Raw genomic sequence first — 57,551 nt, 5'->3', positions numbered from 1 at the left:
AAGCCCCGTTCGTGAGCAACCGCGAGCCTGAGGGCGAGGGCGTTTAGGAAGCGTTTGATCTGCCGCGGATTGCCCTTCGTGCCGGCTGCCAGCACGGGGCTCACGCGATCGGCCATATTCAAAGCATCGACGATCTCGGCGAATCGATCTCCGACTGCGGTCTTGATCGCGTCGTGGTCGATCCCCTTGCCCTCCCACGGCTTGCTCAGGGCAGCGCGACCGAGGGCCAGCAATTTCTCAAACTCCGGCGATTGCTCGCCAAGGGCCCGGCCGAACAACAGAAGCGTGACGTAGATACCGGTCTCGGTTTCGCCGAGCGCCGGGATCCGAAAAGGCACCTGAAGAAGTTTTTCGAGGTAGGACCGGGTGTAATTCTGGCCGGACTCGCGCGCATTGTTCGACGCGACGTCGATCTCGGGAAGGTTCTTGAAGTGATCGCGGACCGCGATCTCGATCATGCCTTCGTCGGCGCCGACGATGAAGGCCGTCTTGTCCCACAAGACGAACAGCCTGATAGCCTCGAGCGTCTCGATCGCGGTCTGAGGCAGGCAGCGGTCGAGGTCGTCGATAAGGACGACGAGGCGCTTGATGCCGGCCTTCTTGATTAGCTCCTTGTACGCTTCCCTGAACTCTCTGATCTCGGTGGGGACGCTCCGCCCGGCGGGTTCGTCGTCCTTTTCCCTCTTAAAATCCTCGATCGACTTGATGGCCGCCTCGCGGGCGTCCTTGTCCATCACTAGGTTCTTCACATGCTCGATCGAAGAACTGACGAGGTCGTCGAGCCCGATGAGCGGGATTCCCGTGAAAGCGGTCAGCGCCAAGCCGCCGCCTTTCTTGGCAACTTTCAGCCAGTCGACACTTTTCAAGATGCGTTTGACTTCATCCGCGGCCTTGGTCGCGAGAGAACGCTTCTCGATGAGGCCGTTCACGACGCCCTCGATCAACGCGATCTTGGCGTCCTCGAACCCTTGAAATTGCCAGCCGCTGAACTTCAGACAAAGCACGTCGCCATCTTCGGGGAAGGCTTTTTCGACCATCTCCAGCACGCTGGATTTTCCGGCGCCCCAGTCGCCGTGGACGCCGATCGTGACCGCGGAATCGACCGTCTCGTCGATCAGCCGGACGATGGTTTTTGCGATCGCCTCGTTGTTGAGGAGATCGACCTTGGTCTCCTGGTCGCTCAGATAGCCGAGCGGTGAACCTTTCGCCGTCGTCACGCGATCCTCCATTGCCCGGGTCCCTTTGCTGCGCGGGTCGCCCTGGTCATTGACAACACCGAGCGCCAAGGGACCCACCAATGAGCAGCGTGGTGTGGGCGCTTCTTGTGCACGGATGGTTTGAGACACAGAGCTGGTCGCCCTGAAGAAATTGCGTTCGCTCTCGCTCGCGGACCACAAAATCAATTCACGCCTGTATAGTAATGGTTGCAATTACCTGGTTCCAAACGCCTAAAATTCAACATATCCCCCACATGTGGTGTCGCTCGCAAGCATTTTCGGTAGATATTGCGCCAAATCCCCACAACCATATGTAGAGCGCTCTCGAGCCGCCGCTCATCCTGGGCTCCAACCAGATTCTTTTTATATGTCAGGGTCTTGCATGAAGAAGCTCGCGATTTACCTCGACGGAACGTTCAATACTCTCAACAACAACACCAACGTTTGGCGGCTCAAATCGCTAACGGCAGAGACCACCGACCAGCGCGTCTACTACTCACAGGGGGTCGGCACTATCCGCGGCGAGGCGGTCCGTGGAGGAGTTGCCGGCTACGGCATCGACGATGAGATCATCCAAGCCTACACTTGGCTCATAGAGAACTTCGACGACGGCGACGAGATCTTCATCTTCGGCTTCAGCCGCGGCGCCTACACGGCTAGGTCGCTGTCAGGACTGATCAGCAAGTGCGGAATCCAGCGGCTCGGCGCGCCTTTGTCCATAGAGCAGTTGTACGCCCGGTACCGGCTGTACGTTGCCCCGACCATCAGGTCGCTGCTCAGAGAGCCTCTGCCTGCGGACGCTTCGATCGAGGAGAGGTGGCTCACGAAGTATTCGCAGCCAACGAAGATCAAGTTCGTCGGGCTCTGGGACACGGTCGGGTCGATGGGCATCCCCGTCGGCAGCGCCGAAGCCAAGGTCCACAAGTACCGTTTCCTCGACACCCATCTGCGCCTCGACAACGAGCACGCGTTCCATGCGTTGGCGCTCGACGAGCACCGCGCGAACTTCAACGCGACGTTCTGGACGCGGACCGTAAAAACAGGCGAGGTGGGGGCGCCCGTGCGCGCTATCGATCACGTCGAACAGCGCTGGTTCGTCGGCTGCCACGCGAACGTCGGCGGCGGCTACGCGAGCGATCCGCTCTCCCAGCGTCCGTTGGTCTGGCTCATGGATAAAGCCGGCGCGCTGGGCCTCGCCTATCGGGACAAGGTCGAGATTGACGTGACGGAGAAGGCCCCGGCGATCAACGATTCCTACAGCGAGTTTGGGAAGGGGCTCTACCACTTGTTCTCGAAACGGTTCTTCCGCCCGGTTGGCCCCCCGCCGGAGACAGGGACCGCGGCGACGACGTCCCGGATCAATGAGACCATCGACGGCTCGGTGTTCGACCGCTGGCGCAGCGACGCCAAGTACCGTCCGGCAAATCTGGTCGCGTGGGCCGAGGCGAAGACGATAGATCCCGCCAAGCTGTTCGGCGCTGTTATGGCGGCCGACCCAGGAGTCGCCGTAAGGTGACGCTGGCACCTCCGATCGCGCGGTATGTTACCGTGCGATCAAGCGGACGTAGCTTCCCATAGCTTTCGTCCCCAGATCTCCGGCGACGAACACCGGCGGATCCAAGTCGAATAGGGACAGAGCAGGGTTCCGGTCAAGATTCCGCGCGACAGCGGTCCAGAAGAGTTAGCCTCCGGCCGGCAGCCACCGCAGCTGCTGTGGGCATCTCACGCAAAGGACCGGCTCAGCTCCACGAACGCCCTGTGCGATGAGCGCCCGCTTCACGCCGGTGCCAAAGTTCAGTAACGGGCGGTCTAACGTCAGTGTCAAACTTCAGTCTCGGCTTCCAACGCCACCAGCACAACTCTCGAGCCGCCCAAACGGAAAGGGGCAATGTTGTCAACGGAAGCCGTGCCAAAATCGAAACGCGCCAGTGCCAAAATCAAGCGCGTACGACAGTGTGATCGCCGTCCGGCTGCGCTGCATCAGCCAATCCGTAATTCGCATAAGGTATATTATGGAATATATTTATATCGAATTAGATCAGTTATTTAGGTCGAAGTTCTGCCACGTCGCCTTCACTCCAGCACCAATCTTGGGTCGTGCCATCGCAGATGGCCTGCAATCTTGACGCCTACTGTGCATGGGGTTGTTTTCGCGTTTTGGATCGCGGCTGGGCACGCCGAAAGCCGATATTGCCGCGACCTTGTCCGGCTGCAATAAGCGAGCTTCGCGAGATCGCAGATGACTGCTGACCAGACGGCCGTATAGGTTTGCGTCTCATAACAAGAACAAACTTCCGAGGAAGCAGACCCATGAGTTTTTCCCGCCGCACGCTTCTCAAGGCCACCGCCGCGACCGCCTTTTTTGGCGGCGTCAGCGCGCCCTATGTGGCGCGTGCCCAGGCTGCCGAGTTCACCTACAAGTACGCCAACAACCTGCCTGACTCGCACCCGCTGAACGTCCGCGCCAAGGAGATGGCTGCGGCGATCAAGCGCGAGACCGGCGGCAAGTTCGACCTCCAGATCTTCCCGAACAACCAGCTCGGGTCCGACACCGACATGCTCAGCCAGATCCGCTCCGGCGGCGTCGAGTTCTTCACGCTGTCGGGCCTGATCCTGTCGACCCTGGTTCCGGCCGCGTCCATCAATGGCATCGGCTTCGCTTTCCCGGATTATGACACGGTCTGGAAGGCCATGGACGGCGACCTCGGCGCCTTTGTCCGCGGCGAGATCAAGAAGGCAGGTCTCGAGGTCATGGACAAGATCTGGGACAACGGCTTCCGCCAGACCACGTCGTCGACCAAGCCGATCACCGGGCCCGATGACTTCAAGGGCTTCAAGATCCGTGTCCCGGTGTCGCCGCTGTGGACCTCGATGTTCAAGGCGTTCGACGCCGCGCCCGCCTCGATCAACTTCGCCGAGGTCTATTCCGCGCTCCAGACCAAGATCGTCGAGGGCCAGGAGAACCCGCTGGCGATCATCTCGACGGCAAAGCTCTACGAGGTGCAGAAATACTGCTCGCTGACCAACCACATGTGGGACGGCTTCTGGTTCCTGGCCAACCGCAAAGCCTGGGCTGCGCTGCCTGACGGCATCAAGACCATCGTCGCCAAGAACATCAACGCCGCCGCCCTCAAGGAGCGCGAGGATACCGCCAAGCTGAACGCCAATCTCCAGCAGGAACTCGCAGGCAAGGGCCTGACCTTCAACCAGCCCACGGTCGCGCCATTCCGCGACAAGCTGCGCTCCGCCGGCTTCTATGCCGAGTGGAAGGGCAAATATGGCGAGCAGGCCTGGGAGCTGCTGGAAAAGGCCGTCGGCAAGCTGTCGTAACGCGTTGGGGCCGTCATGGCTCAGGTCGGGGTTCAGGTGACCGAAGTGGTGGGCGAGGTGGCTGTTCAGTCCCCTCGCCGATCTTCGTTGCTGGCCTCGCTGGAACGCATTCTCGGCCTCGCCGTCGAGATCCCCGCGGCGATCCTGGTCGTGACCGAGATCGTGATCCTGTTTGCCGGCGTGGTCGCGCGCTACGGCTTGCACCGGCCGCTGATCTGGTCGGACGAGCTGGCCTCAATCCTGTTCCTGTGGCTGGCCATGCTGGGCGCGGCGGTGGCGTTCCGCCGCTCCGAGCACATGCGCATGACCGCGATCGTCGCCAGCGCCGGGCCTGCGATGCGGGCCTGGCTCGATCTGGTGGCGGTCTCTGCCGCGTTGGCGTTCCTCGCGATGATCGTCTGGCCGGCCTACGACTACGCGTACGAAGAGAGCTTCATTACCACGCCGGCGCTCCAGATATCGAACATGTGGCGCGCCGTCGCGCTGCCGGTCGGGCTCTGCCTGATGGCGGCATTCGCGCTGCTGCGTCTGGTGCGCGCGGCCGACTACCGGATGGTGCTGACAGCCGTGTTGTCGGTTGCTCTCGTGGCCGGGCTGTTCTGGCTGGCACAGCCCTACCTGCGGCCGCTCGGCAACCTTAACCTCCTCATCTTCTTCGTCGGCGTCGCTGGCTTTTGCGTCTTCGCCGGCGTTCCCATTGCGTTCGGCTTTGGCCTTGCGATCTTCGGCTATCTGGCGCTGACCACGCACACGCCGGTCATGGTCCTGGTCGGACGGATGGACGAAGGCATGAGCCATCTCATCCTGCTGTCCGTGCCGCTCTTCGTGTTTCTGGGCCTGCTGATCGAGATGACCGGCATGGCCCGGGCCATGGTGGCGTTCCTGGCGAGCCTGCTCGGCCATGTCCGCGGCGGCCTGCACTATGTGCTGGTCGGCGCCATGTACCTGGTCTCCGGGATATCCGGCGCCAAGGCCGCGGACATGGCTGCGGTCGCGCCCGTGCTGTTTCCTGAGATGAAGCAGCGTGGTGCCAGGCCCGGCGATCTCGTCGCGCTGCTGGCGGCGACCGGCGCCCAGACTGAAACCATTCCGCCAAGCCTGGTGCTGATCACGATCGGCTCGGTCACCGGCGTCTCGATCGCCGCCCTCTTCACCGGCGGCCTGCTGCCGGGCGTCGTGCTCGCGTTCACGCTCTGTATGCTGGTGTGGTGGCGCTATCGCCACGAGGACATGAGCCATGTTCGCCGCGCCACTGGTAGCGAGATCGGCAAGACCTTCGTCATCGCCCTGCCCGCGCTCGCACTGCCCTTCGTGATCCGATACGCCGTCGTCGAAGGCATTGCGACTGCCACCGAAGTCTCCACCATCGGCATCGTCTATGGCGCCCTCGTCGGCCTGATCATCTACCGCCGCTTCGACTGGCAGCGGCTGTTTCCGATGCTGGTCGAGACGGCGGCGCTGTCGGGTGCGATCCTGCTGATCATCGGCACGGCCACAGGCATGGCCTGGGGCCTGACGCAATCAGGCTTCTCGCGCTCGCTGGCCTCCGCCATGACCGGATTGCCAGGGGGCGCTGCGACCTTCATCGCCGTGTCGATCCTGGCCTTCACGATCCTCGGCAGCGTGCTGGAGGGCATTCCTGCGATTGTGCTGTTCGGGCCACTGCTGTTTCCGATCGCACGCGCCGTCGGCGTGCACGAGGTGCACTACGCCATGATCATCATTCTGGCGATGGGTATCGGGCTATTCGCTCCGCCGTTCGGCGTCGGCTATTATGCCGCTTGCGCCATCGGACGCGTCGACCCGGCCGAGGGCATCAAGCCGATCTGGGGCTATCTGCTGGCGCTGCTGGTGGGATTAATCGTCGTCGCGGTGTTCCCCTGGATCTCGATCGGATTCCTGTAACGCACGGCGTCAAGGAGGAGGGTGTCGATGAGTGATCGGCAGAACCAGTACAATATCGGCCTCGACAAGACCCCCGCCAATTACGTGCCGCTGTCGCCGCTGAGCTTCCTTGCGCGCAGTGCCGCTGTGTATCCCGATCACGTCAGCACGGTCTATGAGGGCCGCAGCTTCACCTGGCGCCAAACGCATCAGCGTTGCAAGCGCTTTGCCTCCTATCTTGCCGGCAAGGGCATCGGCGTCGGCGACACGGTCGCTGCGATGCTGCCGAACATCCCGGCAATGAACGAGGCGCATTTCGCGGTCCCCATGACCGGCGCGGTGCTCAACGCACTCAACATCCGCCTTGATGCGCCTTCGATCGCGTTTCAGCTCGACCACGGTGGCGCCAAGATCATTCTGGTTGATCCTGAATTTTCAGGCGTGATCACCGATGCGCTGGAACAGATGGCCGGACCGAAGCCGTTCGTGATCGACGTCGACGATACCGCCTTCAAGGGTGGTAAGCGCATCGGCGAGATCGAGTACGAGTCCGCCCTCGCCCAAGGTGATCCGAATTTCACGGCGATCCTTCCGAGCGACGAATGGGACGCGATCGCGCTGAGCTATACCTCGGGCACCACGGGCAATCCCAAAGGCGTCGTCACCCATCATCGCGGCGCGTATCTCAACGCCGTCAGCAACATTCTCGCCGGCAATCTCGGCCAGCATCCGGTCTATCTCTGGACCTTGCCAATGTTCCATTGCAACGGCTGGTGCTTCCCCTGGACGCTTGCAGCGGCCGCCGGCATCAATGTTTGCCTGCGCAAGGTCGAGCCGACCAAGATCTTCGAGTTGATCGGGCGGCATGGCGTCACCCACATGTGCGGCGCGCCGATCGTGTACAACACGCTGATCAATGCGCCCGATGCGCCAAGAGGCAACGCGGCCCGCCGCGTCGTCGGCCTGATCGCCGGCGCAGCGCCGCCGGTTGCAGTGCTTGAAGGCGCCGAAAATATCGGCATCAAGCTCACGCATGTGTACGGCCTGACCGAGGTCTACGGCCCCGCCTCCGTCTGCGCCGAACAGCCCGGCTGGGACGAGTTGCCGCCCGCCGAGCGCGCCAAGATGAAGCGCCGGCAGGGCGTGCCCTACCCGCTCGAGGAAGGCGTCACCGTCATCGATCCGCAGACAATGCAGGAGGTGCCGCGCGACGGCGAGACCATCGGCGAGGTCATGTTTCGCGGCAACATCGTGATGAAGGGCTATCTCAAGAACGAGAAGGCGACGAAAGAAGCGTTCGAGGGCGGCTGGTTTCACACCGGCGATCTCGGCGTGCTCGACGAGCACGGCTACGTCATCATCAAGGACCGCTCCAAAGACATCATCATTTCCGGCGGCGAGAACGTTTCGTCCGTCGAGGTCGAGGACATCCTCTACAAGCACCCGGCCGTGCTGTTCGCCGCCGTCGTCGCCAAGCCCGATCCGAAATGGGGCGAGGTGCCTTGCGCCTTCGTCGAGCTGAAGGACGGCGCCAGCGCGAGCGAGGCCGAGATCATCGCCTTCTGCCGCACGCATATGAGCGGCTTCAAGACGCCGAAGGCCGTCGTGTTCGGACCAATCCCGAAGACGTCGACGGGCAAGATCCAGAAATTCCTTTTGCGCAACGAGGTTGGATCGGCGAAGGCGATCTCGACCTAGTTTAGCAGTGGTACGCTGCTGGCAGGCTAGTGCGTCTCCAGCCTTAAGCCGTCATAGGCCGGCACCACGCTCGCGGGTAGCTTCTGCCGGATCACCTCATAATCGACATCCGCCGTCATGTTGGTGATGACGGCGCGCTTGGGCTTGAAGCGCTCGATCCACGACAAGGCGTCGCTGATGCTGAAATGGCTGACATGCTGGGTGTAGCGCAGGCCATCGACGATCCATAGATCGAGGTTTTCCAAAGCGTCCCAGCTCTCCCGGGGGATGTCGTTGAGGTCAGGCGTGTAGGCTGCATTGCCGATGCGATAGCCGAGCGCTGGAATGTTGCCGTGCTGGACCAGAAAGGCGGTCATGGTCACCTCGCCGCCCTTGCCGCTGATGATCTGGCTCCCGCCGGCCTCGATCGAATGCCTGACGAGGATCGGCGGATAGTCGCTGCCCTCCGGCGCGATGAAGCAATAGGAGAACCGCGCCAGGATGTCTTTCGCGGTCGACTGATTGAAATAGACCGGAATGCGCCTGCGCATGTGCATCACGACCGGACGCAGATCGTCCATGCCGTGGGTCTGATCGGCATGTTCATGCGTCAGGAACACCGCGTCGATGTGGTCGACATCGGTCGAGATGAGCTGCTCGCGCAGGTCGGGCGAGGTATCGATCACAATGCGCGTGGTGCCGTGATGAGATGTCTTTTCGACCAGCAGCGAGCAGCGGCGGCGGCGGTTCTTGGGGTTGGTGGGATCGCATGCGCCCCAGCCGAGGGCGGGACGCGGCACACCGGCGGAGGAGCCGCAGCCCAGGATCGTCAGCGTCAGCGTCATGCGGCTACCAACCTCAAGCTTTCACCTTGGAGAACAGGCGGAAGAAATTTTCAGTCGTCTGACGTGAAATCTCATCGAGCGACACGCCACGCGTTTCGGCCAGCACCTTGGCGACCTCGACCACATAGGCCGGCTCGTTGCGCTTGCCCCGGAACTTGCCCGGCGCAAGGTAAGGCGAGTCTGTTTCAACCAGAATACGGTCAGCAGGTAGTTCGGCCGCGAGCGCGCGCAGAGTATCCGACTTCTTGAAGGTCAAGATGCCCGTGAATCCCACATAGAGCCCGAGCGACACCGCCTTGAGCGCCAGCTCACGCCCGCCGGTGTAACAATGCAGCACGGCGCGAAACGATCCCGTTGCCGCCTCCTCCTCCAGGATGCGGGCGCAATCCTCATCCGCCTCGCGGGTGTGGATCACCAGCGGCAGGCCGGTGGCGCGCGCGGCGGCGATATGGGCACGAAAGCCCCTCGCCTGCGCCTCCGGTGAGCTATCATCGTAGAAATAGTCGAGCCCGGCTTCGCCGAGCGCGATCACCTTGGGATGCCGTGTCAGCGCGATCAACTCGTCCGGCGAGATGCCGTCTTCCTCATCCGCATTGTGCGGATGGGTGCCGACCGAGCAATAGACGTCATCATAGCGCTCGGCGATGGCGAGAAGCTGACCGAGCTTTCGCACCCGTGTCGAGATCGTGACCATGCGGCCAATCCCGGCCGCGCGGGCACGCGACACGATCCCGTCGAGATCCTCCGCAAAGTCCGGGAAATCCAGATGGCAGTGACTGTCGACCAACATCTCCGAGTATCGCTTTCCAAACAAATCCTGAGGCCAGCCGGGACCAGCCGTTCACAGGTAGGGGAAGCGTCAGGGGACGTCAACGGGACCGACAACCGCTCATCCGGGCCGGTTCCGAAGCACGTGCAATCTAACGCGGAGGCCAAGTGAAGGCAGCGCGATCAGAGGTCCAGCACTTCGCGCACCTTACGCGCGAGCTTGTCGCTCTTGTAAGGCTTTTGCAGCAGATGAATCCCAGGATCGAGGCGGCCATGATGGGAGATCGAGTTCTCGGTGTAACCCGATGTGTACAAAATCTTGATGCCGGGGGCCATCTGCCCCACCCGCTCTGCGAGTTGCCTTCCGGTCATGCCGCCAGGCATTACGACGTCTGTAAACAAGAGATCGGGAGAACCGGAACGCGACACCTCCTGCAGCGCAGACGGCCCATCGCTGGCCTCGGTCACTGTATAGCCCAGGCGGCGCAATTGCTGGACCGCGAACATCCGCACGTGAGGATCGTCCTCCACGACGAGGATCGATTCAGTGCCCGTCGCAAGGGTTGCAGGAGCACGGGCTGGCTGAGCGGCAGTGATCGCATCGGCTTTGGCACGCGGCAAAAAGATCTTCACGCAGGTGCCGTGTCCGACCTCGCTGTAAATCTGGATGTGTCCGCCCGTCTGCTTGACGAAGCCGTGCACCATGCTCAGCCCAAGTCCCGTCCCCTTGCCGACCGGCTTGGTTGTGAAAAACGGCTCGAAAATCCGGTCAAGGACTTCGGGCGCTATGCCGCTTCCCGTATCGGACAAAGCCATCATGACGTATTGGCCTGGATTGACCTCCACGCTATGCGCGGCATAGTCGTCCGACAGTTCGACATTGCTGGTCTCGATCGTCAGCTTGCCTCCCTGCGGCATTGCATCGCGCGCATTCAGAACGACGTTGAGGATCGCAGTCTCCATTTGACGGATATCTGCGGTTACTGCCCACAATGACTTCATCAAACGAAGATCGACCTCGACGTTCTCGCCGATCGTACGCCGTAGCAGCGCGTTCATGCGCGTCACGACCTCGTTCAGATCAAAAGTGCTCGGCTCGAGAGCCTGGCGTCGGGCGAAGGCAAGCATCAGCTGTGTCAAACTTGCGCCACGTTCAGCGGCTGCAACAATTGGCTCGACCAGCTTGCGATGCGCATCGTCGCTCTTCATCTCGTCAAGCAAGACCTCTGCATTGCCGAGAATGACCGTCAACAGATTGTTGAAGTCGTGGGCGACCCCGCCTGTCAGCTGCCCGATTGCCTGCATCTTCTGCGCCTGCAACAGCTGCGCTTCCATCCGCTTGCGATCCGTAATGTCCTCGGTCAAGAAGGCAACACCGCCAATGTTGCCGAGGGTATCAAACCAGGGGCGCACCTCCCAACGTAGCCATTGCACGCGCCCGTCGACCCTCGTGAAAGAATCTTCATCGGCACGAAGAGTCTCGCCCGCAAGCGCGCGGCGATGAATGTCGCGCCAGCGATCCGGGATCTCAGGAAAGACCTCATAGTGTGACAGCCCGCGCAGGTCCTGCCCGCCAAGGCCATAGTCCGCAAGCCACCGGTCGCTGTAGACGAGGTAGCGCAGCTCTCTATCAAGTATCGCAATCGCGGCGGGGGCATACTTGATGAAATACCTCAGGCGTCTTTCGCTCTCGCGCAAGGCTTCTGCCGCCTTTTGCTGGAGAGCCTCAAGAGCCCTGCGCTCCGAAATGTCCCTTACCGCAGCGATCGCGGCGGACCGATCGGCCATCGCAATTGGACTGAGACTGATCTCGGCCGGAAATTCCGTCGAATCTTTGCGGCGTCCCCACAGCAACAGACCACCGCCCATCATGCGGGTCTTCGGTTGCGTGAAGTAGGCACTCAGATGGGGCAAATGTCCGCTACGAAATCGCTCCGGGATCAGTATGCTGACGGGCTTGTCCACGAGATCTTCAGGCGCGTACCCAAAAATATCCTGGACGCGGTCGCTGGCGAACTCGATCACACCGGCGTTGTTGACCATGAGCACCGCGTCCGGACTCGCCGCGAGGACCCCTCTGAATCTCGCTTCGCTCGCGCGCAAATCGGCTGCTGCCTTGGTCCGATGCGCGAACTCCTTGCCGAATTTCAGCGCGCGTAGCCGCTGTTGCAGTTTGAGCCATAGCGAGGTTTTCAATTCTCCGGAAGCCTCGCCAGCGTCTCGGGTATCCGGATAGCTCAAATCCCACCTACCATGCGGCTCTCAAGGTCGCTTCCAGGCGAACGACGCAATATCGAGCTAACCATTTCCCTTGGCACGTTGCAGTCCCTGCGGCGACTGCAAACCGGCGCCGCTAAAGCCTCGGACCTCTCATTGGCATGCGTCACCTTATCGTTGCAATGGATGCGTCCCCCAATCGAACGCCGCGAGGCAACCTGGCCCTGCTGCTTCCCGTATGAGAAGCAGAGACCTGCGTTTCGTTTGCAATGATCTGAATCAATGACGCGAATCGAATCTCGCGTTTGACACCGGTCGCAGAGCGATGCCGCCTATCTCGATACCGATTTTCGGCCAACGGCGATGGCTGGCAGGTCCTGATACACCTGCAATCGCTTCGTGGTGAGACGACCCGGTTTCCGAATCGCATCACCACAAGGTTGCGTAAGGCTAGGCCGCGGGCTCGATGTAGCGCGGGAACGCTGGCGTCGGTGCTGGCAGTGTCGTGCCGGGAGCGATACGCTTCTCGCCGCCGAGCATCGCGAAATTGCGCTCGGCTGCCGGGATGCCGAGGCTATCGAGCAGCAGCCCTGATGCGGTCGGCATCGCGGGCTGGGCCAGGATCGCGATCTGGCGCACAACTTCGGCGGTGACATAGAGCACCGTCTTCTGCCTGACAGGATCAGTCTTGGCGAGCGCCCATGGCGCCTCGCCCGCGAAATAGCGATTGGCTTCCGCGACCACGGCCCACACGGCATTGAGCCAGTGATGGATCTGCTGCGTCGCCATGGCTTCGCGCGACGCGGCAATCATGCCGTCTGCCATCGCCAGGATCGCCTGATCGTTGTCGCTGAACGCGCCGGGCTCCGGCAGCACGCCGCCAAGCTGTTTTGCGATCATCGACAAAGAGCGTTGCGCGAGGTTGCCGAGATCGTTGGCGAGATCGGCATTGATGCGCGCGACGATGGCCTCATGGTTGTAGTTGCCGTCCTGGCCGTAGGACACCTCGCGCAGGAAGAAATAGCGCATCTGGTCGACGCCGTACTGGTCGGCGAGATTGAAGGGATCGACGACGTTGCCGACCGACTTCGACATCTTCTCGCCCCTGTTGAAGAGGAACCCGTGGGCATAGACCCGCTTCGGCAGCGCAAGGCCGGCCGACAGCAGGAACGCCGGCCAGTATACGGCGTGGAAACGGATGATGTCCTTGCCGATGATATGCACGTCCGCCGGCCAGTAACGCCAGTTCTTGTCGCTTTCGTCGGGGAAGCCGACGCCGGTGATGTAGTTGGTCAGCGCGTCGACCCAGACATACATCACATGCTCTTCGTTGCCTGGCACCTTCACGCCCCAATCGAAGGTGGTGCGCGAGATCGAGAGATCGCGCAGGCCTCCCTTGACGAAACTTACCACCTCGTTGCGGCGCGCATCCGGGCCGACAAATTCAGGATGGTCCGCATAAAGCTTCAGCAGCTTGTCCTGATAGGCCGACAGGCGGAAGAAATAGCTCTTCTCCTCGACCCATTCGACCGGCGTGCCCTGCGGTCCGAGGCGTACGCCATCGTCATTCAGGCGTGTTTCATCCTCGGCGTAATAGGCCTCATCACGCACCGAGTACCAGCCCGAATAGGTGTCGGCGTAGATGTCGCCATTCGCTTCCATGCGCCGCCAGATCTCCTGGCTCGAGCGATGATGCTGCTCTTCGGTGGTGCGAATGAAGCGGTCGAACGAGACGTTCAGGCGCTGATCCATCTCCTTGAAGCGGTTGGCATTGCGGGTCGCAAGTGCGGACGGGGACAGGCCCTCGTTCTGCGCGGTCTGAACCATCTTCTGGCCGTGCTCGTCCGTGCCGGTCAGGAAGAACACGTCCTTGCCGTCGAGCCGGGCGAAGCGCGCCAGCACGTCGGCCGAGATTGCCTCATAGGCGTGCCCGATATGCGGGCTGCCGTTGGGATAGGCGATGGCGGTCGAGATGTAGAAGACGTTGTCGCGAGCGGGCGCGGCCGCGGGCTTATCCGCTTTCGGTGCGGCCATCAGCTTCGGCGCCTTGGGTTTTGACACTTTGGGCTTCGCGGCTTTTGGCGGCGCGGCGATCGGAGCCGGTGCGGCGATCACGGCGGGCTCAGCCACTCTTGCCTTCTTGACCGCATTCTTTGCAGGAGCTTTAGCTGGTTTCTTCGCCGCTTTCTTGGCGACGACCTGCTTCTTCGCAGCCTTCTTGCTGGCCTTCGTTGCCGTCTTCGCAGCGCTGTTCTTCACGCCCCTCTTGGCGACAGCCTTCTTGGTTTTCTTGACCTTCTTGGCAGCCTTGCGCGCCAGTGCCTTCACGGCCTTCTTGGCGACCTTCTTTGCAGCCTTCTTGCTGCTCTTGCCCTTGGCGGCTTTCTTAGCTCGTGTTGCCACGACAAATTCCTTTACCGGCTTCCCGAAATTTGGAAACGAACCTGCGTTAGGTTGTTATTTCGAGCATGATCCTCTTGGAAAAACCGCTACGCACTTTTCCGAATCATGCTCTAGCGCGTTGCGTCCGCCAGCCAGCCGAACACCGAGAAAACCAGGGGCTTTCGCTCCAGATTGTAGGTTTCGGTGTCGCGCGCGGCGCGGACGATCTTTTCCCATACCTCGCTCAAGCGCGCAAGGCGCGGCAGGTTCTGGTTGGCATTGGCATCATCTGCATGCAGGCGGTCCGCAATCCAGCGATCGATGCCGTCGACGAAGGCGGCAAGCGCTACGCGGTCGCTGGTGCCGAGGGACTCACCAAGCGTGTGCAGATCACGCGGATCGACCTCCGGCAACCGTGCCAGCAGCGCCGCCGTGCGCTGCTGGAGCTTCAACGCGTCGCCGCCGAGCAGCGTCAGCGCGCGCGAGACGCTGCCCTCGGAGGCCTCCGCTGCCTCGCGCAGCGCCAAATCGGTCGGCGGGATGTCGGCAGCCGCAGCGGCCGCGCCAATGACCTCGTCGGTAGTCAGTGATCGCAAGCGCAGCTTGCGGCAACGCGACTGGATGGTGGCGAGCACGCGAGCCGGTGCCTGGCTCACCAAAAGGAACAGCGATCGCTGCGGCGGCTCCTCGAGGATCTTGAGCAGCGCATTCGCCGCATTGGGATTGAGCTCGTCGACGGTGTCGACGATGCAGACGCGCCAACCCTCCGCTGCTGCCGTCGAGCCGAAGAACGCGATCGTCTCGCGGGTCTCGTCGACCGTGATGACCGTGCGCATCACCCCGCGGTCGTTGGCGGTGCGCTCCAACGTCAGCAGGCCGCCATGCGAGCCGGCTGCGACCTGTCGCGCCACGGCGTCATCAGGATCAATGGCGAGGTCTTCGGCGGTCTGCACGGCCGCCGCCAGCGGCTGGCCGTGGGCGAGCACGAAGCGCGCCATACGATAGGCCAGCGTTGCCTTGCCGATCCCCTGTGGGCCGCCGATCAACCAGGCATGCGGGATGCGCCCGCTGCGATAGGCGGTCAGCAGTGCCGTCTCGGCCTCGCGATGGCCGAATAGGAGGCTGGTCTCGCGGGGATGCGGGATAGCGCTCTCGCGCTCGGCCTGACGCGGGCTCATGCCGAAATCACCGATGCTGGCGTCGGCAGGAGGCGTTCGCGCAGCGCGGCCCAGACGCGGCCGGCGACCGTATCAGGATCGGAATTGGCGTCGATCAGCACGCAGCGCGCGGGATCATCCGCGCCGATCTTGCGATAGGCCTCGCGCAGGCCCTGGTGGAATGCAAGCTTCTCGCCCTCGAACCGGTCAGGCGTGCCGCTGCCGCGCCGTGCCGCCGCGCGTGCCAGGCCGATCTCGACTGGCAGATCGAGGATGATGGTGAGATCAGGCTTGAGATCGCCGATGGTGACCCGCTGCATCGCGTTGATCAGCCCGGCAGGCACGCTGCCGAGGCTGCCCTGATAGGCTCGTGTCGAGTCGGCGAAGCGGTCGCACAGCACCCAGACGCCTTGTTTGAGCGCGGGCTCGATCACGGTGCGGACGTGGTCGTCGCGCGCGGCCGCGAATAGCAGCGTCTCGGCTTCGGGCCCGAGTAGCTTGCCCATCCCCGACAGCACCAGATGGCGCATGATCTCGGCGCCGGGCGAGCCGCCGGGCTCGCGCGTGACCAGGGTCCGCAATCTGGTCGCGCTGAGACGCTCGGCGAGTTTCTTGATCTGGGTCGACTTGCCGGTCCCCTCGCCGCCTTCAAAGGTGATGAAGCGTCCGCGCCCGGACGGCCGCTGTCCCGTGCTCTCACTCATCGTCAAAGCTTCTCGGCGCCCGCGCGGAACATGCCGATCACGAGCTCGCTGGCGCCGTCGATCGCGCGCCGCATGGTCGAGCCGGTGCCGATCGATTCTGCCGCGTAGACCGGCGTTTCCACCGCGATATTGCCGCTGCGCCAGACCTTGACCACGCCGACCCGCTGGCCCTCCTGAATCGGTGCACGCACGGGACCGCTATAGACAATGCGTGCGATCAGCTTATCGCCGCCGCTCTTGTGCACCATCACCTTCACCGGCTCTTTCGCAACCAGCTTCACCGAGCGGCTCTCGCCGCCAAACACCTTGGCGTAACCGACGGGCTGGTCAGCTGCAATCAGCGTCCGGGTCTCGAAATTGCGAAAACCCCATTCCAGCATCTTCTTGGCTTCGGTGGCACGATCCTCGATATCCTCAAGCCCGTTGACGACGACGATCAACCGCGTACCGTTCTGCACCGCCGAGCCGACCATGCCATAGCCGCCCTCCTTAGTGTAACCGGTCTTGAGGCCGTCGGCCCCTTCCATCGAATTGAGCAGCGGATTGCGGTTGGGCTGACGGATCTTATTCCAGGTGAACTCCTTCTCGCCGAACAGTTTGTAGAACTCCGGGAAGTCCAGGATGATGTGCCGCGCGAGCATACCGAGCTCGCGCACCGTCATCTTGTTGCCGGGGTCGGGCAAGCCGTTAGAATTGGCAAAGGTCGACTTGGTCATGCCGAGCTCGCGGGCGCGCTTGGTCATGAAGTCGGAGGCGAAGATCTTCTCGTTGCCGGCAATGCCTTCGGCGAGCGCGATGCAGGCATCGTTGCCGCTCTGGATGATCGCACCGTGCAGGAGGTCGTCGACCGAGACCTTGCTGTTGATGGCTGCGAACATGGTCGAGCCGCCGGAGGGCGCCCCGCCCCTGCGCCAGGCATTCTCGCTGATCCGATATTCGTCGGTCAGCTTAATGTCGCCCTTCTTGATCGCGTTGAACACGACCTCCGCGGTCACGAGCTTCATCATGCTGGAGGGCGCGCGCAGCTCGTCGGCATTCTTTTCGAACAGCACGCTGCCGCTGGAGGCCTCGATCAGGATCGCCGTGGGGGCGTCGCCGTCGAAGCCGGCATCTTCGGTTTTCTTGGCGCCCTGGACGCTTTGATTGGCGGCATAGAGCACCCCGCCCCAGCTGAGGCTCACGGCAAGCGCCGCCGCGACCAGCCCGCGCGCCCACGCTCCGGCTGTAAACCGGGGATGGCTGAGCAGGATGAGATGAAATGCCATGGCGAAGCCCTGAGAGCCGCGTTCTAACAAACGGAACCGGTGCGAACAACACGAGGATCGGCGCTTGCCCCGAGATTGCACGATTCTCGTCGCATCTCTATCGTGACACCTCATGTTTCCTGACCAAACCCCTGAAACAAGGCGAAAAAGCGATGTCCACGACTCGCGTGATCAAGGCCAACGGAATCGACCTCTTCATCCGCGAAGCCGCCGGCCAGGGACCGCTCGTGGTGCTGTGCCATGGCTGGCCGGAACTGTCGCATTCGTGGCGACATCAGATCCCGGCGTTGGCGGCCGCGGGCTTTCACGTTGTGGCCCCCGACATGCGCGGCTTTGGCCAGAGCACGGCGCCGCCGGACGTATCAGCCTATTCGATCTTTGACCTGGTGGGCGACGTCGTCGGCCTGGTCAAGGCGCTCGGCAAGACCAAGGCAATGGTGGTCGGCCACGACTGGGGCGCCCCGGTCGCCTGGCATGCGGCCCTGTTCCGTCCCGACATCTTCACGGCGGTCGCGGGCCTGAGCGTGCCGCCGCCGTTCCGCGGACGCGGTCGGCCGCTCGAGCTGCTGCGCCAGGGCGGCATTACCAATTTCTACTGGCAGTATTTCCAGGCGCCCGGTGTCGCCGAGGCCGAGTTCGAGCAGGACGTCGCCCGCACCATGCGCATGGTACTTGGCGGCCGCGGGCTTGCCGACCCGAATGCCGCGATGTTCGTGCAGGAGGGCAAGGGCTTTCTCGGTCATGCGACTGCCGACGCGCCGCTACCGGCGTGGTTGAGCGAGGACGATCTTGCTCATTTTACCGAAAACTTCCGCAAGTCCGGCTTCCGCGGCGGACTGAACTGGTACCGCAATATCGACCACAATTGGGAGCTGACCGCGCCCTGGCAGGACGCGCAGATCCACCAGCCCTCCCTCTTCATCGCCGGCGCACAAGACGCCGTCATCACCGGCCTGATCGGCGCCAAGCGCGCCAACGAACTTGAGCGCGTGCTGCCCAATCTCACGCGAAAGCTGATCATCGAGGGCGCGGGCCATTGGGTGCAGCAAGAGCGGCCCGACGAGGTCAACGCCGCGCTGGTCAGATTCCTGCGCGAAGCGTCGTCGCACTAGGCGGCGCAATCGAGGAATCAGTACAGGCCGCGGCCGGTCAGGATGCTGCGGGCCTCGGCTGCGCCGTCATCAGAGGCCGCAGGACCGCTATCGGAGGAATAGCGGCCGTCCTGGTCATAGGACACCTGGCGAACATTCTGGAGCGACCGGCCCCGGCTGCGGCTCGAGGCCGACATCTCCGAGGTCGCATTGATCGAGGCGACATCGGCCGAGGTGTTGCCGAGGCTGTAAGGCCGCCCTTCCGGCATCGGGACCTCGCCCCGGATCGCACCGCGGTTCGACGAAGGCAACTCGGGCACGAACGGCCGCGCCGAGGCGACCCGGACCATCGAGGGCGACGGCGCCGGCACGCCGGTGCGCAGAGTCGCCATCAGCTGGCGGTCATCCGAGCCTTCCAGCGGCGCCCGGCCGACATATTCGACGCGGACCTTGGCGACGCCATTTCCTTTGAATTCAAGCAGTTCGGCGGCTTTGTTCGAGACGTCGATGAGGCGGTTGCCGTGATAGGGACCGCGATCATTGACGCGGACGATCAGCGACTTGCCGTTGGAGAGGTTGGTCACCCGTGCATAGCACGGCATCGGCAGGGTCGGATGGGCCGCCGTCAGCGAGCCCATGTCGAAGACCTCGCCATTGGCGGTCAGACGGCCGTGGAAATCATCGCCGTACCAGGACGCCATGCCCTCGGCCCGGTAGTTGGCGTCCTCCTCCGGCACGTAGGTCCGGCCGGCCACGACATAAGGCTTGCCGACGCGATAGGTGCCGCCGCCTTTGGGGACGGGCTCGCCCCAGGCCACGACTCGCGGGCTCGATGACACGCCGTATTTGGGATCGACCCGGTTGGCGAACTTGTTGGACGAGGCGCAATTGGCGAGCGCTAGGCAGGTGGCGACCGCCGCAACGCACCGCGCAGCCCGCACCACCGAATCTGACCGTCGGATCCCCATTCGCCCCAAATACCATTTCGCCGGAGACGTACCCAACCCGCTTTCCTGCGGGAGCACCTCCGGACCTCAACGCTCCGGGCGGCCCACCACCGTCCCAGAGACGGTAACGATAACGCAACCCGAACACGGCGGAAATGGGGAGCCCACAGCGAACGCACCGGGATGGTAAACAGGACGTTCGCAATTCTCCGTTGATCTACGGGGCGTGAAGGCCGTGGCATCGGCTCGTCTGTGCCAGTCCCGCACAAGCTGTTGCGCTAAAAGCTCACTCCACCCCCGATATCGCTGGCTTCACCGGAATTCTTTTGACTGTGCAAGGCCGCCCGCGTTCTCTCGCGTGCAGGGGCGGGATTGGAATTTAACGATGATCGAGACGGTTTCGGCACTGATGGGTCTGGTAAGCGCGGGGATATTCCTGGCCCATGCGTTCGAAGGCTACCGCACGAGGGCCTGAAGGCACTCTCGCGGGCGACATTGCATCACCTCTTCACAGCGGCACGTTCGGACAATTTTAATCAATCCGATCGAGCATCGAGGACGAGAGCAGCAGGTGTCCCATGCGCAAACATGACCTCGTATCCGATGGCTTTCTGGCATTGACCGCAGGCGGTCTGGTCTTGCTCTGCTCGAGCCTTGTGGCGTTAGCCTTCGGCTGATCCTCCAACCACCCTTCGCATTTTCGGATCGCTGCGCATCGCAGCGCAACATGCGCGACAACTCCGCTCCCGTTTAGTTGATTGAATTCTCGTGTTCGGCGCCTCGACGTAATTTCAAGAGGCCACCACCAGCTAAGGTGTCGAACATGCTAGCCGAGAAATTCATCCTGGTTCTGGAATCGCTGATCCGCGGCGGCCGGACTTATCCCGATGGAAGCCCCCGGGTCATCAGCACCTCTGCGCATGTCCCGGTGACGCTGCCGAAGCAGAAATAGCTGCGCTTCCGCCACGCGCCCTCGCCCCGCTCAGCGCAGGCCCAACGGAGAGCTTTGATAGAGGCCGTCGCGGGCTTCACTCGCGCAGACGAAGCTGCCGTCAAACCCCTGGCCATACAGCCTCTGTCCCTTGCGGTAGTAGACACCCTTCCTGAAATCCAGCCACACCACCTTGTCGCTGGGGCAATGGCGCTGGGCCTGGTCCTCATAGCGAAACGGCGTCAGCGGTGTCGCCGCCACCTCCGCGGCCTTGCCGGCGCCAAAGACCACCGAGCTTGCAAGCGCGATCCGTCCGAGCCGTTGGCCGAAGCCGCTGCCTAGCACTGTCTGCCTCCCTGGGATCGCCGGCCGCCCATTCGGCACGATAGCATGAGACGACGCGAGCTCCAGAAGCCGACCGGGCGTGACGTCTTCCTCCGGCCGTCGGGGCGGGGTACACGAGACCAGCGTCACCTCCATCATCGGATCTTGCATGTCGGTAGAGCCCGAAACCACGACCGGCCCCCGCCCGCCCTCGCCGCGCCTCGGCCTGTTGCCGATGATCATCTTCGGGTCGCGCTGGCTGCAGCTGCCGCTCTATCTCGGACTGATCGTGGCGCAATGCGTCTACATCGTGCTGTTCCTGAAGGAGCTCTGGCACCTCGCATCGCATGCGATCGAGCTCACCGAGCAGGAGATCATGATGAGCGTGCTGGCGCTGATCGACGTCGTGATGATCTCCAACCTCTTGGTGATGGTGATCGTCGGCGGCTACGAGACCTTCGTCTCCCGCCTCGACCTCCAGGGCCATCCCGACGAGCCGGAATGGCTCGGCCACGTCAATGCCAGCGTGCTCAAGATCAAGCTTGCGATGGCGATCATCGGCATCTCCTCGATCGCCCTGCTGCGCACCTTCATCGAGGCCGGCAATCTCGGCTCGAGCCGCGCCAGCCTCACCGAGAGCGGCGTGATGTGGCAGGTGCTGATCCACATCACTTTCGTCGCCTCGGCGATCGGGATCGCCTTTGTCGACAGGTTCAGCGATACGACCACGCGCAAGCAACAGGAGTGAGGTGCTGACCGACGTCAAGCCTGGCGCGATGCGGCTTCGAGCTGCGCCAGCGCCTGGTGCAGGCACTCCTGCATCTTCTGCGCAACCTGCTCGCGCGAAATGCCCGTCGCGGCAAGGTCGCTCGAGACCTTGTTCAAGGTCTCGTCCATCGCCCGATTCGCCAGACTATCGGTCACCAGCTTCGTTGCGTAAGCAGCGGCGGCATCGCCGCTGAGCCCGAGCTCGCCTGCAGCCCACAGCCCGAGCAGCTTGTTCGACCGGGCCGCGGCCTTGAACATGAGCTCCTCGTCATGGGCGAATTTGGCCTCAAAGCCCTGCTCGCGCTTGTCGAACGTGGTCATGGTCAGCTCCATTGTGCTGGTGGGATCTGGACTGGGAGCGAAATTCTCCGTGGTTCTGGTCAGCTGCGGATCAGATCTGAAATCTTCCGGCCGAAGGCGAACGCCGTCAAGCCGTCAGGCCCGGACCAGCTTGGCCGGCTAAACGATCATACTTGCCATTTGTCAGGCAGACACGCGGCGGTATCGCCTGGGGGACATCGAGAAGCGACGCATGAACAGAGAGGTCAGGGAATTTCGACGGCTTGAGCGGGTGTGCATCGAGCAGGCCGCGCTATCGACCATGGACCTCGCCCGATCAGGCTTCCTCAAGGTCGCCGATGATTGCCGCATCGCGGCCGAGGCCATCGAGGCGCTCCACGCGCCTCGCGGGGTCGTTGCGGTCGCTGTCCGGGCACTCAAGCTTTCCCTCACCGCCACGCGCCCGTCCAGCCGGCATTGAACCGTCAGGTTTTTGCCGCGGCCGCCTCGCGGGCGAGCCGCTCGGCCCTGAGCCGCTCGCGGTTGGCGTAAAACGCCTTCTGCGCCTCCTCATGGTCGCGCATGGCCTTCTCGGCCTCGATCCGGCGAGCCGCATCACGCGCCTGGCGCTGTTCGGGTGTCAGGGGTTTGCGTCGGAAGGAAAGGTCTTCAGTCATGGCGAGATAATGCGCCGGTGACCGAAAGGTTCCAGCTCCCGCCGCCAGCCAGCCCGGTCGCATGCTGCCGAAAGAAAGCCCAAAACAACCCCATGCACAGTAGCGTGGCCCCGTCGAATCAAGCCTTGCGCGCGTCATCCTGCCCGTCCCGAGAAAACCAATTGACGCGTCGGGCAAAACAGTGGCAAAATGCGATTATTCCGAAATTGAACCCATCGATCGGCGTCAACTGCCGAAGCGATCGCTGCGATCACTCCGGCAGTTCTGTCATTCGGTCCACGGCCGGTTGGCGCGTTCAGGCCGCGCGGCTAGAGCACGTGGTAATCATGCCCCGGCAAGAACTTGTTGTCGGCCAAGGCGAGATCGAGCATCTGGCCTGACGGCGTTGCCGATGCATCGACATGCATGTTGAGGATCTGGCCCAGGGACGCGCTGCTGTTGCCATGCGCATCGCCCGCATCTGTGTTCGGCGCGATGCTGGCCGCGGCGAACTTGAAGCCATCCCCTGCGGCGACCGCAGACGTGCCAGTCGATCCGGCCGCCGCACTGCCGGCGACGGGCGGATCGTAGACGATCGTTCCGTTCTGGCCGTCGCTGACAAAGCTGAAGTTCGCTTGCTGGTACGATCCGATGAAGTGAATTGCGGCCGAGTTCGTGCCATCGGAGATGTTGAGCACGTTGTTGACGGCATCGTAATTTTCCGAAAGCGAGATGTAGTTGATGTCCTTCAGATCGATCTGATCGGAGCCGCCAAGCGTGCCATCGCCGGTGAACCCTGAGATGAACGCCTGCAGGCTCGCCGCATGATCGACAACCAGGGAAGCGGTAGAGCCGCTCGGCGCCGTGAACAGGATGGTCTGCGAGGACACCGCGCCATTCGACAGGTCGAGAGTGGCGCCGACGTTGATTTGCGCAAATCCTGAGCCGGTCAGTTGCTGATCGATCTGAAGCGCGCCACCGGCCGCCGTGATGGTCCCGTCGTTGACGATCGCCGATGTGATCTCGCCAGTGCCGACCAGAGCTCCATCGCCGCCGATATGGATGGTGTTCGCGATCGTCGTGGCGCTCGATCCGACCGCCATTGCTCAGCGTCAGCACGGCCGACGGCCCGCCCATCGAGATATAGGAAGCGGTGACCACGGAGCCCGCGCCATCAACGGTGAGACTGCCGGAGCTTCCTGACAGTTCCGCCAGGATCAGCGAGCCGGCGGTCAGGCTGCCTCCGTTCTCCACGAGAGCGGTGGCTGCGCCGCCGTTGCCGATCGTCATCGTCCCGCCGACATGCAGGCTGGCATCGTCCACGGTCAGCGTGTCGGTCACACCGGCGTCATGGTTGACGGCAAGCGTCATGTTGGTGGTCGTGACAATCGCGTGGTCTGAGATCGTCATGGTGGCGGCACCGTCGCTACCAACCTGGATGCTCTGATAGGTGCCCGAGGTGGTGTCGAGGCTGGTGCCGGCGCCCGAAATGATCAAGCTACCCGAGCTTCCTGCAAGCGAGCCGATGTTGACAAAGTCCGCGGTGATCGTGGCACCGTTTGACAACGTCAGATGCCCAGCGCCACCGAAGCCCACATTGATGCCGTCTGTATCGCCCAGGATCGCCAGATGTGATCCCGCACCATCGATGGTGAGGCTGCCGTCCCCGCCGACCTGTTGGCCGAGACCGACGTAGCCCGCGCTGATGCTACCGCCGTTTTCCACCGTGGCATGGGCCGTTCCGGAATCGCCGATCGTGAGGCCCTGAACAAGGGTCAGGGTGGCGTTATTGATATCGAGCGTGTCGATAATGCCCGCCGCATAGATGACGCCGACATCCATGTTTCCGGTCAGGACAGCGGCATGGTCGGCGATGCTCAGCGAAGCCGAGCCGGAGCTGCCCACCTGGATGTTCTGAAACGGACCCGCCGTTGCGTTGAGACTCGTGCCAGCCCCGGTCACGACGACCGTTCCATGACTGCCGACCTGGTTTCCGATCGAGAGAGAATCGCTGGTGAACGTCGCCCCGGCCGACAGATTCAAGCTGCCGGTGCCGGAAAAGCCAATGGACGCGTTGGTGAGCGTGATCTGCGAGCCCGGACCCGCCGCATTGATCGTGCCCTCGTCATCGACATAGACGGTCTGCCAGACGCCTCCGGCGTTGTTGTTGAACGTGGTCGTGGCGCCAATGCCCCCGCCCCCGGTGTTGACACCACCAAGGATGGTCCCGCTGTTGTTAATGGTGATCTGGCTGCCGCCGGCCTCGAAGATCGCGCCGGCCGAAGCGGAAGATCCGATGGTTCCGGAATTGTTGAGCGTCACCGTGCCGACCGCGTTTTCATTGACGCTGATTGCGGAGATCGTGCTCGCGGTGGTGACGGTACCGCTGTTGGTGATGGTGGTCGATCCCGTCGAACCGCTTGCCGTCAGGTTCACGGCGATACCGTTGGAACTGGTGCCGTTGACTGTGCCGGTGTTGGTGATCGAGACATCCCCGACGTGACTGCCGCCAGCGAAGATACCGGTGGTGCCGGCGCTGATCGTACCATTGTTGGTGATGGTAATGGTGCCGCCAGTCGCGGAGAGACCGGCATTCACGTTCGCAGAGATGCCGGTCGCACCAGAATGGATCGAACCGCCATTGGTGATGCTGACATTGCCGCCGTTCTGGGCGCTGGCCTGGATACCGTTACCGGGCGCTGTGATCGACGACGCAGAGCCTGTTGACACCGTGGTGTTGCCCTTGCCCCAATTGTAGGCGTTGATACCAGCGGCCGCGTCCGCCGTTATCTGCGCGTTGCTCTGGACGGTGACGTTGCCAAGCACAGCATTCGTTGCCGTTCCAACGCCGTTGGGCGCGTAGCCGACCGAGACCGCACCCGGTGTCGCTCCGCCGTTCCCGGTCACGTGCGTGCCCGAATGAATGACGTCGTTGCCTAGCACCACCATGACGTTCCCGGTGGCAGGCTCCGACGCGGCCTGGCTCTGGGCATTGACGCCAATGCTGCCGCCGTAAATCGTATCTCCGTCGCCGGTCTGGATGTTGATGTCTCCAACACCGGTGGTCGAGGCCTGGATGCCGATCAAGTTGGTCGCATGGATCGCGACATTTGCGCCAACATTGATCGCGACACTGCCGCTCCCCTTGCTGTTGGCAAAAGCCCCGAGCCCATATTGGTCGGCTGTCACCGAGGTGTTGGCCCCCTCGTTCAGCGTCACATTGCCGTTGCCGTAATTGTAACCGTTGAGGCCATAGCCTGCTGCAGCCGTGATGTTGGCGTTATTGTTGATGACGACGGTACCGTTGATGTTGGTGTTGGCCGTACCATTGGCGCCATAGTAGCCGGCGGCGATGCCCTGCGGCACCGAGCCGCTGGGGTTGAGCGTGGTGCCTGAGTTGATGACGGCGTTGTTGGTGACCGTCACCGAGCTGCCGACGCCCGCGGCAATGACCGTATCCTGATTAAGGGCACTGATGCCCGCACCTCCGGAATTGATCGTGCTGCCGGCATCGGTGAGGACCGAAACGTTGCCGGTGCCGAGAGCCGCGGCCCGGATTCCGAACTGCACTGTCGAGGCAATCGCCCCACCCGCTTCGACCGACACATTGCCGCTACCCGCGGTCGTGGCGATGATAGCGTGCTGGTTGCCGCTGACCCCGCCCGTCGCCGTCACCGAGACGTTGCCGCCATTGGCCGCGTTCAGGTTCTGCGCCTCGATGCCGAACAATGCGGCGCCCGAGCCGGTGACGCTGCCCGTCGACACCACCTGGATATTGCCGACGCCGCTTGCGCTGTCCTGCGCGAGGATGCCCGTCCCCGTCTGACCGACGATCGGACCTGACGTGGAGACGAAGATGTCGCCGGTGCCGTTCTGGGTCACCACGATGCCGTTGGCCGCGCCGGTGATGGCGCCGCCGGGTGCGACCGAGATCGCGGCCACGTTGCCGGAGGTTCCGCCGGTGGCCGTGAAGTCAATGCCGTCGCCAACCGCAGTGGCGACAGATCCCCAACCGTTGATCGCAAAATTGCCGCCGGTCGAGGACACCGCCGCGATGGTCCCGCTGACGGCGCCAAAGTTGAGAGCGAGCGTGCCGCCGTTACCGGTGAAGGTCACCGTCTGCGCAGTCGCACTGTCAAGAACCAGGGTTGCGCCGGTGTCGACCAGGACCGCCCCCGTCCCGCTCAGGCCGCCGCCGATCTCGAGTGAGCCGGACGCAACCTCAAGTGTGCCCGTGTTGTTCACGGCCCCGTTGATCATGTTGGTTCCGGACAGGTTGTCGAGGTGTCCGCTATTATTGACGACGAGGCCGTTGGCGCCGTTGATGCTGGCACCGGCTGACAGGTTGATGGTGCCGGCGTTGTTGACGGTGTTGCTCTCGATGACGCCGGTGGTCGAAGCCGTGCCGAACCCGCTCCAGGTGCCGACGGCCCAGATGCCGCTGGCCTGGTTGTTGAACGTGCCGTTGCCGACATTGATGTTGCCGGTGATCGTGCCGCTGTTGGTCAGCGTAATATCGCCGCCGCCCGCGAAAATTGCTTGCCCCGTGGCGTTAGAGCCGATGATGCCGGTGTTGTTGATGGTGACGGTACCGGTATTGTTCTCATTGAGTCCAATCGCCGCGCCATTGCCGAGGCTTGTCACCGTGCCCGAATTGGTGATGCTGATCGAGCCCGTTGCGCCGGCAGCTGTCAGGTTGGCGCCGATGCCAGAGAAGCTCGTGCCGGTTGCGGCACCACCGTTCGTGATGCTGATGCTGCCGGCACCATTGCTGAACGCGCTGATGCCGGTCTTGCCGGTCGCCGATCCGCTGTTGGTGACCGAGACGTTGCCGCCCGCGGAATCATTGGCGTTGATGCCCGAGAAGCTGTTTCCGGTCGCCGTTCCCGTGTTGGTCACGGAAATGGTACCGGCGTGCACCGCATTGCCGGCGACAAAGGCGCTGATGCCTGTCCCGCCACCGGTCGCCACGCCGGCGTTGCTGATGGTGACATTGCCGCCATCATTGGTGCTGGCGTTGATGGCGTTACCCGTCCCGTTGGTCGCGGTGACGTTCGAGGCCGCGCCAGTCGTCACCGTGGCGTCGCCGGTGCCCCAGTTGAAGGCGCCGATGCCGAAGCCATTGCTTCCCGTGACGACGATGGTTGCATTGCTGACAACGGAGACGTTGCCAGCCACGCCCGGCTCGATCGCGTTGCTTCCAGGGGAATAGCCGGCGTTGATGCCGCCACTGATGGCATCGATCGTCCCGGTCCCCGCAACGACAGAAAGGGTGCTACCGGCCGAGACCGTCGAAGATTGATCAAACGCCCCGATGCCGTAGCGGCCGGCGTTGACGGTGAGGTTGTCGGCGGTGGTGACGCTAACATTACCGTTATCGAGGGAGTAGGCCTGGATGCCGTCGTTGCCGGCGCCGCTGTTGACCGTCGCGTTGGCACCGACAGTGATACTGACGTTGCCAGTTCCACCTGGTTGTCCAGCGACACCCTCCAAGCCGAACGCCGCGACACCGATGAGATTGCCCGTGACCGTGGTGCCTGCGCCGTCATTCACCGTGACGTCACCATTGCCCCAGTTGTACGCATCGATCCCATAGCCCTTGGCGGCGGAGACGTTGCCGTAATTGTCTACGAGAACGGTCCCGTTCACGCCGGAGTTGGGACCAGGCGCGACCAATCCATAAGTTCCGCTAAAGCCGGCAATGATGCCGGCAAGCGTCGAGCCATTGGCCACGGCTCCGGATTGGATCGTTGCGTAATTGATGACTGTGACGGTTGCATTGTTCGAGGCATCGAAAATGGCCTGGTTGGCCGCATTGATACCGGTACCGGTGGAGTTGATGCTGACTCCCGAGGAGGTCGAAACGCTGACGCTGCCGATATCGCGACTGTAGGCGTTGATGCCAAAACCCGTGGACGTAATGCTGCCTCCGGTTTCGTTCACGGTCACATTGCCGTTGCCGAAATTGTTGGCCTGAATACCGTAGCCGGCCGAGTTAATGATGGCATCGCTCGTGACGAGGACGGTGCCATTGACGTTGTCGTTGTGAACAGGAGTGATCGTGCCGACAGGATTGGCATAATAGGAAGCGTTGATGGCCGCAGGTGTCGAACCATTGGGGTTCACCATGGATCCGGCGTTGATGCTGCCGTGAGCCGTGACCATGATCGTGCTGTTGGCCGAGGCCAGCATCGACGTATCGAAGTTGACCACGCTGATGCCCGAGCCGCCTGAGTTGATGACACTGGTTGCATCGGTGGTGACGCTGACATTGCCGCTGCCGCTGGTCTGCGCTCGGACGCCAAACTGCGATCCGGTGAGCGCGCCCGATGTCGTAACCGTCACGTTGCCATTGTTGGCCGTGTCGAGGTTCTGCGCGCGAATGGCTGCATAGCCCTGTGTGGTCTGAACTAGGGGGCTGCCGGTCAGGACCGGCGTAGTGCCGCTGGCACTCACCCCACCCGTCGCCGTGACGCTGATGTTGCCCGCGCCGCTGGCGCTGTCCTGGGCGACGATACCATCCCCGTCCAGGCCGGAGACAGCACCTGAGGCAATGATCGTGACATCGCCGACCCCGTTCTGGCTCGCCACAAGACCGGCGGCCGCTCCCGTCAGCGTACCGGATGGCGTCAAAACCACACTGGCCGGGTTGCCGGCATTTCCGCCAGAGGCCGTGAAGTCCAGCGCATCGCCACTTGCGGTGGTGATGTTGCCCGCCCCCGTGGCGTTGAATATTCCGCCGGTCGAGGAGACCGCCGCGATGGTGCCGCTGACGGCACCAAAGTTGAGATTGAGCGTGCCGCCGCTGCCCGTGAAGGTGACCGTCTGCGCGGTTGCCCCATCGAGAACCAGGGTCGCGCCGGTATCGACCAGAACGGACCCCGTCCCGCTGAGCCCACCGCCGATCTCGAGGGAGCCGGACGCAACCTCAAGCGTGCCCGTGTTGTTCACGGACCCGTTGATCATGTTGGTCCCGGACAGGTTGTCGAGGTGTCCGCTGTTGTTCACGACGAGGCCGTTGGCGCCATTGATACTGGCGCCGGCCGACAGGTTGATGGTGCCTGCATTGTTGACGGTGTTGCTTTCAACGACGCCGGTGGTCGAAGCCGTGCCGAACCCGCTCCAGGCGCCGACCGCCCAGACCCCGCTGGCCTGGTTGTTGAACGTGCCGTTGCCGACATTGATGTTGCCGGTGATCGTGCCGCTGTTGGTCAGCGTGATATCGCCGCCGCCCGCGAAAATTGCTTGCCCCGTGGCGTTAGAGCCGATGATGCCGGTGTTGTTGATGGTGACGCTGCCGACATTGTTCTCGGTGAGTCCGATCGCCGAACCACTCCCGAGACTCGTCACGGTGCCGGCGTTGGTGATGCTGATCGAGCCCGTTGCGCCGGCGGCTGTCAGGTTGGCACCGATGCCCGAGAAGGTCGTGCCGGTCGCAGTCCCCTGGTTGGTGATGAAGACGTTCGCGGACCCATTGTCCGAAGCGAAGATTCCGTTCGTTCCTGACGTCGCTCCGGTATTGGTAATCGTGGCGTCGCCGCTGACGGCAGTGATGCCGATTCCGGCAAACTGGGTGGCCGTCACCGTACCGTTGTTGGTGATCGAGATGGCGCCGACATGGTTGCCGCCGGAGCCGATGCCGGTCCCCGCGGCGGTGATCGTCCCGTTGTTGAAGACGGTGACTGTGCCGCCGACAGTGCCGAGGCCCATGTTCGAATTGGCGGAGATGCCGGTCGCACCGGAATTGATTGAACCGCCATTGGTGACGCTGACATTGCCGCCGTTCAGGGCATTGGCCTGGATGCCGTTGCCCGCCGCGTGGATCGTGGAGTCGGGGCCAGTGGACACCGTCACGTTGCCCTTACCCCAGTTATAGGCATTGATGCCGTTCGCCTTGTCAGCGGTGATCTGGGCGTCGCTCTGCACCATGACATTGCCGAGAACTGCGTTCGAGGCCGCCTGGGTTCCGTTCGGCAGGTAGCCGACCGAGACGGCTCCGGGGGTTGCCGAGCCGTTCGGCGTGTTCAGCGTGCCCGAATGGATGGTGTCCTTACCCAGCACCACATTGATGTTGCCGGTCGCGGGCTCCGAGATTGCCTGGCTCTGGGCGTTGACGCCGATGCTGCCGCCATAAATCGTATCGCCGTCGCCGGTCTGGACGCTGACATTGCCGACGCCGCTGACATAAGCCTGGATGCCGAACAACGTGGTCGCGTTGACTGCGACATTCGCGCCGACATTGACCGCAACATTGCCCGAGCCCTTGCTCAGGGCATAGGCGGCAAGACCGTACTGGGCGCCCGACACTGATGTGTTGGCCGCTTCGTTCACGGTCACGTCGCCGTTGCCCCAGTTATAGGCGTCGACGCCGTAACCGGCTGCGGCGGTGATATTGGCGTTATTGTTGACGAGAACCGTGCCGTTGATGGCGGTGTTCGATGTGCCATTGGCACCGTAGAAGCCGGCGGCGATGCCCTGCGGCACCGAGCCGCTCGGATTGAGCGTCGTGCCGGAGTTGATCACGGCATTGTTGGTGACTGTCACCGAGCTGTTGGCGCTTGCCGCAAGCACGGTGTCGAAATTGATGGCGCTGATGCCCGCACCACCCGAATTGATCGTGCTGCCGGCGTCGGTGAGGACGGAAACGTCGCCGGTTCCGGAAGCCGCGGCACGGATTCCGAATTGCACGGTCGAGGCAATCGCGCCGCCGGCTTCGACTGACACATTGCCGCTCCCCGCCGTCGAGGCGACGATGGCGTGCTGGTTACCAGTGACGCCTCCGGTCGCCGTGACCGACACGTTGCCCCCGTTGGAGGCGTCAAGGTTCTGTGCTTCGAGACCGACCGCTCCGCTGCCCGTGCCGGTCACGCTGCCGGTCGTGTTGACGACGATGTTGCCGACACCGCCAGCGCTTTCCTGGGCCAGCAGCCCGATGCCCGACTGATTGGTGACGGCGACCGCCGAGACGACGGCAATGTCACCGATAGCGTTCTGGACGACGCTGATGCCGCTCGAGGGCGTGCTGAAGCCGGTCAGTGTCACCGCGCTGGAACCGGCAACCGGCGTGAAGGAATGGCCGGCGGCATTGGTGTTGACGGCGAGCTGGGACGAGATCGACCCGTCGCTCAGCGCACTGAGGTTCGCGCTATAGCCGCTCTGCCCGCCGTTCACGTTGACGGAGACCGAGTTCTGACCGTCGGTAAAGGTGACGACACCCGTATCGGTCGGCTGAAGCCCGCTGATCGTGAAATTCAGCAGCGCCGAACCTGCGGCATTGACTTGCGTGTTGGTGACGGCCAGCGCCAGGGCGGCTTGCTCGCCGGCGGAATGATCGACCGTATAGCTTGTCGACGTGTGTGTGCTCTGGTCCTGCAGCGCTACGCCGCTCAGATCCTGCACGGTGGTGCCGGCGAAACTGAGCGACAGTGCGCCATTGCCGGAACCCGGATTGATCTCGACCAGATATTGCGCGCCGGCGCTCCCCGCCACGGCCGTAACGCTCGTGATGCTCGCGCCGGTGAGACCGCTTGTAGCGAGGCTAAAGTCGCTTGCGGTCACCCCCTGGACCGAGTTGGAGAAAGTCAGCAGGTAATGGACCGCGCTCGAGGCGGTTGGCGAAGCGTCGGTCGGCGTCAGGCTGACGAAGTCTGGTGCCGCGGGTGCGAGGCTTGCAGTCGATACCTGGCTGACGGCGCTTTGAACGGCGGTTGAAAGGGCTGTGCTGGTGTTGTTGGCGACAGCACTCGACAGATCGCCGCTTTGGGTGCCCGTTTTCAGATCCGCGGACGCACTGCCCTGCGCCACGATCGAGGTCGCGCTGACATTGGCGAGGAGATCCGCGGTGGTGCCACCGGTCGACGCCTGCACGGCTTGATCGGTCGCCGTGTTCACTGACGTGACGACGTTGGCGATTTCACTCGTTTGCGTACCAGTCAGCGTGGCGCCCGCGCTGGTCAGCGTGCTCGAGACCACGGCGCTGACAACGCTTGAACTGGTGAGGTCGAGACCACCTGTCGACACGATCTGGGCGGCGAGCGCCGAAAACGCGCCGGTCGCTGCCGACGTGAAGGTCGACGCACCGGTGCCCGAGACGGCCGATGCCACCATCGACACGGTATTGAGCACCTTGGCCGCCGCCACGAAGGGCTGGGCGTCGCCGGTGTAGGCGTTCGTCAAGATGTCGGTCTTGGTGAGATCGATGGTCGGGTCGATGCCAAGCGCTGCGGCGACGGCCTGGGAAGCGGCCGCCACGTCACCACCATTGGCGGCCGCGACCGACTGGACGAGCGTCGTGAGCGCGGTGACCTGGGTCGATCCCGTGGGCGCGGTCAGCACGCCCGTGAACTGCTGCCCGGTCGCGGTGTCGGTACCGCCGGTCAGAACCAGAGGCCCTGACGTCGTGCCCGCCCCCAACACGAAATGGCCGCCCGCGTCGGTGATGCCGGACGCCTCCCCGGCGTCGAGCTTGCCGTTGCCGTTGGTGTCGGCAAACACCGTAGCACCCGAGATGTAGCCGTCGGTGGCGAGGCCCGAAACCTGAGTGATGGTCACCACGCTATGGCTGGCAATATCCGTGCTGTTGCCGGCAGTGTCGGTCGCAATCGCGTGCAGCTGGTCGTACGACCCCACGCTCAGGACCGTATGAAGGCTCCACGTGCCGTTCGCAACGCTGGCCGTGCCAAGCAGCGTCGCGCCGTTGAAGACCTGAACCTGGGCGACGGCGATGTTGTCCGAGACCGTGCCAGACAACGTCGCGCCGCCGTCGTTCGACATCGTTCCCGTCGTGTCAGGATTGTCCAGCTTGACCTGGCCGAAGCTGATGACCGGAGGTGTGTTGTCGACCGTTACGGTGGCGAGGTCTGATGCCGTGGTGTGATTGCCGGCGACGTCAGTGACGACCGCGTAGAAAGTGTGCGCACCGCCCGTCAGATTGGAGGCCGTATAGGCCCAGGCACCGTCGCTGCCGAGCGCTGCGTCGCCGACCTTCTGGTTCGTCGCATGGTCGTAGATCGCCACCGAGGCAACGTCGTTCAGATCGGTCGCATTGACCTTGATGATATCGGACGTGAGCTGCGTCGGGCCCGAGACGGATTCCGACTCCGAGACGACCGTCGGGGCCGTGGTGTCGACCGTTACGGTGGTGAGATCAGCTGTCTTGGTCTGGTTGCCGGCGGCATCGGTGACAACAGCATAGAATTTGTAGGTGCCGTCGGCGAGACCCGAAGCCGGATAGGTCCAGACGCCGTTGCTGAGCGTTGCGTCGCCGACCTTCTGATGCGTTACGTCGTTATAGATCGCAACAGACTGGACGCCATGGGCGTCGCTGGCATTGACGGTGATCACCTCGGTGGTGGACTGAGTCAGTCCGGGATTAGACTCCGACTGTGAGTTTACCGTCGGGGCCGTCGTGTCGATCAGCACGTATTGGCTGGTGCCGGCGCTCGCCTTGATGCCTGCAATATCCGTCGCCGTGACGGAAAGCTGGTTGTAATTGCCATCCGCAAGGGGTGCTGCACTGCACCTTTCAGAAGGTCTCCTGACCCTGGGCACCATCGGCTCGGAAGGCATCGATGAGCTGCACGATGGTTTCAGGCGGAAATGGCGAGCACCGGAGCTGAACTCGCACCGGGCCCGCGGACTGGACCTGATCTTCAGGGGATGGAAGGGCGTACTGACCGAACAGAACTGCTTTACGCCGGACGAGCTCCGGCGCGATCTTTTTCATCAGGAATTCTTCATGCGCACGGTTTTTTCATCGTTCGCCGGCGTCATCCTCGCCAAGGAAGGCGTCTCGCGATTGTCGACCTCCATCATCCGCCGCGCCGACCAGGAGCCCTATAGCCGCGAGGAGATCGAGGACATCAACGCGCTCGCCGGCCAGCTGCAGAACATCGGCCGACTCATGGTCCGGGTCGGGCTGGTCTCCTCGCAAAGATTGGCGGACGCGCTCGCGCTCAACGGCCAACCGATCGCTCTGCTTGGCTACGACGGCACGATCATGCATGCGAGCCCCAGTTTCGAACAAGCGATCCGCGGCGCGCTCGCCATCAAAGATCGTCGCATGGCGTCCTGGCATCCTGACGCGAACCAGAAGCTGGGACAGGCGGTCGGATCCGCAACCAGGCGGGACACGGATCACGCAGCGCCCTGCAAGCCGATCGTTCTGCCAAAACGGAATTCGGCGCGCCCGCTGATCGCGACCGTCGTCCCGGTCGTCGGCCACGCGCGGGACCTGTTCCACATGGTCGCCGCCGTGATCTCGGTCGTCGATCTCAATGCGGAGGCCCCTCGCCCGAACGTCGTCGCCTTGCAACAGGCCTTCGGCCTCAGCCCCGCTGAAGCCAAGCTTGCCGCCGACATTGCACTCGGCAAGACGCTGCTCGAGATTGCGGCCCAGAGCGGCGTCTCCAGGGAAACGCTGCGCAGCCGTCTTAAATCCATCTTTGGCAAGACCGCGACGTCACGGCAGTCCGAACTGGCGCTGCTGCTGTCGCGGATTCCGATGGGAACCCCGCGCTAGAACAAAAGCGCAGGCTATTCTAAGCTGCTCAGCAGTCGCCTCAATGCCTATTTCGAGTTCAAGGTGGTGACCGGTCGCCAAAATCCCTGTTTATCCTCCAGCAGCTCCCTGCACCGGGCGAGCATTGCCTTCGCCGGAATATCCTGCGGTTGATCCGACAGCACCTTCTCGAAATCAACGATCGCGTCCTCGAGCTCGCGGCTACGATATTTCGCAAGGCCCAGCTCGTAGCGCGCGACCCACGTTACGGCGTGGCGTTCTGCGTCGGCCTTCCCTGCCAAGCCGATCAGTTCATGGACAGCGATCCCCTCCTCGCGGCCGTAGACTGCGATACTGTCGATCTCGCGTGTGACAATGGCACCGCGGGCAAGGCGCTCGGTTGCCTCGCCGATCAAGACTTGCGTGCCATAGCTCTTGTTCGCGCTTTCGAGGCGACTCGCCACGTTCACGGCGTCGCCGATCACCGTGTAGTTCAGCCGCAACTCGGAGCCGATATTGCCGACCAGCATGCGGCCGGAATTGATGCCGATGCGGATCTGCAAGGGATGGCCGAGATCGTCGGTGAGGCCGGACTCCGCGATCGCGCGGCGGATGTCCAGCGCGGCGCGGCAGCAGCGCTCCGCGTGATCGGCTTGCGGCTGCGGCGCGCCCCAGAACGCCATCACGGCGTCGCCGATGAACTTGTCGATCGTCCCGCCATTGGCGACGACGACTTCCGAGGCAAGGTCGAGATAGCGCGACAGCAACGGTACGACGCGGTCGCCCATGCGCTCCGAAAGGCCGGTAAAGCCGGCCACATCCACGAACATCACGCTCAATTCCTGGATCGCGCCACCGGGTTTTGCCTCGACGCCCTGGCGCAACAGCGCGCGGACGAGGTCGGCGGGAATGAACTTTCGGAACGCCGAAAGGCCGGCGGCCATCTCTGCGATGGCTCCCGACAAGCTCGCGATTTCCTTCAATCGCGAGGGATGGCGGCGCACCAGCTCCAGTGCAAAGGTCTCGACGTGGCGGATCTCGCCGACGACACGGGAGAGCGGTGCCGCGATCACCGTGCGGGCGAGCAAGGCGGACGCGAGCGCCGCAAGCACCGCGCCGACGGCGAGGCCGAGGATCAAGTGCCGTAGCGTTGTCTCGACAGGGCCGAGAAATTCGGCCTCTGGAATGATGGTTGCGAGCCGCCAGCCGGGAAACGGCAGCGGCGTGAGTGCAAACTCGTAGGCGGCGCCGTCTGAGGTGAGCCGGCTACGCCAGCCGTCCTTGGCAGTGCCGGCCTGGGCCAGGGCCTTCTGCGCCAGCGGCAGCAACTTCTGGCCACCGCGCGCGGGGTGCAATTCGTCGGCATCGGGCGCGGCGACGAGTTCGCCGTTGCCGTCGAAGATGAAGGCCGTTCCGGTGCGGCCAACCTCGAGCTGGGCGAGGAAGCGCGCAAGGCGCGTGTATTCGATCATGATTGCGAGAACGCCCTGGCGTTCTTGATAGACGTCGATCGGACCCGCGAAGGCGATCGACGGACGTTGTCCGATCGGATGGTCCGTGACCTTGAACCATTCGGGCTCTTCGCCCGTGAGTCCGGTCTTGAACCAGGTGCGATCGGCAACGCGGAAATCGGTCGGCTCGAAACGTCGGTTGGCGAACTCGATGTCGCCCGGCACGACATCGTATTCGTCAACGCGGCGCTGGCCGACATGATCGGTCAGCGAGATCTCCATCATCTCGAGCCGGCCGTCGCCGAGCTTGTGAGCCGCGAAGAACGCGCCGTCGGGCCAGCCGAACGCAACCCAGGAGATCGTCGCCTGCGATTGCAGTTGGGACAGGAACACGAATTCACGCTTGTCGGCCTCGCGGGTATCGAGGACGTTCTGCAGGAATAGGGTACGGATCGCGGTGTGCGCCGCGCGCGCCTCGTCGACGATCGCACCGACTTCCTTGCGGACGGCGGCGACGATCTGCTCATTGATGGTCGAGGCAAGTTGCCGGCTGGTTGCCTCCGCCGTGCGCCACCACAGGAGGCTGGACAAGGCCGCGGTCAAAAGGATCGCGGTCAGGACCAGAGCCGACACCGCCAGACGGATGCTGAACGTCAGCCGCCGTAGCGTCTGGCTTGATGTCACGCGTCCGGGATGGGCGTTCATGGCGTGATCCGACGGGTTGGCGAGGTCGACTGCTAACCTTCTTCGCAGGCCCGCAGCTGTTCGTTACCTCTGGCAGATGCTGGCAGTCCCGGCCAATGCCCACGGGCTAAGGTCTCCATAGAGACAAGGCATTGGAATTATCCCGCGTGCCCTGCGCTAATCCGCCCCCAAGCGCACGGCGTCGTGCGCGTCACCCAATGGTCTCACCAACTCGTGAGCGGTTTCTCCTGTAACGGCGGCTGCGGCGAGGACGAACGAGACAGTGGGCCCATCGCCCTACTCCAGAGGAGATATTTCATGTCTGCCAGGACCACCATCAGCTCGCTCGTACTCGCCGGCGCCGTCTCAACCGCACTCGCAACCCTCGCCTCGGCCGCTCCGCTGACCAAGGCCGAGGCCGATGCCGCCATCGCAGCCAAGAAGGAAAAGTGCTTCGGCGTGGCGCTGAAGGGCCAGAATGACTGCGCCGCCGGCCCGGGCACGACCTGCCAGGGCACCTCGACCGTCGATTTCCAGGGCAACGCATGGAAATTCGTCCAGGGCGGCACCTGCGCCAGCATCGATCTGCCTGGCGGCAAGAAGGGCTCGCTCAAGCCGGTCTGAGGCACACGCCACATCAAGGCAAACAAGCGCGGAGGAGCGACATGGACGCAACGATCAGGCTACGGAAGTCTGCGGCCGTCCCCCTCCGCTTTTCGCTTCCCGTCGACGGCGTCGCGGGGACGAGCTTCAAGCCCGAGCACATCACCGCAATTCTCGACGAGGGCCCGCAGCGCGGCTTCTTTGAGGTTCACGCCGAGAATTACATGGGCGCGGGCGGACCGCCCCATCGGATGCTGGAACGGCTGCGCCGCGATCATCAGCTCTCGCTGCACGGCGTCTGCATGTCGATCGGTGGGCCCGCGCCGCTCGACCGTGCGCACCTGGCGCGCTTTCGCGGCCTCGTCGCGCGCTACCAGCCCGCCCTCGTCTCCGAGCATCTGGCATGGTCGACACACGAGACCAGCTTTTTCAACGATCTCCTGCCGTTGCCTTACAACAAGACGACACTCGCCCACGTCTGCGACCACATCGAAGAGGTTCAGGAGGCGATCCGGCGGCCGATCCTGCTGGAAAACCCCTCGACCTACGTCGCGTTTCGAACCTCAACAATGTGCGAAACAGATTTCATCCGCACCGTGTCCGAGCGGACCGGCTGCGGCCTGTTGCTCGACATCAACAACGTCTTCGTCTCCGCAGCCAACCACTGCTTCTCGGCGCTGCAATATCTTGCCGACTTCCCCTTGGCACGTGTCGGCGAAATTCACCTTGCCGGCCACGCCGAGCAGAGCGACGGCGAAGGCAAGCTGTTGCTGATCGACAGCCATGACGGTCCGGTCGCGGACGCAGTGTGGAAGCTGTTCGAGATCGTGATCGCGCGCTGCGGCCCTGTTCCGACGCTGATCGAATGGGACAGCAATATTCCGGATTGGCCCGTCCTGCAGGCCGAAGCCGCGGCCGCACAGGCGATCCTGGATCGCCATATCAGGACGGTTCGTCATGCAGCCTGAACCGCACGCCTCCTACGCGGCCGCGTTCGCGCCTGCCTTGCTCGATCCTGGCAGCGAGGTACCGAGCATCGTGACCGGGCCATGCGGCAAATCGGCCGTCACGTGCTACAACGTCTATCGCAACAACGTCACGGTCAGCCTGATCGACGCGCTCGCGTCGATTTACCCGGCCGTGCAGCGCCTGACGGGAGAAGATTTTTTCCGTGCCATGGCGCGTTTCCATATCCGGGAAATCCCGCCGACGTCCCCCCTGCTGTTCGACTACGGTCGCAATTTTCCGGCCTTCATCGAAGGTTATGAACACGCGCAGTCGCTGCCCTGGCTCGCCGATGTCGCGCGGATCGAGCGGGCATGGCTTGACGCCTATCACGCCGCCGACAGCACGACGCTTTCGCCGTCTGCACTCGCAACTGTCGCGCCGGATCGCCTAGCCAGTCTTGTCTTCACTGTGCATCCGGCGACCCGTGTGGTGCGGTCGTCTTACGCGGCGGTGACCATCTTTGCCGCCAACCGCGGCACAGCGGCTGCGAGCACCATCGACGCATCTGTACCAGAAGACGCGCTGATCACGCGGCCGGACGCCGATGTCGTTGTGCAACTGTTACCGCCCGGCGGCGCGGCGTTCCTGGCCTGCCTGATGTCGGGATGCATGCTGGCAGAAGCCGCTGCAGCGGCGCTGGAAGACGAACCCGAATTCGATCTCGCCACCAACATCGCCGGCCTGTTCGAGGCGGGCGCCTTCGCCTCGCTGACGTCTGGAGACGCAAGATGATCTCAGAACAACGCATCGCGCCCGCAACAGCCATGCCTTCTTTCGGAGCGCTCATCGACCGAGCCAATGGTCTCGTCCAGACGATCGCAACTCCATCCATGGTGCAGCTCGCGCTGCGCCTGGCATTGGCGGTCCCATTCTGGCGTTCCGGGATCCTCAAATGGACTGGCTTTCTCAAGCTCAGCGACGTTGCGGTGACGCTGTTTACCGACGAGTTCATGCTGCATCTGCCCGGCGGCCCCTATCACTACCCGATCCCCGCGACGATGGCCTTCCTGTCCGGCTGCGGCGAGATTATGTTTCCAGTCCTGCTGGTGCTCGGCCTCGGCACGCGCTTTGCCGCACTTGGGCTGCTGTTCATGACCGTCATCGTCGAGCTCACCGTGCCGGACGGCTGGCCGGTCCACATCACCTGGGCCGCGATGGCGCTGGCGATCATGGCCTATGGACCGGGGCGGGTCTCGCTCGATCATTTGTTTTGCAGGTTTGTGATGCGTCCCGACCGATAACGCCCGGATAGTTGTGACCGTCCGTGCGCGAAGCCCTCAAGTTCAACTCGAACGCAATGGAGGAACGTCATGGAAGTCAACGAAGACCGCCTCAATTCTTTCATGGGCAAGATGATCGGCGACGTCGGCGCAGCGATGAGCGCTTCGCTTATGCTGCTCGGCGACAAGCTCGGCCTCTACAAGGCTCTTGCACAAGACGGTCCGATGGATGCCGCCGCCCTGGCCAAGGCGACCGGCACCGCCGAGCGCTACATCCGCGAGTGGCTCGCGGCACAGGCCGCTTCTGGCTACGTCGAGTACGACAGTGCTACAGGCACATTCTCGATGCTGCCGGAGCAGATTCTTGCGCTGGCAGACGAGGACAGCCCTGTCTTCCTCGGCGCGGTCGGCAGCCTCGTCTCAGCGACTTTCCTCGACGAACCCAAGATCGAGGACGCCTTCAGAACCGGCAAGGGCGTCGGTTGGAACAAGCGCAGCGAGTGCCTGTTCTGCGGAACGGCGCGCTTCTTCCGTACCAGCTATAAGCATTATCTGGTCCAGGATTGGCTCCCTGCACTCGAGGGAGTGGTCGACAAGCTCAAGCGCGGCGCCAAGGTCGCCGACGTCGGCTGCGGGCACGGCGTTTCGACGCGATTAATGGCCGAGGCGTTTCCCAATTCGACGTTCTACGGCTTCGACTACCACGACGGCTCGATCGAGGCGGCTCGCAAGGCCGCAAGCGAGGCAGGGCTCTCCGGTCGCGTCCACTTCGCCACCTGTTCGGCCAAGACGTTCCCGGCGCAGGCCTACGACCTCGTTTGCTTCTTCGATTGCCTGCACGACATGGGCGATCCCGTCGGCGCGCTACGGCATACCCGCTCCACGCTTGCCGATGACGGCACCTGCCTCTTGATCGAGCCGTTCGCCAAGGACCGTCTCGAGGAGAATCTGAACCCGGTCGGGCGCGTCTACTACGCGGCCTCGACGATGGTCTGCACGCCGGCATCGTTGGACCAGGAAGTCGGCCTGGCCCTGGGAGCGCAGGCTGGCGAAGCGCGACTGCGCGATGTGGTCCGCCAGGGCGGCTTCACGCGTTTCCGCCGTGCCGCGGAGACGCCGTTCAACCTGATCCTCGAGGCGCGCCCGTAAGACATAGCAGGATGTCCGTGGTCATGTCCCCACGGACATCCTCTCGTTAAATCCCACGCGGCGAGCTCATCACGGCCAAGGCAAGCGACAATGATCCCGATGGCACGTCTCATTCGGCTGCCATCGGCATCATCTCGTGCTGATCATGCAGGATCACGCCCGCCAGCGGGTCGAACTCGCCTTCCCATGGCTTGCTTGCCAATGCCGCCCGGGTGTGTGCATAGCCAGCCTCCCAGCGCCGCATGATCCCGGTCGGGCTGAAGTCGATATCCTTGGTGTGCGTCTCATGATCGAGTTGCGGGGCAAGCAGCCGCACCACATGCATTCGTGTCGGACAGCCATAGCTCATCAGTTCACGGACTGCCGGATTACCGCGTTCGTGCTCGGGGAGCCTTGCGGCCAGCTGGTTGATGACGTGACGCAAACGATGCGCCTGCTGCTGGCGCGTAACTTGGCTTGCGATCCGACTGGAGTATTGAACGTCCTTATGGCGGTTCAGGACCTCGGCCATCGTGGTTGGCTCACCACCTACGGGATTCCAGAGATGCACCGCGAAGATCAGCGAGTTCTTGCGCGGATTGTCGTCGAACACCGCTTCCGTCGGCGTGTTGGACAGGATCCCCCCGTCCCAGTAGAGCTCGCCGTCGATACGCACGGCCGGAAACGCCGGCGGCAGCGCGCCTGACGCCATCACATGCTTCACTGTCAGCTCGCCGTCGCGGCTGTCGAAATAGCGCATACGACTCGAGCGCACATGGGCCGCGCCCACCGTGAGCCGCGGCGTGCAGCGATTGACCAGGCTGAAGTCGACAAGCTCGTTCAGCGTCTTCTCGAGCGGCGCGGTGGAATAGAAGCCTGCGTGATCGGCGCCGAGCGGATAGGAATCACCGGCATGCGCCAGCGGATTGGGCCGGAAGAAGCCGGGAATGCCGCTGGTGACGGTCGACCAATAGGTGAGCTTCTCGTTGAAGCCGGGGAATGCGGTGCGGAAGCTCCAGGCCGGGCTCTGCTCCATCCGCTTCCAAAACACTTTCAGCCGCTCGAGCCGATGCTCCGGCTCATTGCCAGCGATCAGGCTGGCATTGATCGCACCGATCGAGGTGCCGATGATCCAGTCCGGCTCGATCCCGGCCTCATGCAAGGCCTGGTAGACGCCGGCCTGGTAGGAGCCGAGCGCGCCGCCGCCTTGCAGCACCAGCACGACCTGGCCCGGCAGGTCACGTGACCCGATACTCTCTGTATTGCCGTTCATGTCGCGCTCCCTGTGAGCTTGCACTGGTTGAATATCCGGGAATCGTCGCGGTTTGTTACGCCGGCTCATGTCAATGCGCGGTCCAGCCGCCATCGACCGGCAGCGCAATGCCGGTGATCGAGCCTGCAGCTTCCGTCGAGAGAAACACCGTGAGAGCGCCGAGTTCTTCCACCGTGGTGAAGCGCTTGTTGGGCTGCTGCGCGAGCAGGACGTCGCGGATCACCTGGTCGCGGGAAATGCCGTGAGCCTTGGCCTGATCGTCGATCTGCGCTTCGACCAGCGGCGTGTAGACATAGCCGGGACAGATCGCGTTGCAGGTGATCGCCTCCTCCGCAGTCTCCAGCGCCGTCACCTTGGTCAGGCCAACGATTCCGTGCTTGGCGGTGATATAGGCCGCTTTGAAAGGCGAAGCCACAAGGCCGTGCGTCGAGGCGATATTGATAATACGGCCGAAGCCGTTCTGGCGCATCGCGGGAAGTGCAAGCCGCGTGGTGTGAAAGGCCGAGGTCAGATTGATCGCAAGGATCTGGTCCCATTTTTCGACCGGGAATTGATCAAGCGGCGCGACGTGCTGGATGCCGGCGTTGTTGACGAGGATGTCGAGCCGGCCGGACTCCGCGATGGTCGCGGCGATCATCTCGGCAATCGATTTCGGCCGGGTCATATCGGCGGGCGAGAAGCTTGCCTTGACGCCGAACTCGGCCGCAATCTGCTCACGGATCTTGCCGATCTCGGCCGCGATGCCGAGCCCGTTCAGGACGACGTCGGCACCTTCAGCGGCGAGCGCCCTGGCGATGCCGAGCCCGATGCCGCTGGTCGAGCCCGTGACGAGCGCGACTTTGCCGGCGAGCGCCCTTGTGGTCTGAGATGTCTGTGGCTTGACGGGAATATTCATGGCCAATCCTCCTATGACGACGGGTCGGCCTCGTGACCGGACCCCTGACTGATGCGAATTGTGAGCGATGGCCTCAAGAAGCGGAAATGCCTGATGGCTTCCGAAATGATACGCGCGCGCTATCGGGCGCGGGATGTCATTCCCCGTCCCGATCGGTTAAGTTCCGTCCCGATCCTGCTGGGAGCCATCCATGGAAATGCACCAGGTCCGCTATTTCCTCGCGGTAGCGCAACTCCTGAACTTCACGCGCGCCGCCGAGGAATGCAACGTGACGCAGCCTTCGCTGACGCGCGCCATCAAGCAACTCGAGGCCGAGCTTGGCGGCGACTTGTTTCGCCGCGAGCGGCCGGCCGCACAACTGACCGAGCTTGGCCAACGGATGCATCCGCTGTTGAAGCAGTGCTATGAGGCCGCCGCCGGCGCACGCTCACTCGCCTCCTCCTTCAAAAGCGGTGAGGTCGGCGCGCTGCGTGTCGCACTGACCCATGCAATCGATCTTTCACTGCTCATCCCCCACCTCAATCAGATCAGGCGGCAGTTCAACCGGCTCGAGTTCCGCTTCTTGCGTGGTTCAAGCCGCGAAGTCGCCGACTATCTCAAGAAGGGTGAAGCCGAGCTCGGCATTGCCGCCGAGATTGACGGGGCCTGGGAGCGGCTCGACGTCTGGCCGCTATTCACCGAGAATTTCGACCTCGTGATCGGAAAAGGTCACCGGCTTGCGAGCCAGGGCACGATCGAATTCGACGATCTGCGCGCAGAGCAATTGCTGAGCCGAAACTATTGCGAGCATGCCGGCCGGATCTCGTCGAGCTTGCGCGAGCACGGCATCGATGTCGATCATGGCCATGAGATCTCCAGCGAGCGCGACCTGATCGAGCTTGTCGAGGCCGACATCGGCATCGCGCTGATGCCGCACTCCTCACCGGTGCCCGAGAACCTCAAGCGCGCCGCCGTGAGCGGCCTCGACGCGCGCCGCACCGTTAGCCTCTACGGCATCGCTGGCCGTCAGCGGACAGCCGTCGCGAACACGGTGATGCGGATGCTGCGCGGCGCGGATTGGCGGGCGATTGCGGGGTGATATCCCCTCCTGTCGGAGAGGAGTCGGCGACGGCAAAACTAATTCTCCCGGCCCGCGCTCTCCAGCGCCGCGAGCAAATCGTCGATCTCCATGCGCTTGCGAAAATCGGGGTCGACGAAGCGGGCTTTGACGAGGCCGTCCCGACCGACAACGAACACAGCCGGGATCGGCAACATCCAGCCGTCATTCCCGTGGAATTTTGCCATGTCCTGGTATGACAATAACCGCTGGATCTCGGTGCCAAGCCAGATCGCCAGGTTGAGCGACAGCGCATAGCCGTTGTCGAGGTCGGTGAGCACCGGGAACGGCGCGCCCGAATCGGCGATGAACTTCCCGGTAAACTCCTGCGTCTCCGGCATGATCGCGACGATCTGTGCGCCTACCGCGCGGATCCGATCCTGGGCCTGGATCACCGCGCGGACGTTCAACCGGCAGTAGGGACACCAGTGCCCGCGAAAGAACATGACGGCCACAGGCCCGCGTGCAAGCAATGATGGCAGCCCGACGAGTTGCCCCCGATCGTCGGGCAGCAGGAAGGGCGGCATCACCTCGCCCGGACGCGGCGCGTTCTCGCCGCCCCCGTTCTGGCTCAGTCGCTCGACCAGGCGATCGACCGCATCCCCGTAAGCCGGGAATATCTCGCGGCCGGCATCCGCATAGGCGCGAAGCTGCTCGTTCAGCGTGCCCTCCATGTCGCGGCAGCGCTGAAAGGCGAGTTTCAACTGCTCAGCATCGGCTGGGGTCAGGGACGTCATTCTTCCGCTCCGGCACATGGTGCGAGGGACATTATTTTGCGTTCTGGTCCCCCCTGCAAGGGTCACCGTCAACGCCGACTGGGCACCCTGGCATCGAACGCCGGATTTCCTGAAGGCGGAAATGCCGATCCCCAATCGGTTCGATAGCCGTCGCCTATCGAAGCCCGATAGCACGGGGCTATCGCATCGAGAGCAAGATCGCATTTCACCTCGTTCAGTGCGGCGTCCATCCTGAGCGCAGTCCAAGCTGCAGCCGTCAGGAGCCGATCATGAATCGCCAAATCGCCTCGCCTCTCTCCCATTTCGCCGCCTCGCTGGCACTGATATTTCTCCTGCTGTCGGGCGCCGCCCCGGCGGCCCGCGCCGACAGCGATGACGGCGTCGTTCGCGTAAAAAGTGCCGTGCCGATGGCGGAGGCAATCAGTCGCATCAAGGCCGACATCGCCGCCAAGGGCATCAAGTTCTTCCTCGAGGTCGACCAATCGAAGCTTGCTGCTGATGCCGGCATCAAGCTGCGTCCCTCGACGCTGCTCATCTTCGGTAATCCGCCACTCGGCACCCAGTTCATCACCGCCAATCCCAATGCCGGACTCGACTGGCCGGTGCGCCTGTTGCTAACGCAGGACGACAATGGCGATGTTTGGGCAGTGTGGACCGATTTCGACTGGATCGCCAAGCGCCACAACATCACAAACCGCGAAGCGCAGTTCAAGATGGCCACGACAGTCGTCAGATCGATCACGTCCACGATCTCCGGCAAATAGGTGCTGCTTCCATGGCACGCGAGACATTTGATGTGGTGATCATGGGTGGCGGTAATGCCGGGATCGGCGTGACCGGCCCGGTCCGGCGGGCCGGCCAGTCCGTCGCCATGATCGAAGCATCCGATCTCGGCGGCACCTGCCCCAACCGGGGCTGCACGCCGAAAAAAGTCCAGGTCGCCGCAGGTCAGGCGCTGCACGACATCGAGCGCGCCGAGGCGCACCACATCGCGGTCGGCAGGCCGCGGCTCGACTGGGCCGCACTGATCGACCGCGAAAAGGACATGATCAAGGACATTCCGGCCAATCTTACCCGCGCGATGACGCGCCGCGAGGTCGAGGTGATCAAGGGCTTTGGTACCTTTGTCTCGTCCAATACCATTCGCGTCGGCGACCGTCTGCTGGAAGGCCGCCATATCGTGATCGCAACGGGATCAAGGCCGCGGCCTCTGCCGATTCCCGGTGCCGAGCACATGATAACCTCGGACGACATGCTGCGCGACCGGGTGCTGCCGACCTCGATGATCTTCGTGGGCGGCGGCGTGATTGCACTGGAATTCGGCCATGTTTATGCGCGGGCCGGCGCGGCCGTGACCATTCTGGAAGCGCTTCCGCAGCTTCTGCCCACCATGGACGCCGACGCGGTCGCCCAATTGCGGGCCGAGAGCGAGCGGCTCGGAATCAAGATCAACACCGGTGTCGACGTCCGGCGCATAGAGGCCGCCGGCGGGCAGCTTCGCGTGATATTCACCCATGACGGCGTCGAACATGCCGCTGTGGCCGATCGCGTCGTCAATGGTGCCGGCCGCGTGGCAAATATCGACGGTCTCGATCTCGCCGCAGGTGGCGTCGAGCATGCCAATGGCCGCATCGCGATCGATCAGTATCTGCGCTCGAGATCAAACCCGCTGGTCTATGTCTGCGGCGACGCGGTCCCGATCTCACCGCAACTGTCGCCAATCGCGACCTATGAAGGCGACATCGTCGGACGCAATATCGTCGCCGGAGCGAAACATAGGCCCGATTATGCGGGTATGGCGACATCTGTTTACACCGTGCCGGCGCTGGCCGCCGTGGGCATTACCGAAACCACGGCGTGGCAGACCGGTGCCACCATCGACGTTCACGTCAACGACATGCGCGACTGGTTCTCAGCTCGATCCTATGCCGAAACCGTCGCCTGGTCGAAGGTGATCGTGGACCGCGTCTCGGACTGTATCCTCGGAGCGCATTTCGTCGGCCACGGCAGCCAGGAGCTCATCAACATTTTCGGGCTCGCGATCAAGTTCAGCATCACGGCCAGCCAACTCCGAGACAATGTCTACGCCTATCCGACGTTCTCGGCCGACATCAAGCACATGCTCGGGCGCGCATAGCGGCACGCTATCGTCTCAAGAGACAGACGGTATTTCATCAAGCGCACCACTTCGACGATGCTGATGCCATAGCCGGTGACCGAAGGTCGCGGCCAACAGAGGAGACACATGAAATGACCACGAACCTCAAGCTCTCGTACACCATCTGGCCTGCCCTCGCCCTCGCCTGCGCCTTCGCACTCACCGCGCAACCGGCCTTCGCGGGCGAATGCCCGGCCGACAAGATGAAGCCGAATGCACGGCAGATGGTCGACTACAAGCCGGTCGGCGTCACCGACGTCACGCTCGGTTCGATCGACCTCGAGAAGCAGCCGGCCAACATCAAAGATCGCGAGCTGCGATTCCGCAAGTTGACGATCGAACCCGGCGGCATCGTGCCCTGGCATAGCCATGACGACCGTCCGGCACTGATCTTCGTGCAGCAGGGCGAGATCGTCGAATACGCCTCCAATTGCGTCGATCCGATCGTGCACAAGGCCGGCGATATCAGGCCCGAAGTTTCCGGCACCTCGCATTGGTGGAAGAATCTCGGCAAGGAAACCGTCATTCTCTATGTCGGCGACGTCCGCAAGGATCAGCACGACCACAACATGTAGCGAGTACACCAAGCCCCTGCCCTCGCTACTGGATGTGACGCCCGCCCCCCATGTCGCCCCACATGCCGGGCGTCACATCCTCCTTCTCGCCAGGAGATGCCGTGTCATGACGGATCTGTCCGCGCACGTGAGACCCGCGAACATGGCGATGCACGGACGCTCGCCCGGCGTCGCCTTCCGCTCGCTCGTCATCGGGTTGACCGCGTTCCTGACGGTCGTCGATCTCTTTGCGACCCAGGCCATTCTGCCGTCCCTGACGCGCCATTACGGCGTGACGCCGGCCGCCATGGGCTTTGCTGTCAACGCCTCCACCTTTGGCATGGCGATCTCAAGCCTCGTCGTCGGCTTCCTCAGCCCGCATATCGACCGGCGGCTTGGCATTCTTCTCAGCCTCACGCTGCTCGCGATCCCGACCAGTCTGCTTGCGGTGGCGCCCAACCTTGCTGTCTTCACGGGTCTTCGGGTCGCGCAAGGCCTGTGCATGGCGTCGGCGTTTGCGCTGACGCTCGCTCACCTCGGCGAACAATGCAGCGCGACGGATGCCGGCGGGGCGTTTGCCGCCTACATCACCGGAAACGTCGCGAGCAATCTGATCGGGCGGCTGATCTCGGCCGCCGTCGCTGACAGCCTTGGACTGTCCGGGAATTTCTACTTCTTTGCCGCGCTCAATCTGACGGGCGCTGTGCTGGTCTATTTCACCATCAATCGCGTCCAGCCGATGCATGCGATGACTCCAGCCGCCTCGCCACTTGCCGCCATGTTCGCGCATTGGCGCAATCCACGGCTGCGCGCAGCTTTCGGCATCGGCTTTTGCATCCTGTTCGCCTTCATCGGGACCTTCACGTTCGTGAATTTCGTGCTGGTGCGGCCGCCACTCTCGCTTGGGATGATGGACCTTGGCTTCGTCTATTTTGTCTTCCTGCCCTCGATCGTCACCACCCTTTTTGCCGGCAAGGTCGCCACGCGCATCGGGACACGACCGGCCATCTGGGGCGCGCTCGGCCTTGCCGCGCTTGGCGTGCTTTTGATGCTGCGCCCGCATCTTGCCGAGGTGTTGACAGGCATGGTCCTGGTCGGCGTGGGGACGTTCTTCGCTCAAGCGGTCGCGACGGGCTTCGTCGGGCAGGCCGCGACCGACAACCGCGGCGTCGCCAGCGGCACCTATCTGGCCTGCTATTTCCTCGGAGGTTTGACAGGTACGGCAGTGCTTGGACAACTCTTTGATTCGATGGGATGGACGGCGTGCGCGATCGGCGTCGCAGTTGCGCTCAGCCCAGCGGCGCTGTTGACGCTCAAGTTGAAGATCGCCTGAAGACGGCGCGTGCGACGTGGCTCACTTCAGCGAGATCGTTATCTCGCTGATATTGGCCGCAAGCTCGAGCCCAGCTTTGGGGCCTTGCAGAATGATGGTGACGCCCTTCTCGTTGCGAAGATGAACACCGTTGACGCCGCCGACCAGCGCAAAGCCGCCGCCGACGGAGCTATAGGTGCCGGCGAAGTCGCCGACGTCGCGGATATCAGAGGCCCAGCCATCGAAGCGACCGACCGTGGCGCCGGCCGTGATGCCAAGGCTCAGGCCAGTGATCTTGAATGGATAGGTCTTACCGCGATAGGTGAGCACGCCGCGGCCGACGCCGCCGCCGACCAGCAGGCCGGCCTTGACGATCTTGGCCCGGACATGGCCGGCAGCCTGCGCAAAGGACGGCTTCGGCGGCGCCGCTAACCCGATCGCGAGCAGAAAGACCGCCATCAGACGGAACGCGTGACGGCGAATGTCGATGCGCCATTCAGGGTTTTGCGGCATCGACCTTCTTCCAGGTCTCGTCAGGATCGAACAGCGTGGTGCGCTCGGCGATGAACTCGGTGCGCTTGCCGAGATCCTTCTGGTAGACGGTGCCGGCATGGTTGACCAGGAAGGTCATCACGCCGGAATTGCCGTATTCGGCGGGCCAGGCGATCAGCCCGAAGCCGCCGATCATCTTGCCTTTGACGACATAGTTGAGCGTGCCGCCCGGCGCATCGCGCCCCTGCCCCTTGAGGATGTGGAAGTAGTAACCGTGATAGGGCGCGGGTCCGACGTCGCCGGCGCGATAGCCCTCCTTCGAGGCCTCAGCCGCCAGTGGGCCGAGCGGGCTCGGATCGCTGTCGTCACGCCAGAACAGGCCGTCCTTCTTGCCAGGCGACGAGACGAAGCGCTGGGCATAGACACCGGCGCCTTCGCCGCGGTCCCTGTCGGCGTATTCGTTCTGCGCGTCGACATAGGCGAGCGCGGTCTGGATCGCGTCGAGCTCGTTGCGGCCGATGCGCCGGCGAAGCACCTCGATGCGGCCTTCGTCCGTATTGAACTCCCAGCCGGCCTTGGTGTTCGCCAGCGGAATCGGGAAAGGGAAGTCGTCGGGCCCCAGCAACAACGTCGCGGTCTTGTTGCCCTCCGCCTTGATGCCATGCTTGGTGTCGTACATTGACGAGAACCGCGCGCGGATGTCCTTGTCGGCGACCTCGTCACCTGACGAGACGATGTCCTCGGCCGCCCTGCCCAGCACTTTCAGGATGTCTTTCGGGCCCGCCTTGACCGCGTCGGCTAGCGCGGCTGCGGCGTCCTCCGGGGACTTGTAGGATTGCTGCGCCCGCGACGGCGAGGCGAACAGTACCAGCGCGATCACGCCGGGCACGATCGCACGATGGAACGATTTCCTGCCGTTCATGGCGTCACCTCCGCCGCCGGGATCTTCGCGCCGCCGGCGAGCCAGTCGCGGTACGTGCGGAATGTCAGCCCGAGCTTGTCGTAATAGACCCTCAGATAACCGTCGCTGCCACGGGTCACCGCGTCAGGCATCACCTGCTCGACCTCCTGCGCCATCACGCCGACATAGGTCTTGTCGCTGCCGATGTAGCTGAAGCGATAATAGCCGAGCCCGTTGGAGAGATGGCCGAGCAGGACGATGTCGTGCTTCAGCGCGATATCGGAGCGCCGGCCACCGCCGCCGCCGCCACGGCCGCCTCCACCTCCGAAACCACCGCCTCCGCCACGCGCGGCCATTCCACCACCGCCGCCGCGCCCGGCCATGCTCGGTCCGCCACCGCCCCCGCGCGGCATGCTCGCCATGCTCGCGCTTCCGCGTGCCGATGCTGCCGCTGCCGACCGGCTGGAAGAGACGTTCATGGCGCCGCCGCGATTGGCAGCGGCGCCGCCGCGGTTCGCAGCCTTCGTACGATCTCCCCCGCCCTTATTGCCAGCTTTGGCGCGGTCGCCGCCGCCCTTGGTACGATCACCGGCACCGGCGCGGTCGCCAGCGCCCGCTCGATCGCCGCGATTGCCCGCGCGATCACCAGCCCGATCTCCGGCCCGATCGCCCGGACCGCCACGATCACCTGCACGGTCACCGGCACGATCGCCTGCACGATCGCCAGCACGGTCTCCTGCACGATCTCCTGGGCCGCCCTGGTTGGGACGCAGCACCTGATTGCCGTCGCGGCCGCGGAAATCCATCCGGTCCGACGCGCCCGCCCTGACGTTGGTGTTGCCGAAGCGCTGCTGGACGTTGGTGTTGTTGTAACGCACTCCGCCGCGATGCGCCGGATTGTGCTGCCACCCCCCGCCGTTGATGTTGGTGGTGCGATGATTGACGTAGACGTTGCGGTTACCCCAGTTGCAGCCGCCGCCCCAGTAATTGCCCCAGCGCCCGATCGCCCAGGCGGTACCGAAGGCGATGCCGGCTGCGACTACGCCCGCGCCGATATAGGAGGGATAGCCCCAGTAATAGGGCGGATATTCCGCATAGGGCCAGGTGCCGTAGACCGTCGCCGGATCGTAATACGGAACGTACATCTCCGCAGGGTTGGCCTGCTGGATGACGACGACCTGCTTGCCTTCCTGGGACTGGACGCTGACCTTCTGTTGCTTGGTGGTGACCAGCTTCTTATTGTCGTAAGCCTTGTTGCGCAGACGCTGGATCGCATCCATCACGTCGGGCTGCTGGGCCAGAAAGGCGTCGCCGAGCTTCTGGGTCCATTCGAGCTTGTCGCTCATCATGGCGAGAACGTCCGCCGTGCTGGCGAGCGCCTTGACACTGTCGTCCCAGCTCTGCTTGTCGACCTGCGTCTTCAGCGCGTCGCCCTTGAGGCTCTTGTTGTCCTTCAGCCAGCGATCGGCCTGCACCACTTCGAGCGGATAGGTCGAGGCCGCCAGCACGTTGGCCAGCAATTCATCGGGATAGAGCGCGATCGGCGCGACCAGCGCCTCGAGCTGCTCGGGCTTCAAGAGCTCGGCGGCAGTTGCTGGTGGCGCTGCCGGCTGCGTCTGCGCAGCTGGAGCGGCGGCCGGCGTTGCCGGCGTGGTGGCCTGAGCCATTGCGACGGCGGGAACCGCCACCATCAGCGCAAGCGCCATCAGGATATTGCCGCAGCGAAACATCACGACCTCCGCCAACTTTCCATCCACGACCATCGGGCCGGGGGACCGGCTTTCGTTGATCGAGATCAACGGAATCGGGCCACCGAGCTGTTGCGGCGCGAGAGATCAGCCGAGGAGCGGCAGCCGGATGGCGAACCGTGCCCCGCCCGCCTGTTGGTTGGTAGCGCTGATCGTGCCCTGGTGGGCCTCGACGATGGTTTTCGCGATCGCAAGTCCCATGCCCATGCCTTGAGGCTTGGTGGAAAAGAAGGGATCGAACACATGGGCGAGATCGGAGGCCGGCACACCCGGTCCGGTATCGACGACATTGACCTCGGCCTCGCCACTGATGCGCACGGTCCAGACGCTGACCTCGCGTCTGCCGGTGCTCGCATCGGAGATCGCGTCCATCGCGTTGATGATCAGGTTGAGAACGACCTGCTGAAGCTGGATGGGATCGCCCTTGACGTGCAGATCGACCAACACCGGCGTGTAGATCAGCGTGATCCGGCGTCCGTCGGCAACGGCCCTGACGAGGCCGACCGCTTCCCGGACCGTTTCGTTGAGTTCGATATCCTTGACCTCGAACGGCGTCTTCTTCAGGACACTGCGCAGCCGGCGGATCACCTCGCTCGCCCGCTGATCGTCGCGCCTGATATCGGCGAGGATCAGGCGGATCTCGTTGAGGTCGGGTGAATTGCCCTTAAGCATGAGCTCGGCCGCCTCGGTGTTGGTCAGGATCGAGCCCAGCGGCTGATTGAGTTCATGCGCGATCGAGGTCGTCAACTCACCGACGGCCGAATAGCGGTTTGCGTGGGCAAGCTCTGCGAAGCGCTGGCGCGACTCGACCTCTGCAACCCGGCGGCGCTGGCGCTCATGCAGCAATCCGCTGATCAAGCCAGCCTGCACCAGAATGATGGCGGCGATCAGCAATATCTGCTTGCGATAGCGCTCCCAGATGGTGGGCTCGCGAAACAGAACTTCGCTGCCGGGAGGCAGATTGCTTTCGCTGATGCCCCAGCGCTGCAATTCGCGCCAATCATATTTCGGCCGCCCGAATTCGATCGGCGCGTACTTGATGGCAGACGGTTTCTCGCCTCCGAGAACACGCATCACCGTATCGACCGTCTCGCGGCTGATCTCCGCCGTGAGCTGCATCGGGCCGCCGACGGTGCCGTCGCCGAAGAAGGGGTCCTGGTACGAGAAAATCGGCGCGTTGGCGACCGCGCGCAGGCTACGCAAGGCTATGTCCCCCTCGTAGACGACGCCTGCAGCGTCGACCGACATCAGCCCCCAGAACAGCACAGTATGGGGCGGAAGCTTGGCCGCGCGATGGAGGATCTCCTCGAATGGCAGGTCGGAATACCAGACGAGGTCGACACGATTTCCGAGCGGTTTGAGATCCTGCTTCAACTGGTCGATCCAGAAGTTCTCGAGTGGCGATGCTCCGATCACGATGCCGACCGTTTTGGTGTCCGGCAGGACGCGCAAAATATTGTCAAACACCGCCATGAAATCGAGACGTGCCGACACAACGACGTCGTTGTCGGTAAGATCAAGGCGGTTCACCAGCCGCTCCTCGACCACGGTCAGCACCATCGGCGTATCGGGGAAAAGCTTCGCGCGATACCGCTGCACGAACCGCGCCGCCGGAGCACCGATGCTCAACACGATGTCGGCCGGTGCGCCCTGATAGAGCGAGGCGAGATACTCGACGAAGGGCGCTTCCGGGCCAGGATTGTTGAAACGCGCGCTGAGCAGCGCGTGTTCCTGGATGTCGAGCGGCCAGGACGATCGTTGCTCGAGCCCGGCCTTGATGCTCCGCGCATACTCGCTCCAGGGGCGGAATTCGCGGCCGAAGGAATGCAGGATGAGCACGCGCTTGAGTTCGCCGCGCGCGCTGCGCTGGGCGGCATCGGCGCTGCCGGAGAGAACGCAGGCGCCCAGCAACAGGCCGAGGCCGAGCCAAACAGCCCAAACCGGCCTCAGCTTGACCGACACCCTGGATTTGCGCCCGCTCATCTCGCTCCGCCGGCGGCCTTTCCAGCCGCTTCTAGCCATAATTCTAGCGGGAATTGCGTGGCTCCAACAGGCCACAGAGCGGGCACTATTGCCCAGGCTTCGCCGGGCAGCGGTGATAGCGGATCTCCATGTCCTCCATGCCCGGGAACAGGCGGACGAGACTGTCGGCATCCAGCTCCTTCAGGCTGAACTGGACGCTGGAAAGCATGATGTCGGTCGCGCAGGCCGCGATCAGATTGACATTTGGCCCGTCGTCCTTCCGCGCCTTGATCCGGCAGCGTGCGAACTTGCCGATGATCTGGTCGCCATCGACGATGAAGCCGCCGCCGAAAACTTCAGACATGTCGGTGAAGCCGACCTGGTTGCCCTTGCGCTCGAAGACCTTTTGACAGTTGTTTGCGTCGGTCGCCCAGGGGCCGTTGAGATCGATGGCCTCCGCCTGGCTGATGTTGGCGAGCAGCGAAACCGAGATCAGCCCGCCCAGCGCAATCGATTTTCCTGGATCCATTTCTATTCCTTCGAGCAATCAATGACCGCTCAACACGAGCGTCTTGATGGGCATCAGCAAGGCCTGAATGCGCAGCAGCATCGCATGCACGAGGCCGACGCCATCGACGACGTGAAGCGCGATGGCCCGGCCGGTGCTGGTATGCTCCGCCGAAATTTCCTCATGATTGCTGGTATAGGCGTTGACGACGCAGCTGCTGCCCGGCGTCACGCCGTCGAGCCCGTTCTTGTAGAGCGGTTCGAGGAACACCAGGATCGTGCCGGGCGCGGCCGCGTTCTGCGCCTCGACCAGTTGCTGGCCACCCTGGAACTGTCCGGCCGCGATGTAGTCCTGCACAGTCGTGATGACCATGGGAATGATTACCCAAGGTTTTGAGATGCAGGCCGCTTCCGCCACCATTCCTTCCTTCAGCACGCCAGCTTCGATCTGGCCGAAGCCAGCCTGCAGAGCCTTTCTGCCGGCGCCGTCCGGGATGAGCACCCCCGCAGGCCGCAGCATTTGATTGACGACATCACCGGTGCGGAGCAGGAACTGTTCGACCCGGCCGTCGACGCCGGCGCGGATGACCGTCTGGTCCAGAAGCACCTGCGCCTCCGCCACGGCAGCTTCGGCGCTTGCCTTCTGCGCCGGCAGCGAGGTCGAGACCTGCAATGACGCCGCCTGTCTTGCAGCGGTCGCAGCATCGATGCCGGACTGACGCTGATCGACCAGCACCTTAAGCTTGTCGATGTCACGTTGCGGCACGATACCGGGATTGCGGCTCTGGAGCTCTCTCTTGACGTCCAGCTCATCCTTGGCTTGCTGATAGTTCGCCTTGGCTTCGCCGATCTGGGCCTCGGCCTTGACGACTTCTGCCTGCGCTGTCTGCAAGGTGGCGTCGATCTCGGCAACCTTGCGCTTGGCGGTTTCGAGCGCGGCTTCCTGCTTCGCACTGTCAAGCCTGAACAGCACGTCACCCTTCTTCACCGGCGCGCTGAAGCCGACATTCACCTCGGCTACCCGGCCAGCCACGCCTACAGGCGCGATTGGTACGGTTCGATAGTAGAGCGTCGCCGAATCCGTCGCCGGATGGAAATAGAAGATCATCGTGATCAGCGAAATCGTCAGCATCAAACAGCCGGTGATGCCCCAGCGCAGCTCATACCAGACCGAGAAGAACGTGATCTCCTTGCCAAAGCGCTTGCCCTGGCCATAGCGGCGATAGAGATAATCAGGCACAATCGTGAGGAGCGAGCAGAACATAAGCTCAAACATGGCTGTGCTCCTTCTCCTTGGGGGTAGCCGGCGTCTCGGCCGGTGGTGGCGCTTCAGCAGGTTCGCCCGCCTCTCCCGGCGTCGCATCGGCAATCTTCTCGACAGAGTCAGCGATGCTGCGCAGCGGCGTTCCGAAGTCGGGGATGTCGATCAGTGCGAGCAGCAGGCCTGCGATCCAGAAGATGTGCATATGGGTGAACAGCGAGATCAGGCCCAGCACGGCCACGAACTCGAATTGGAGCTTCTGCGATTTGTGTGCCATCCGCTCGGGAAGGCTGTGCAGCTTCCAATAAAGCGTGCCGATCCAGAGCACGGTGCCGATCAGGAATATCCCCATCACCACCATCAGCGTGTCGGCCCCGCTCCCCGGCGCGAGATAGAACGGCAGATGGTGCGGTGCCATCGGATTTAGCTGATCGCTCAAAGGTCTCTCCCGGCCAAACGTGCACTTGCTGCACTGTGTCCAGCTCGGCCCGCAATTTGCTTGATTTGAATCAAGGGAAATGTCCCACGCCGGACATAGCGTTTCTGCAAATGCCGTTCGAATAATCACAGGGAGCCGCAGCCATGCCCGGGCTTGACGATCTCATTCCCAACGCCACCCAGATCCGCAAAGAGGCCGCACTGAAAGAGGCCGAGAAGGCGGAAGAGTATGTCCGACTTGCCGCCGCCGCCGAAGCCGAGAAGCGTGCGCTGATCGAGCGCTTGAGCAAGCCCTCCGGCAAGAGCGAGGAAGAGAAGATCAAGCTCGCCGCGACGATCATCCAGCGTGCCGTGCGCAACGGCCTCACCGAGGTGCTGGTCTATCGTTTCCCCAATTCGCTCTGCACCGACAAGGGGCGCGCCATCAACCAGATGGAAAAGGGCTGGGAGACCACGCTGACCGGGATCCCCAAGGAAATCTTCCAGCTCTGGACCGACTATCTGAAGCCGCGCGGCTATCGCATCGCTTATCAGGTCATCGATTTTCCGGGCGGCATGCCGGGCGACATCGGCGTGACCATTTCATGGGACGACGAGTAACGACGTTGAAGCGCGATGAGATTGGGTTGAATCGTCATCGCGCTTTAGCTCTTTGTTTGAGCATGATCTTTTCGGAAAACCGCTTCACACATTTCCGGATCATGCTCTAGCAGCCGAAAGGACAGGCATGGCCAAGAACGAGCCCGCGGAAAAAATGAAGCGCAAGGCTTATGAGAAGGAGCTGGAAAAGCTCCAGGTCGAGCTCTGCCACCTGCAGGAATGGGTCAGGGCCCAAAAGCTGAAGGTGATTATCATCTTCGAAGGGCGCGATGCCGCCGGCAAGGGCGGGACCATCAAGGCCTTGACCGAAAAGGTCAGCCCGCGCGTGTTCCGCGTCTGCGCCCTGCCCGCGCCTTCCGATCGTCAAAAATCCCAACTCTTCCTGCAACGCTATATCGAGCAGTATCCCGCCGGCGGCGAGATCGTGATCTTCGACCGCAGCTGGTACAACCGCGCCGGCGTCGAATATGTTATGGGCTTCTGCTCGCCGGCCGAGCACAAGCGCTTCCTGGAATTGTGCCCGCTGGTCGAGAAATTCGCCGTGGACGCCGGCATCATCCTGATCAAGCTGTGGCTCGAGGT

General features: G+C 63.1%; 46 protein-coding genes (2 of these 46 running past the window's edge). 21 read left to right on the top strand and 25 right to left on the bottom strand.

From position 1 onward, the window contains the following. A protein-coding gene (gene qatA, locus L6637_RS02145; RefSeq protein WP_237868933.1) for a Qat anti-phage system ATPase QatA crosses the window boundary here: on the bottom strand, positions 1-1,229 show its 5' portion. It extends 781 nt beyond the left edge of the window; the window shows 1,229 of its 2,010 coding nt (coding positions 1-1,229); the start codon lies at positions 1,227-1,229; the stop codon falls past the left edge of the window. Positions 1,230-1,599: 370 nt separating this feature from the next. On the opposite strand from qatA, the gene L6637_RS02140 reads away from it, so the two are divergent. The 4 genes from L6637_RS02140 (at position 1,600) to L6637_RS02125 (ending at position 8,129) form a co-directional block, all read left to right on the top strand. After that, positions 1,600-2,733, top strand: a complete 1,134-nt coding sequence (locus L6637_RS02140; RefSeq protein ID WP_237868931.1) for a DUF2235 domain-containing protein — start codon at positions 1,600-1,602, stop codon at positions 2,731-2,733. Positions 2,734-3,527: 794 nt separating this feature from the next. After that, complete coding sequence (locus tag L6637_RS02135; protein WP_237868930.1) at positions 3,528-4,547, top strand: TRAP transporter substrate-binding protein; 1,020 nt, start codon at positions 3,528-3,530, stop codon at positions 4,545-4,547. 15 nt (positions 4,548-4,562) lie between these two features. Next, positions 4,563-6,452, top strand: a complete 1,890-nt coding sequence (locus tag L6637_RS02130) for a TRAP transporter large permease (RefSeq protein ID WP_237868929.1) — start codon at positions 4,563-4,565, stop codon at positions 6,450-6,452. A 27-nt stretch (positions 6,453-6,479) separates the two neighbouring features. Next, complete coding sequence (locus tag L6637_RS02125; RefSeq protein ID WP_237868928.1) at positions 6,480-8,129, top strand: acyl-CoA synthetase; 1,650 nt, start codon at positions 6,480-6,482, stop codon at positions 8,127-8,129. Between the two features lie 26 nt (positions 8,130-8,155). Here the strand turns inward: L6637_RS02125 and L6637_RS02120 are convergent, their stop codons facing one another. The 7 genes from L6637_RS02120 to L6637_RS02090 form a co-directional block, all read right to left on the bottom strand. Beyond that, the gene (locus L6637_RS02120) at positions 8,156-8,953 is read right to left on the bottom strand and encodes an MBL fold metallo-hydrolase (RefSeq protein WP_237862407.1); all 798 of its coding nucleotides are present in this window, start codon (positions 8,951-8,953) and stop codon (positions 8,156-8,158) included. 13 nt (positions 8,954-8,966) lie between these two features. After that, complete coding sequence (locus L6637_RS02115; RefSeq protein ID WP_237868927.1) at positions 8,967-9,743, bottom strand: TatD family hydrolase; 777 nt, start codon at positions 9,741-9,743, stop codon at positions 8,967-8,969. A 161-nt stretch (positions 9,744-9,904) separates the two neighbouring features. Then, on the bottom strand, positions 9,905-11,962 hold the full coding sequence (locus L6637_RS02110) for a hybrid sensor histidine kinase/response regulator (protein WP_237868926.1): 2,058 nt from the start codon (positions 11,960-11,962) through the stop codon (positions 9,905-9,907). Between the two features lie 426 nt (positions 11,963-12,388). Next, positions 12,389-14,341 carry a methionine--tRNA ligase gene (metG, locus tag L6637_RS02105; RefSeq protein ID WP_237868925.1) on the bottom strand — a complete coding sequence of 651 codons (1,953 nt, stop codon included), beginning with the start codon at positions 14,339-14,341 and terminating at the stop codon, positions 12,389-12,391. Between the two features lie 110 nt (positions 14,342-14,451). Beyond that, a complete protein-coding gene (locus tag L6637_RS02100; RefSeq protein WP_237862403.1) occupies positions 14,452-15,498 on the bottom strand; it encodes a DNA polymerase III subunit delta' in 1,047 nt (348 codons plus the stop codon). Further along, entirely contained in the window at positions 15,495-16,181 is a 687-nt protein-coding gene (tmk, locus tag L6637_RS02095; protein WP_237868924.1) for a dTMP kinase, read from the bottom strand. Before tmk ends, L6637_RS02100 begins: the two co-directional genes overlap by 4 nt. Before the next feature lie 2 nt (positions 16,182-16,183). After that, positions 16,184-17,446 carry a D-alanyl-D-alanine carboxypeptidase family protein gene (locus L6637_RS02090; protein WP_237868923.1) on the bottom strand — a complete coding sequence of 421 codons (1,263 nt, stop codon included), beginning with the start codon at positions 17,444-17,446 and terminating at the stop codon, positions 16,184-16,186. Between the two features lie 152 nt (positions 17,447-17,598). Between L6637_RS02090 and L6637_RS02085 the strand changes: the two genes are divergently transcribed. Then, positions 17,599-18,558, top strand: coding sequence for an alpha/beta fold hydrolase (locus tag L6637_RS02085; RefSeq protein ID WP_237868922.1), 960 nt, complete (start codon positions 17,599-17,601; stop codon positions 18,556-18,558). Between the two features lie 17 nt (positions 18,559-18,575). Here L6637_RS02085 and L6637_RS02080 read toward each other — a convergent pair whose 3' ends face one another. Continuing rightward, complete coding sequence (locus tag L6637_RS02080; protein ID WP_237869988.1) at positions 18,576-19,505, bottom strand: septal ring lytic transglycosylase RlpA family protein; 930 nt, start codon at positions 19,503-19,505, stop codon at positions 18,576-18,578. Between the two features lie 802 nt (positions 19,506-20,307). Here L6637_RS02080 and L6637_RS42365 point away from each other — a divergent pair. Then, positions 20,308-20,436 (top strand): hypothetical protein, encoded by a 129-nt coding sequence (locus L6637_RS42365; protein WP_271597404.1) that lies wholly within the window; start codon positions 20,308-20,310, stop codon positions 20,434-20,436. A 30-nt stretch (positions 20,437-20,466) separates the two neighbouring features. On the opposite strand, the gene L6637_RS02075 is transcribed toward L6637_RS42365, so the two are convergent. After that, complete coding sequence (locus L6637_RS02075) at positions 20,467-20,760, bottom strand: hypothetical protein (RefSeq protein WP_237868920.1); 294 nt, start codon at positions 20,758-20,760, stop codon at positions 20,467-20,469. Positions 20,761-20,908: 148 nt separating this feature from the next. Here L6637_RS02075 and L6637_RS02070 point away from each other — a divergent pair, with 148 nt between their 5' ends. Next, positions 20,909-21,487: a TIGR00645 family protein gene (locus tag L6637_RS02070; RefSeq protein WP_237868918.1), complete on the top strand. Its 579-nt coding sequence runs from the start codon at positions 20,909-20,911 to the stop codon at positions 21,485-21,487. 14 nt (positions 21,488-21,501) lie between these two features. Here the strand turns inward: L6637_RS02070 and L6637_RS02065 are convergent, their stop codons facing one another. Then, positions 21,502-21,828 (bottom strand): DUF1476 domain-containing protein, encoded by a 327-nt coding sequence (locus L6637_RS02065; protein ID WP_237868916.1) that lies wholly within the window; start codon positions 21,826-21,828, stop codon positions 21,502-21,504. Positions 21,829-22,039: 211 nt separating this feature from the next. Between L6637_RS02065 and L6637_RS02060 the strand changes: the two genes are divergently transcribed. Then, on the top strand, positions 22,040-22,267 hold the full coding sequence (locus L6637_RS02060; RefSeq protein ID WP_237868914.1) for a hypothetical protein: 228 nt from the start codon (positions 22,040-22,042) through the stop codon (positions 22,265-22,267). A 4-nt stretch (positions 22,268-22,271) separates the two neighbouring features. Here the strand turns inward: L6637_RS02060 and L6637_RS02055 are convergent, their stop codons facing one another. The 3 genes from L6637_RS02055 to L6637_RS02045 form a co-directional block, all read right to left on the bottom strand. Further along, positions 22,272-22,463, bottom strand: a complete 192-nt coding sequence (locus L6637_RS02055) for a hypothetical protein (RefSeq protein ID WP_237862395.1) — start codon at positions 22,461-22,463, stop codon at positions 22,272-22,274. 324 nt (positions 22,464-22,787) lie between these two features. After that, a complete protein-coding gene (locus tag L6637_RS02050; protein WP_237868912.1) occupies positions 22,788-34,010 on the bottom strand; it encodes an Ig-like domain-containing protein in 11,223 nt (3,740 codons plus the stop codon). Further along, positions 33,967-34,167: a hypothetical protein gene (locus tag L6637_RS02045; protein ID WP_237868911.1), complete on the bottom strand. Its 201-nt coding sequence runs from the start codon at positions 34,165-34,167 to the stop codon at positions 33,967-33,969. Before L6637_RS02045 ends, L6637_RS02050 begins: the two co-directional genes overlap by 44 nt. A 12-nt stretch (positions 34,168-34,179) precedes the next feature. On the opposite strand from L6637_RS02045, the gene L6637_RS02040 reads away from it, so the two are divergent. Next, positions 34,180-34,962, top strand: a complete 783-nt coding sequence (locus tag L6637_RS02040) for a helix-turn-helix transcriptional regulator (protein WP_237868910.1) — start codon at positions 34,180-34,182, stop codon at positions 34,960-34,962. 47 nt (positions 34,963-35,009) lie between these two features. On the opposite strand, the gene L6637_RS02035 is transcribed toward L6637_RS02040, so the two are convergent. Further along, positions 35,010-37,097, bottom strand: coding sequence for an adenylate/guanylate cyclase domain-containing protein (locus tag L6637_RS02035; RefSeq protein ID WP_237868909.1), 2,088 nt, complete (start codon positions 37,095-37,097; stop codon positions 35,010-35,012). A gap of 297 nt (positions 37,098-37,394) precedes the next feature. Here L6637_RS02035 and L6637_RS02030 point away from each other — a divergent pair, with 297 nt between their 5' ends. From L6637_RS02030 to L6637_RS02010, 5 genes are all read left to right on the top strand, one after another. Then, the gene (locus L6637_RS02030; RefSeq protein ID WP_237862391.1) at positions 37,395-37,700 is read left to right on the top strand and encodes a BufA1 family periplasmic bufferin-type metallophore; all 306 of its coding nucleotides are present in this window, start codon (positions 37,395-37,397) and stop codon (positions 37,698-37,700) included. Between the two features lie 41 nt (positions 37,701-37,741). Further along, positions 37,742-38,647 carry an MNIO family bufferin maturase gene (gene bufB, locus L6637_RS02025; RefSeq protein ID WP_237862390.1) on the top strand — a complete coding sequence of 302 codons (906 nt, stop codon included), beginning with the start codon at positions 37,742-37,744 and terminating at the stop codon, positions 38,645-38,647. Further along, on the top strand, positions 38,637-39,419 hold the full coding sequence (locus tag L6637_RS02020) for an HvfC/BufC N-terminal domain-containing protein (protein WP_237862389.1): 783 nt from the start codon (positions 38,637-38,639) through the stop codon (positions 39,417-39,419). Before bufB ends, L6637_RS02020 begins: the two co-directional genes overlap by 11 nt. Beyond that, the gene (locus L6637_RS02015; RefSeq protein WP_237862388.1) at positions 39,416-39,928 is read left to right on the top strand and encodes a DoxX family protein; all 513 of its coding nucleotides are present in this window, start codon (positions 39,416-39,418) and stop codon (positions 39,926-39,928) included. Before L6637_RS02020 ends, L6637_RS02015 begins: the two co-directional genes overlap by 4 nt. A 69-nt stretch (positions 39,929-39,997) precedes the next feature. Next, positions 39,998-41,056 (top strand): class I SAM-dependent methyltransferase, encoded by a 1,059-nt coding sequence (locus tag L6637_RS02010; protein ID WP_237868908.1) that lies wholly within the window; start codon positions 39,998-40,000, stop codon positions 41,054-41,056. 109 nt (positions 41,057-41,165) lie between these two features. Here L6637_RS02010 and L6637_RS02005 read toward each other — a convergent pair whose 3' ends face one another. Beyond that, on the bottom strand, positions 41,166-42,308 hold the full coding sequence (locus tag L6637_RS02005; protein WP_237862386.1) for a patatin-like phospholipase family protein: 1,143 nt from the start codon (positions 42,306-42,308) through the stop codon (positions 41,166-41,168). 70 nt (positions 42,309-42,378) lie between these two features. Next, positions 42,379-43,203, bottom strand: a complete 825-nt coding sequence (locus L6637_RS02000) for a 3-hydroxybutyrate dehydrogenase (protein ID WP_237868907.1) — start codon at positions 43,201-43,203, stop codon at positions 42,379-42,381. Between the two features lie 190 nt (positions 43,204-43,393). On the opposite strand from L6637_RS02000, the gene L6637_RS01995 reads away from it, so the two are divergent. After that, positions 43,394-44,281, top strand: coding sequence for a LysR family transcriptional regulator (locus L6637_RS01995; protein ID WP_237862384.1), 888 nt, complete (start codon positions 43,394-43,396; stop codon positions 44,279-44,281). Positions 44,282-44,319: 38 nt separating this feature from the next. On the opposite strand, the gene L6637_RS01990 is transcribed toward L6637_RS01995, so the two are convergent. Beyond that, on the bottom strand, positions 44,320-45,036 hold the full coding sequence (locus L6637_RS01990) for a peroxiredoxin-like family protein (RefSeq protein ID WP_237862383.1): 717 nt from the start codon (positions 45,034-45,036) through the stop codon (positions 44,320-44,322). A 269-nt stretch (positions 45,037-45,305) separates the two neighbouring features. On the opposite strand from L6637_RS01990, the gene L6637_RS01985 reads away from it, so the two are divergent. The 4 genes from L6637_RS01985 to L6637_RS01970 all read left to right on the top strand — a co-directional run bounded on the left by L6637_RS01985 (position 45,306) and on the right by L6637_RS01970 (position 49,081). Beyond that, entirely contained in the window at positions 45,306-45,800 is a 495-nt protein-coding gene (locus tag L6637_RS01985; protein ID WP_237868906.1) for a DUF302 domain-containing protein, read from the top strand. Positions 45,801-45,811: 11 nt separating this feature from the next. Continuing rightward, positions 45,812-47,173 (top strand): dihydrolipoyl dehydrogenase family protein, encoded by a 1,362-nt coding sequence (locus L6637_RS01980; RefSeq protein ID WP_237868905.1) that lies wholly within the window; start codon positions 45,812-45,814, stop codon positions 47,171-47,173. Positions 47,174-47,286: 113 nt separating this feature from the next. Next, positions 47,287-47,769, top strand: a complete 483-nt coding sequence (locus L6637_RS01975; protein WP_237868903.1) for a cupin domain-containing protein — start codon at positions 47,287-47,289, stop codon at positions 47,767-47,769. 106 nt (positions 47,770-47,875) lie between these two features. After that, a complete protein-coding gene (locus L6637_RS01970) occupies positions 47,876-49,081 on the top strand; it encodes an MFS transporter (protein WP_237868901.1) in 1,206 nt (401 codons plus the stop codon). A gap of 21 nt (positions 49,082-49,102) precedes the next feature. Here the strand turns inward: L6637_RS01970 and L6637_RS01965 are convergent, their stop codons facing one another. From L6637_RS01965 to L6637_RS01935, 7 genes are all read right to left on the bottom strand, one after another. After that, positions 49,103-49,573: a hypothetical protein gene (locus L6637_RS01965; protein ID WP_237862378.1), complete on the bottom strand. Its 471-nt coding sequence runs from the start codon at positions 49,571-49,573 to the stop codon at positions 49,103-49,105. Continuing rightward, the gene (locus L6637_RS01960; protein WP_237862377.1) at positions 49,557-50,474 is read right to left on the bottom strand and encodes a DUF2950 domain-containing protein; all 918 of its coding nucleotides are present in this window, start codon (positions 50,472-50,474) and stop codon (positions 49,557-49,559) included. Before L6637_RS01960 ends, L6637_RS01965 begins: the two co-directional genes overlap by 17 nt. After that, positions 50,471-52,183 (bottom strand): DUF3300 domain-containing protein, encoded by a 1,713-nt coding sequence (locus L6637_RS01955; protein ID WP_237869986.1) that lies wholly within the window; start codon positions 52,181-52,183, stop codon positions 50,471-50,473. The genes L6637_RS01960 and L6637_RS01955 overlap by 4 nt, the downstream gene beginning before the upstream one ends. Positions 52,184-52,288: 105 nt before the next feature. Beyond that, complete coding sequence (locus tag L6637_RS01950; RefSeq protein WP_237868899.1) at positions 52,289-54,184, bottom strand: sensor histidine kinase; 1,896 nt, start codon at positions 54,182-54,184, stop codon at positions 52,289-52,291. An 85-nt stretch (positions 54,185-54,269) separates the two neighbouring features. Continuing rightward, entirely contained in the window at positions 54,270-54,692 is a 423-nt protein-coding gene (locus L6637_RS01945; RefSeq protein ID WP_237868897.1) for a hypothetical protein, read from the bottom strand. 18 nt (positions 54,693-54,710) lie between these two features. Next, positions 54,711-55,946, bottom strand: coding sequence for an HlyD family secretion protein (locus tag L6637_RS01940; protein ID WP_237862374.1), 1,236 nt, complete (start codon positions 55,944-55,946; stop codon positions 54,711-54,713). Then, complete coding sequence (locus L6637_RS01935) at positions 55,939-56,349, bottom strand: hypothetical protein (RefSeq protein WP_237862575.1); 411 nt, start codon at positions 56,347-56,349, stop codon at positions 55,939-55,941. The genes L6637_RS01940 and L6637_RS01935 overlap by 8 nt, the downstream gene beginning before the upstream one ends. Before the next feature lie 164 nt (positions 56,350-56,513). On the opposite strand from L6637_RS01935, the gene L6637_RS01930 reads away from it, so the two are divergent. Continuing rightward, positions 56,514-56,969, top strand: coding sequence for a hypothetical protein (locus L6637_RS01930; RefSeq protein WP_237862373.1), 456 nt, complete (start codon positions 56,514-56,516; stop codon positions 56,967-56,969). Positions 56,970-57,096: 127 nt separating this feature from the next. After that, positions 57,097-57,551, top strand: the 5' portion of a protein-coding gene (gene ppk2 / locus L6637_RS01925; RefSeq protein WP_237862372.1) for a polyphosphate kinase 2. 346 nt of this gene lie beyond the right edge of the window; the window shows 455 of its 801 coding nt (coding positions 1-455); it begins with the start codon at positions 57,097-57,099; the stop codon falls past the right edge of the window.

The organism is Bradyrhizobium zhengyangense, assembly GCF_022012435.1.
Lineage (GTDB): Bacteria > Pseudomonadota > Alphaproteobacteria > Rhizobiales > Xanthobacteraceae > Bradyrhizobium > Bradyrhizobium zhengyangense.
This window is presented reverse-complemented; position numbering and strand designations above follow the sequence as displayed.

What these genes read in the sequence shown, in the direction of transcription:
- L6637_RS02140 (WP_237868931.1), top strand. Translation starts at nt 1,600, where the DNA reads ATGAAGAAGCTCGCGATTTACCTCGACGGAACGTTCAATACTCTCAAC.
- L6637_RS02135 (WP_237868930.1), top strand. Translation starts at nt 3,528, where the DNA reads ATGAGTTTTTCCCGCCGCACGCTTCTCAAGGCCACCGCCGCGACCGCC.
- L6637_RS02130 (WP_237868929.1), top strand. Translation starts at nt 4,563, where the DNA reads ATGGCTCAGGTCGGGGTTCAGGTGACCGAAGTGGTGGGCGAGGTGGCT.
- L6637_RS02125 (WP_237868928.1), top strand. Translation starts at nt 6,480, where the DNA reads ATGAGTGATCGGCAGAACCAGTACAATATCGGCCTCGACAAGACCCCC.
- L6637_RS02120 (WP_237862407.1), bottom strand. Translation starts at nt 8,953, where the DNA reads ATGACGCTGACGCTGACGATCCTGGGCTGCGGCTCCTCCGCCGGTGTG.
- L6637_RS02115 (WP_237868927.1), bottom strand. Translation starts at nt 9,743, where the DNA reads ATGTTGGTCGACAGTCACTGCCATCTGGATTTCCCGGACTTTGCGGAG.
- L6637_RS02100 (WP_237862403.1), bottom strand. Translation starts at nt 15,498, where the DNA reads ATGAGCCCGCGTCAGGCCGAGCGCGAGAGCGCTATCCCGCATCCCCGC.
- tmk (WP_237868924.1), bottom strand. Translation starts at nt 16,181, where the DNA reads ATGAGTGAGAGCACGGGACAGCGGCCGTCCGGGCGCGGACGCTTCATC.
- L6637_RS02090 (WP_237868923.1), bottom strand. Translation starts at nt 17,446, where the DNA reads ATGGCATTTCATCTCATCCTGCTCAGCCATCCCCGGTTTACAGCCGGA.
- L6637_RS02085 (WP_237868922.1), top strand. Translation starts at nt 17,599, where the DNA reads ATGTCCACGACTCGCGTGATCAAGGCCAACGGAATCGACCTCTTCATC.
- L6637_RS02080 (WP_237869988.1), bottom strand. Translation starts at nt 19,505, where the DNA reads ATGGGGATCCGACGGTCAGATTCGGTGGTGCGGGCTGCGCGGTGCGTT.
- L6637_RS42365 (WP_271597404.1), top strand. Translation starts at nt 20,308, where the DNA reads ATGCTAGCCGAGAAATTCATCCTGGTTCTGGAATCGCTGATCCGCGGC.
- L6637_RS02070 (WP_237868918.1), top strand. Translation starts at nt 20,909, where the DNA reads ATGTCGGTAGAGCCCGAAACCACGACCGGCCCCCGCCCGCCCTCGCCG.
- L6637_RS02065 (WP_237868916.1), bottom strand. Translation starts at nt 21,828, where the DNA reads ATGACCACGTTCGACAAGCGCGAGCAGGGCTTTGAGGCCAAATTCGCC.
- L6637_RS02060 (WP_237868914.1), top strand. Translation starts at nt 22,040, where the DNA reads ATGAACAGAGAGGTCAGGGAATTTCGACGGCTTGAGCGGGTGTGCATC.
- L6637_RS02055 (WP_237862395.1), bottom strand. Translation starts at nt 22,463, where the DNA reads ATGACTGAAGACCTTTCCTTCCGACGCAAACCCCTGACACCCGAACAG.
- L6637_RS02050 (WP_237868912.1), bottom strand. Translation starts at nt 34,010, where the DNA reads ATGCCTTCCGAGCCGATGGTGCCCAGGGTCAGGAGACCTTCTGAAAGG.
- L6637_RS02045 (WP_237868911.1), bottom strand. Translation starts at nt 34,167, where the DNA reads ATGAAAAAGATCGCGCCGGAGCTCGTCCGGCGTAAAGCAGTTCTGTTC.
- L6637_RS02040 (WP_237868910.1), top strand. Translation starts at nt 34,180, where the DNA reads ATGCGCACGGTTTTTTCATCGTTCGCCGGCGTCATCCTCGCCAAGGAA.
- L6637_RS02035 (WP_237868909.1), bottom strand. Translation starts at nt 37,097, where the DNA reads ATGAACGCCCATCCCGGACGCGTGACATCAAGCCAGACGCTACGGCGG.
- L6637_RS02030 (WP_237862391.1), top strand. Translation starts at nt 37,395, where the DNA reads ATGTCTGCCAGGACCACCATCAGCTCGCTCGTACTCGCCGGCGCCGTC.
- bufB (WP_237862390.1), top strand. Translation starts at nt 37,742, where the DNA reads ATGGACGCAACGATCAGGCTACGGAAGTCTGCGGCCGTCCCCCTCCGC.
- L6637_RS02020 (WP_237862389.1), top strand. Translation starts at nt 38,637, where the DNA reads ATGCAGCCTGAACCGCACGCCTCCTACGCGGCCGCGTTCGCGCCTGCC.
- L6637_RS02015 (WP_237862388.1), top strand. Translation starts at nt 39,416, where the DNA reads ATGATCTCAGAACAACGCATCGCGCCCGCAACAGCCATGCCTTCTTTC.
- L6637_RS02010 (WP_237868908.1), top strand. Translation starts at nt 39,998, where the DNA reads ATGGAAGTCAACGAAGACCGCCTCAATTCTTTCATGGGCAAGATGATC.
- L6637_RS02005 (WP_237862386.1), bottom strand. Translation starts at nt 42,308, where the DNA reads ATGAACGGCAATACAGAGAGTATCGGGTCACGTGACCTGCCGGGCCAG.
- L6637_RS02000 (WP_237868907.1), bottom strand. Translation starts at nt 43,203, where the DNA reads ATGAATATTCCCGTCAAGCCACAGACATCTCAGACCACAAGGGCGCTC.
- L6637_RS01995 (WP_237862384.1), top strand. Translation starts at nt 43,394, where the DNA reads ATGGAAATGCACCAGGTCCGCTATTTCCTCGCGGTAGCGCAACTCCTG.
- L6637_RS01990 (WP_237862383.1), bottom strand. Translation starts at nt 45,036, where the DNA reads ATGACGTCCCTGACCCCAGCCGATGCTGAGCAGTTGAAACTCGCCTTT.
- L6637_RS01985 (WP_237868906.1), top strand. Translation starts at nt 45,306, where the DNA reads ATGAATCGCCAAATCGCCTCGCCTCTCTCCCATTTCGCCGCCTCGCTG.
- L6637_RS01980 (WP_237868905.1), top strand. Translation starts at nt 45,812, where the DNA reads ATGGCACGCGAGACATTTGATGTGGTGATCATGGGTGGCGGTAATGCC.
- L6637_RS01975 (WP_237868903.1), top strand. Translation starts at nt 47,287, where the DNA reads ATGACCACGAACCTCAAGCTCTCGTACACCATCTGGCCTGCCCTCGCC.
- L6637_RS01970 (WP_237868901.1), top strand. Translation starts at nt 47,876, where the DNA reads ATGACGGATCTGTCCGCGCACGTGAGACCCGCGAACATGGCGATGCAC.
- L6637_RS01965 (WP_237862378.1), bottom strand. Translation starts at nt 49,573, where the DNA reads ATGCCGCAAAACCCTGAATGGCGCATCGACATTCGCCGTCACGCGTTC.
- L6637_RS01960 (WP_237862377.1), bottom strand. Translation starts at nt 50,474, where the DNA reads ATGAACGGCAGGAAATCGTTCCATCGTGCGATCGTGCCCGGCGTGATC.
- L6637_RS01955 (WP_237869986.1), bottom strand. Translation starts at nt 52,183, where the DNA reads ATGTTTCGCTGCGGCAATATCCTGATGGCGCTTGCGCTGATGGTGGCG.
- L6637_RS01950 (WP_237868899.1), bottom strand. Translation starts at nt 54,184, where the DNA reads ATGAGCGGGCGCAAATCCAGGGTGTCGGTCAAGCTGAGGCCGGTTTGG.
- L6637_RS01945 (WP_237868897.1), bottom strand. Translation starts at nt 54,692, where the DNA reads ATGGATCCAGGAAAATCGATTGCGCTGGGCGGGCTGATCTCGGTTTCG.
- L6637_RS01940 (WP_237862374.1), bottom strand. Translation starts at nt 55,946, where the DNA reads ATGTTTGAGCTTATGTTCTGCTCGCTCCTCACGATTGTGCCTGATTAT.
- L6637_RS01935 (WP_237862575.1), bottom strand. Translation starts at nt 56,349, where the DNA reads ATGGCACCGCACCATCTGCCGTTCTATCTCGCGCCGGGGAGCGGGGCC.
- L6637_RS01930 (WP_237862373.1), top strand. Translation starts at nt 56,514, where the DNA reads ATGCCCGGGCTTGACGATCTCATTCCCAACGCCACCCAGATCCGCAAA.